Here is a 55,906-nt window from a genome sequence, read left to right on the forward strand (position 1 = left end):
GGGTCTTCTTGGCGCGCAGCTCCTGGACGATGCCGATCGCCGTGTTGGCGACGATGACCAGGCCGAACAGGCCGTCCTGGATCGGGCCGACCACCAGGATGATGCCGAACATCACCCCGATGATCGCGTTGAACCGGGTGAACACGTTGGCCCGGACGATCTCCCGCACCGAACGGCTCGACCGCACCGGGACGTCGTTCACCTGTCCGCGGGCGACCCGCTCGGCGACCTGGGCCGCACTCAGCCCGGGCTGGTACGCGCCGCCCGCGCCGGTGGGGTGCGCGCCGGGCCCCGGGAGGGGGCCGGGGACCGGGCCGGGCGCGGCGGTGCCTTCCGCTGAGTGCGTCATGGCACCGACTCTAGGTGGGCGTTTTGTCCGGTGCGCCCCGCCTCGGGAGGGTTTCCGGCCGGACGGGTGGCGGCCCGGCGACGGGGGCCGGGCGGCGGGGGTCGGGCGGCGGGGGCGGGCGGTGTGGGGTCAGGCCACCGGTTCCCCGGCCGCCTCGGCGGCGCGGGCGCGGCGGATCGCGGCCCGGCGGGCCGTGCAGTACTTGAGGCCGATCAGTCCGAGCAGGCCGCCGGACAGGCAGATCCACGGCCAGGTGCCGTGGCCGTGGTCGGACAGCCACCCCTGGAACGGCACCAGCGCCACGAAGCCGACGAACCACAGCACCGTGCCGGTGCCGACGATGGCGACGTCGTTCCCCTCGAGGGGCGGGGGAGCGGCGCGCAGCGCAGTCTTGGGCATGGGCCCTAGCCTACGGGGCCGCCCCGACGGGGGGCCGTGGCGGGTCGTGCGGCCATCCGTGACGGGCTGTGACCGTTCGTGGCCGTAATGGGCTTACTCTACGCGCGAAGATGGCGCGTGCACGACCGGAATCGACATACTGAAATGCCCCCCACCTTGCTTCGCCCGGTCTCCCCCGGCCTCTCCCGATCGAGGACTCCCGACATGTCTCCGCAGGCCCAGTCGACCACCGCGTCGCCCGAGCCCTCCCAGAACGCGCCGAAGCCCCCGTCCGGCGCCCTGGACCGCTTCTTCAGGATCTCCGAGCGGGGCTCCACCCTGCCCCGCGAGATCCGCGGTGGTGTCGCCACGTTCTTCACGATGGCGTACATCCTGGTGCTCAACCCGATCATCCTGGCCTCGGCCACGGACATGAACAACACGCACCTCAACGGTGGACAGCTGGTCACCGCGACCGCGCTCACCGCCGGTCTGACCACCCTGCTGATGGGCGTCATCGGCAACGTCCCGATCGGCCTCGCCGCGGGCCTGGGCGTCAACACCATCGTGGCGCTCCAGCTCGCCCCCCAGATGACCTGGCCCGACGCCATGGGCATGGTCGTCCTGGCCGGTTTCGCGATCATGCTGCTGGTCGCCACCGGCCTGCGCGAGCGCGTCATGAGCGCCGTCCCGCTCGGCCTGCGCAAGGCCATCGCGATCGGCATCGGCCTGTTCATCACCCTGGTCGGCCTGGTCGACTCCGGCTTCGTCACCCGCATGCCGGACGCCGCCCACACCACCGTCCCGCTCCAGCTCGGCGCCGGCGGGCACCTGCACGGCTGGCCGGTGCTGATCTTCATCCTCGGCCTGCTGCTGACCCTGGCCCTGGTCGTCCGCAAGGTGCCCGGCGCGATCCTGATCTCCATCGCCGTGATGACCGCCGTCGCGGTGGTCGTCCAGCAGTTCGCCGACCTCTCCGCCGACAGCTGGGGCCTCACCGTCCCCACCTGGCCCGGCAACCCCGTCGCCACCCCCGACTTCGGCCTGGTCGGCCACTTCAGCCTGTTCGGCGGCTTCCAGCACGTCAGCGTGCTGACCGGCATCCTGTTCGTCTTCACCGTGCTGATGAGCTGCTTCTTCGACGCGATGGGCACCATCCTCGGCGTCGCCGACGAGGCCCACCTGCTCGACGAGAAGGGCGACCTCCCGGGCATCAACAAGGTCCTGATGGTCGACGGCATCGCCACCGCCGCGGGCGGTGCGACCTCCGCCTCCGCGAACACCTGCTTCGTCGAGTCCACCGCGGGCGTCGGCGAGGGCGCCCGCACCGGCTTCGCCTCGATCGTCACCGGCGCGCTCTTCCTGCTCGCCCTCTTCCTCACCCCCCTCGCGACCATGGTCCCCGCCCAGGCGGCCACCCCCGCCCTGGTCACCGTCGGTTTCCTGATCCTGGCGAACTCCATCAAGGAGATCGACTGGTCCGACTACACCATCGCGATGCCCGCCTTCGTCACCATCGTGATGATGCCGTTCACCTACTCCATCACCAACGGCATCGGCTTCGGCTTCATCACCTTCTGCGTCCTGCGCCTCGTCGCGGGCCGCGGCCGCACCGTCCCGATCGCGATGTACGCCGTCGCCGCCGTCTTCGCCTTCTACTACCTGATGCCCGCGCTCGGCCTGCTCTGACGCCGCCCGGCACCGCGAACGGCCCTCCCCCGCAGCACGCGGGGGAGGGCCGTTCGCGGTGTTCGATATCAGATGAAGGGCGACCTCGATATCACGGGAGTCGCCAGCTGACGGAAGGACGACCATGACGCGCACGGTCATCGACCTCGACGACGACCTCCTCGCGGAGGCTCAGCAGCTTTTCGGGACGTCCACCAAGGTCGCCACGGTGAACGCCGCCCTGCTCGAAGCCGTCAAACTCGCCCGCCGGATAGAGTTCGCGGACGCCGTGGCCAGTGGGGAGTTCGACCTCCTCGGCGAGCCCGGCGACCGGGCGGTGGCGTGAGCCGGGAGCGCTTCCTGATCGACAAGTCGGCCCTGGCACGGTGGGGTAAACCGTCCGTACGGCCGGTGCTGGACGACCTCTCCCAGCGAGCCCTGCTCGCCGTCAGCCCGACGGTGGAGATGGAGGTGTTGTTCAGTGCCCGCACACTGGCCGAGGCGGAGCGCATGCGCCACCTGCTCCGGGGCTTCGACTACCTGCCGTGTCCCGACGAGGTGTGGGACCGGGCGAAGCAGGTGCAGCAGCAGGCGCTGTTCCGCGGGAACCACCGGGCACTGCCGATGGCGGACCTGCTCATCGCGGCCACGGCGGAGCGGCACGGGGCCACCGTCCTGCACTACGACGGCGACCACGACATGATCGCGGCGATCACCGGTCAGCCGGCCCGCTGGGTGGTGCCGGCCGGGACGGCCGACTGAGGGTGCCTGCCCGGGCGGGCGCGGGCGCGGGTGCGGGAAAAACCTGAGGTGGGGAGAGGTGCGGGCGGGATAGCGTGGGCGCGTCCCGGGGCGGCTGTCTACCGCTCCTCTCGTGGCGCGACCAACGCGCCCGCAACCCAGGGAGTTGCTTCTTCATGGTGCGTGTCCTCGTCGGTGAGCTGCCGTCCGCGATCGGGCGGACGGTGACGGTCAAGGGGTGGGTCAACACGCTGCGGCTGCAGAGCAAGGTGCAGTTCGTGGTGGTGCGGGACCACACGGGGGCGGTGCAGGTCACGCACCGGCGCGGGGGTGAGCAGGACGCGCTCGGGGAGCTGCTGCGGGGGCTGACCGTCGAGTCGGCGGTGGTGGTGACGGGGCGGGTGGTGGCCAACCCGGTGGTGAAGCTCGGTGGGTTGGAGATCGTCCCGGAGCGGGTCGAGGTGGTGTCGGCGGCCGAGCCGGGGCTGCCGATCGGACCGGAGACCGGGGCTGAGCAGCGGCTGAACTGGCGGTTCCTGGACGTCCGGCGCCCGGAGCGGCGGCTGGTGTTCGAGGTGCAGACCACGGTCGAGCGGGCGATGCGCGAGGTCGCCGCCGAGCAGGGCTGCACCGAGCTGCACACGCCGAAGCTGATGGGGACGGCCTCCGAGTCCGGGGCGGAGGTGTTCGAGGTCGGGTACTTCGACCGCAAGGCGTACCTGGCCCAGTCCCCGCAGTTCTACAAGCAGATGGCGATCGCGGGCGGCATCGACCGGGTCTTCGAGATCGGTCCGGTGTTCCGCGCCGAGCCCTCCTTCACCTCCCGGCACTCCACCGAATTCACCGGCATGGACGTCGAGTTGGCGTGGATCGACGGCGTGGAGGACGTGATGTCCTTCGAGGAGCGGATGCTGCGCCGGGTGCTGGAGCAGGTCGCCGAACGGCACGGCGAGGAGATCCGGCAGCACTGGGGCGTCGAGGTGGTGGTGCCCGAACTGCCCTTCCCCCGGCTGACGATGGCCGAGGCGGTGGAGAAGTTGCGGGGCGCCGGATGGGACGCGGAGGGCGTCCGGGAGGACCTCGACCCGGAGGGCGAGCGGCTGCTCGGCGCGCTGGTCGCGCAGGAGACCGGGCACGAGTTCGTGTTCGTGACCGGGTTCCCGGCCTCGGTGCGGCCGTTCTACCACCTGCGTTCGGCCGCCGACCCGACCGTCACCGACTCCTTCGACCTGCTGTGGAAGGGCGTGGAGATCACCACCGGCGCGCAGCGCGAGCACCGGCACGGCCAACTCGTCGCCCAGGCACGGGAGAAGGGCATGGACGCGCGCCCCGAGGGCCCGCTCGGCCGGTACCTGGACTGCTTCCGGTACGGCATGCCGCCGCACGGCGGGTTCGGCCTCGGGCTGGCCCGGGTGCTGATGCTGGCGCTCGGCCTGCCCTCGATCCGGGACGCGGTCTTCCTGTTCCGCGGCCCGAACCGGCTGGAGCCGTAAGGGGGTTCACCGGCCGGTGCGGGCCGCGCCGGGCGGCCACAGGACGTCCACCGGCAGCCCGGCGGCCCGGGCGGCGGCGACCATGTCGGCCGTCCCGCCCGGACCGTTGCCCGGACGGCCGTCCCAGACCGCGACCAGGCGGTCGGCGAGCTGCAGCAGCCGGTCGTTGGCGGCCACGTACGCGGCCGGGTCGAGCCGGGGCGCGGGCAGCACCTGCACCTGGTGCGCGGCGGCGAGCAGCCGCTGGAACGCGGCGCGTTCGGCGGCGGTGACCTGCGGACCCGGGTGGGACGGGCCGGGCAGGACGGCGACCAGGCGGCCGCCGCGGGCCAGCACGGCGTCCGCGAACAGCGTGTCGGCGCCCGGGGCGAGGCAGGAGACGCCCGTCAACTCCCCGGCCGGGTGGGCGGACAGCAGCGCGTCCAGGGCCGCGCGGACGGCGCGGGCGGTGGCCGGGGCGAGGTCCAGGTGCCCGGTCACGGCGATCACGGGCATGGTGGGCGCTCCCCGGGCGGTCGTCGGTGCTCGGTGAGATCCTGCCAGGACGGGGCCGGGGCGCGGGGCAGTCGGCCCGGACCGGTCCGAAGGCCCGCGGGCCGCAGGGCGGTCGCCCGCCCGGTCGGGGGCGGGTGACGTGCTGGACAGCGCGGACCGCCCGCCCGACAATCACGCTATGGCCGCTCAGGAGTTCAGCACCCAGCTCGCCCGCCCCTCGCAGGCCGAGCGGGACAGCGCGCTGGAGGTGCTGCGGGACGGGGTCGGCAGCGGCCGACTCTCGCACGACACCTTCATCCGCCGGATGGAACTGGTGCTGACCGCCCGCAGCCGCGCCGAACTCGCCGAGGTGGTCGGCGACCTGCGCACCTACGGCCCGCTCTCCCGGGCCCTGCTGCGCGGCGTCGCCAAGCTCTCCGCGCTCCAGGTCCGGCTGCGGCAGACCTGGCACGCCGAGCAGCTGACCCGGCTGCGACTGCCCGACCCGGCCGTCCGGCGGCTGCGGATCGGCCGGATGACCGGCTCCGACCTCCGGCTGGGCGACTCGACCGTCTCCCGGCACCACGCCGAGCTGCGCTACGAGACGGGCGACTGGGTGCTGTACGACCTCGGCTCCAGCAACGGCACCTTCGTCAACGACCGCCGGGTGGCCGGCGGCACCGTGGTCCGGGCCGGGGACCGGCTGCGCTTCGGCCGACTGGGCTTCCACCTCACCGCGGACTGAGGGCGTCCGCCCCGGTGGGCGGGGCGCGGCGTTAATCAATTTTCCTTAGACTCGGTAATGACGTAGGCTAAGTACATGCCCGAGATGTCCGAGGACGACCTGCTGGCGGTCAGCCAGCTGCGGTCGTCCGCGATGCGCCTGGCCCGACGGTTGCGACACCAGCGGGTCGAGGAGTCGCTGAGCCCCACCGAGATGGGGGTGCTCGGCACGCTCGCCCGCTGCGGCAGGGCGACACCAGGCGAGCTGGCCCGCAAGGAGCACGTCCAGCCGCCGTCCATGACCAGGATCATCGCGATGCTGGAGGAGAAGGGCCTGGTGCGGCGCGAGCCGCACCCGGAGGACCGCCGACAGGTGGTGGTCAGCAGCACGGAGCAGGCCGAGGAGATCCTCAACGAGTCCCGCCGCCGCCGGAACGCCTGGCTGGCCGCGCTCGCCGAGGGCCTCGACCAGGAGGAGTGGGAGCGGCTGAAGGCGGCCGCGCCCGTGCTCTACAAGCTGGCCAACCTGTAGCACCACCGACCGGCACGACCAGGGTCCGTCCCGTCCCGGGCACACGAAGGAGAACCGCATCACCGCAGCACCCACCAGCACCGCACACCGCGCCGCGACCGTCCGACCGGTCGCGGCGCGCAGAGGGGAGACCATCTTGACACCGCCGGCCGCCCGCGCCGCCGCGATCCGCACCGCGACCGTCCACACCGACCTCCGCACCGACCCCCGGCGCCTGACCACCCGCCCCGCGGGAGCGCGCCACGACGAACCGCTCACCGACGAAGCGGCCGCCACCGGGACCGCGCCCACCGGCGCCCCCGCCGCGCAGAGCCAGGCACCCGCCCCCACGGGCCTGCCGGCCAGCGGCGACGACGACCCCGAGCATCGCACCGCGGCGGAGGCCCCCGCCGCTCAGCCGGGCCGGTTCACCCGCCCGGGAGGGATGTTCTCGTCCCTGCGCATCCGCAACTACCGGTACTACTTCGCCGGTCAGGTCGTCTCCAACACCGGCACCTGGATGCAGCGCATCGCCCAGGACTGGCTGGTGCTCAGCCTCACCGGCAGCCCGTTCGCGGTCGGCATCACCACCGCCATGCAGTTCCTGCCCATGCTGCTGCTCGGCCTGTGGGGCGGCGTCCTCGCCGACCGGCTGCCCAAGCGCCGCCTGCTGATCGCCACCCAGGGCGCGATGGGCCTGCTCGCCGCGGGCCTGGCCCTGCTCACCGTCACCGGCGCCGTCACGCCCGTCGCCGTGTACCTGTTCGCGCTGCTGCTCGGCCTGGTCACCGTGGTCGACAACCCGACCCGGCAGGCCTTCGTCAGCGAGATGGTCCCGGCCAAGGACCTCGCCAACGCCGTCAGCCTGAACGCCGCGAACTTCCAGACCGCCCGCCTGGTCGGCCCCGCCGTCGCGGGCGCGCTGATCGCCGCGGTCGGCAGCGGCTGGGCGTTCGCCGTCAACGCGCTCTCCTTCGTCGCGGTCATCGGCGGCCTGCTCGCCATGCGCAGCAGCGAACTGCGCCCCGTCGAGCGGATCGCCCGCGAGCGCGGACAGCTCCGCGAGGGCCTGCGCTACGTCCGGGAACGCCCCGAGCTGCTCTGGCCGATGGTGCTCGCCGGATTCATCGGCACCTTCGGGTTCAACTTCCCGACCCTGCTCTCCGGCTTCGCGCACGACACCTTCCACGTCGGCGCGGGCGAGTACGGCCTGCTCAACACCGCCATGGCGGTCGGCTCGCTGACCGGCGCCCTGCTCGCCGCCCGCCGCGGCGCGCCCCGGCTGCGCCGCCTGGTCTTCGCCGCGCTCGCCTTCGGCGCCCTGGAGGTGCTGGCCGCGTTCGCCCCCGGGTACTGGACCTTCGCCCTGCTGCTCACCCTGATCGGCGTGTTCGGCCTGACCTTCAACACCTCGGTCAACTCGGCCCTGCAGCTCGGCACCGACCCCGAGATGCGCGGCCGCGTGATGGGCCTGCTCGTCCTGGTCTTCACCGGCGGCACCCCGATCGGCGCCCCGCTGGTCGGCTGGATCACCGCCGCGTACGGCCCGCGCCCGGGCCTGCTCGCCTGCGGCCTGGTCTCCGCCGCCGCGGCCGGGGTGGTCGCGCTCGTCCTCGGCCGGATCGGCGGCCTGCGCCTGCGCCTGGACCCGCACCCGGTGCGGACCCGCGGCCGGGTGTTCTCGGTGGTGCAGAAGGACGACCTGGCGACGGCCTGCTAGGCCCTGTCCGGTGCCCGCCGACCGGGCCGGTGCCCGGCTGCTGGACTGCCCGGTGCGCAGCTCCAGCAGCCGCCCCGGCGGCCGGTTCTCCCGATCCGACCGGGGCACGGGGGAGGGGTGCGGCAGGATGACGGGATGAGGCTCTTCGTCGCCGTGAACCCTCCGGCACCCGCCAAGCAGGAACTCGTCGACGCCGTGGAACCCCTGCACCGACTGCCCGGCGCGGACCGCCTGCGCTGGACCGAACCCGCCGGCTGGCACCTCACCCTGGCCTTCCTCGGCGAAGTCCCGGCCGACGAGGTGCCCGCCCTGGAGCACGCCCTGGCCCGGATCGCGGGCGCACACCCGAAGCACCGGCTGCGCCTGTCCGGCGGCGGCACCTTCGGCGAACGGGCCCTCTGGGCGGGCGTCGAGGGCGAGGTCCGGGTCCTGCGGGAACTGGCCGCGGCCGTGCGGGGGGCGCTCGGCGCCGAGGACGAGGAGCGCGGCTTCCACCCCCACCTGACCCTCGCCCGCTCCGGCACCACCCGCAGCCGCACACCGGCCGGGCCGGGGGAGCTGCGGGCGATGGCCGACGCGCTGCGGGGCTTCCGCGGCCGGGAGTGGCGGGCCGGACGGATCCAGCTGATGCGCAGCGAGACGGGCTTCGGAGCGGCCCGCTACACGGCGGTGGAGGGGTGGCCGCTGGGCACGTGAAGGGTGTGCCGCCCGTGTTCGCCCCCGGCCCGGCGTCCCGGTTCCGCGCCCCCGGAGGCTCAGCCCCCGATCCCGGGGGCCTCGCGGAGCGCGATGCGGGTGGGGGTGGTGGGGCCGAGCTCCAGGAGGGCGAGGGTGTTGGGGCCGGGGCGCAGGAGCGGCAGCGGGCAGTAGAGGGCGGACTGCGGGCCCCTGCTGTCGTAGCGGCCGAGCAGGAAGCCGTTGACCCAGAGGTAGCCGTGGTGGCCCTCGGGGACGGCGAGGAAGGTGTCGCCGGGGGCGTCGAGGTGGAGGGTGCCGCGGGCGAGCGTCTCGGGGGCGGGGGTGCCGGGGGTCCAGGCGGTGGCGGCGGGGAGCGGGTCGAGGGCGAGCGGTTCGGCGTGCCAGCCGTGCAGGTACTGGCGTTCGTGGCGGACGCCGGTGATGCCCTTGGTCTCGCCGACCCGCGGGCCGTAGTTGACCCGGCCGAGGGATTCGACGAGCAGCCGGACCCGGGCGCCGCCGCCCGCCGTGACGGGTTCGTCGGCGGCCACGCCGCGTTCGAGCGCGGTGGCGGGTTTGCCGTCCACCTGGAGGGCGGCCCGGTCGCGCAACCCCTCGACGGTGAGCGGGAGTTCGGGGGCGGCCGCGGGCACGGTGGTGGTGTAGCGGACGAGGCCGTGCTCCAGGCCGAGTTCTTCGAAGGACGGGGGGACGGGCGAGGCGACGGCCGGGCCGAACGGCAGCTCGGCGTACTCGTCGAGGGTGACCTCGCGGGCGTCCAGCAGCGGTGCGGGCTCCGGGAGTTGCGGGATTCGACCGTCCAGGTAGCGGGCCTCGTCGGGGTGTTCGGCGGCGAAGTCGGCGATGACCTGTCGGAAGGCGTCGAACTTGGCGGTGGGCAGGCCGCGTTCGTCGAGGGGGGCGTCGTAGTCGTAGGAGGTGGTGGTGGGTTGGTAGGGGGAGTGCGTCCAGTCGGTGGAGTTGAACGGGGGGTCGGCGTGGTTGGCTCCGGCGGTGGTGCCGAAGTTGGTGCCGCCGTGGGCCATGTAGAGGTTGACGGAGCCGCCGGCGGCGAGGATCCGGCGCAGGGTGTCGGCGGCGTCGGCGGCGTCGCGGGTGTGGTGGGGACCGCCCCAGTGGTCGAACCAGCCGTTCCAGTACTCCATGCAGAACGGCGGGTCCTCGGGGCGGTGGCGGCGCAGGGCGGCGAAGGCGCCCTGCGGGTCGGAGCCGAAGTTGACGGTGGCCAGCACGCCGGGGACGGTGCCCGCGGCGAGCATGTGGTCCTCGGGGCCGTCGGAGGTGAACAGCGGGACGGTGACGCCGCGCTCGCGCAGGCCGCGGGCCAGGTGGGCGAGGTAGGCGGCGTCGCTGCCGAAGGCCCCGTACTCGTTCTCGACCTGCACCATCAGCACGGTGCCGCCGGGCCGGCCCCACTGGCGGTCGACGACCTGGGGGAGCAGCGCGTCGAAGTACGCGTCGACGGCGGCCAGGTACGCCGGGTCGCTGGTGCGGGCGCGGCGGCCGACCCGGGCGGTGAGCCAGCCGGGCAGGCCGCCGTTGTCCCACTCGGCGCAGATGTACGGGCCGGGCCGGACGATCGTCCACAGGCCCTGGCGGTGCGCCTCGTCGAGGAAGGCGCCGAGCTCGTCGAGCCGTTCGCGGCGGCCCGGCGCGGGTTCGTGCAGGTTCCACGGCACGTACGTCTCGACGGTGTTCAGGCCCATCGCGCGCACCGCCGCCAGCCGGGCGGGCCACTGCTCGGGGCGGCTGCGGAAGTAGTGCACCGCCCCGGACAGGATGCGCAGCGGTCGGCTGTCGAGGCGGAAGCCGGTCGAGTCGTAGGTGAGCATGCCCCTAGCCTGCCCAACCGGGGGGCGTTCAGCCGCGGTGACATGCGCCGCGGCGGGCCCCGGGCACGGGGTGCCCGCCCGGGGTGCGGGGCCGGGCGGGCGACCGACTAGTCTCGAAGCGTGGACCCGAAGACCCGTATGCGGATCGTGACCGGCGCGTTCGTTCTGTTGCTCGCCGTGGTGATCGTCGGCGCGCTCATGCAGAAGTAGTTCGTGCGGAGGTGGCGGACGCGGCGTCCCCGTCCGCCGCGGTCGGCGGCGGGGTGGTGCGCAGCCGGCCGATCATGCCGGGGTTGGCGATGCCGGGCAGCAGCATCCGCCACAGGGCGGTGAGGCGCTCGGGCAGGTCGGCGCGGGCGGTGTAGACCTGGGACATCACCCGGACGCCGGTGAACGCGGCGATGATCACGTCGGCGGCCTCGTCGAGGTCGAGTCCGGGCAGGGTCTCGCCCTGGTCGGCGGCCTCGGCGAGCAGGGTGCGGACCACGGCGCGGGACTGCTCGTACGGGGTGTCGCCGGGGCGGGGCAGCGAGGTCTGCTCGACGGCGAGGCGGACGGCGGCGCGCAGGACGGCGTCGGTGTGCAGGCGGTCGGCGAAGGCGAAGCACAGGTCGATGACGGACTGCAGGCGGCTGGCCTGCGGGGAGCGCTCGGGGAGGGCGAGGCCGTCGCCGTGGGCCTCCAGGACGGCGAGCGCGATGGCCTCCTTGGACGGGAAGTGGTGGTAGAGGGCGCCCCTGGTCAGGCCGGTGCGGGAGAGGATCTCGTTGGTGCCGGCGGCGTCGTACCCGCGCAGGTCGAAGACCTCGGCCGCGGCCTCCAGGATGGCCCGCCGCGAACGGATGCCGCGTTCCTGCTTGGTCATGCTCGGTCTCCTCGGTCGCGTTGGGGCACCGCTGAGGATGCCGACCTGTCTGCATCCTATCGCCAGGACGGGCGGCCACAGGAGGCTGCCTTTCCGCTTCCTGGTCCGCCCTTGGCGCATTATCAGACAGATCTGTCGGTATGGTGGGCGGCGCCGCGGCCCGAGCGCCGGGCCCGCCGGGGGATGAGGGGGCGGTCGCCCATGGAGTGCACCCGGCTCGGCCGCGGCGGCCCCGCCCCGGAGGCGTACGCCTGGTGACGGACCCCGCCCCGGCCCGGTGGACGCCGCAAGGCCCCGGTCCGTGCGCGGACCGGGGCCTTGCGGGGTGACGGGGTGCGTCAGTCGTTCAGGTGCTCGACCACGTAGTCGATGGCGCCGGTGAGCTTCTCGACGTCCGCCGGGTCGACCGCGGGGAACATCGCGATGCGCAGCTGGTTGCGGCCCAGCTTGCGGTAGGGCTCGGTGTCCACGATGCCGTTGGCACGCAGTGCCTTGGCGACCGCGGCGGCGTCGACCGAGTCGTCGAAGTCGATGGTGCCGACGACCTGCGAGCGCTCCTCGGGCTTGGCCACGAAGGGCTGCGCGAAGGAGGACTTCTCGGCCCAGGAGTACAGGATCGAGGAGGACTCCGCGGTGCGGGCCACCGCCCACTCCAGGCCGCCCTGGCCGTTCAGCCACTCCAGCTGGTCGGCCAGCAGGAAGAGGGTGGAGATGGACGGGGTGTTGTACGTCTGGTCCTTCGAGGAGTTGTCGATCGCGGTCGGCAGGTCGAAGAACGGCGGGACGTACCGGCCGGAGCCGGCGATCTCCGCGGCGCGCTCCAGCGCGGCCGGCGAGAAGGTGGCCAGCCAGAGGCCGCCCTCGGAGGCGAAGGACTTCTGCGGGGCGAAGTAGTAGACGTCCGTCTCGCGGATGTCGACCGGCAGGCCGCCCGCGCCGGAGGTGGCGTCGACCAGGACCAGCGAACCGGCGTCCGCGCCCTCGGGGCGGCGGATCGGCATCGCGACACCGGTGGAGGTCTCGTTGTGGGTGAGGCCGTAGACGTCCACGCCCGCCTCGGCGACCGGCAGCGGGTGGGTGCCCGGGGCGGTCTTGATCACCGTGGGCTCGGCCAGCCACGGGGCGGCCTTCACCGAGGAGGCGAACTTGGACGAGAACTCGCCGAAGTCCAGGTGCTGCGACTTCTCGCGCACCAGGCCGAACGCGGCGATGTCCCAGAACGCGGTGGAGCCGCCGTTGCCGAGCACCACCTCGTAGCCCTCCGGCAGCGAGAACAGCTCGGCGACGCCCTGGCGGACGCGCTTGACGAGGTTCTTCACCGGGGCCTGGCGGTGGGAGGTGCCCAGCAGGGAGGTTCCGGTGGCGGCGAGGGCACTCAGGGCCTCGGGGCGCACCTTGGAGGGGCCGCAGCCGAAGCGGCCGTCGTTGGGCAGATTGTCGGCGGGGATCTGAATCTGAGCCACCCGCGCAGCCTATCGCCCGGGCGCGCGGCGGCGGTACGGCCGTCCGGCCGCTGAGACGTGATCTTGGCCGCCCGGACAGGCCGCACCGGAGCGCGTGACCCCTGGTCAGGGAAGGTCCACGCGCCCGGTGGCGGCGCCGTCCGGACCGGCGACCGGACGGCTTTTCACCCGGAAGTGGGTCAGCCGGCGATCTGCTCCCAGCCCTCGATCTCCTGCGGCTTGCGGGAGCCCGGGCCGATGTAGCGGGCGGCCGGGCGGACCAGTCGGCCGGTGCGCTTCTGCTCCAGGATGTGCGCTGACCAGCCGGCCGTGCGGGCGCAGGTGAACATCGAGGTGAACATGTGCGCCGGGACCTCGGCGAAGTCCAGCATGATGGCGGCCCAGAACTCGACGTTGGTGGCCAGCACGCGGTCGGGGCGGCGGTTGTGCAGCTCCTCCAGCGCGGCCTTCTCCAGCGCCTCGGCGATCTCGTAGCGCGGCGCGCCGAGCTCCTTGGCGGTGCGGCGCAGCACCCGGGCGCGCGGGTCCTCGGCGCGGTAGACGCGGTGGCCGAAGCCCATCAGGCGCTCGCCCTTGTCCAGGGCCTTCTTCACGTAGCCGGCCGCGTCGCCGGTGCGCTCGATCTCCTCGATCATGCCGAGCACCCGGGACGGCGCGCCGCCGTGCAGCGGGCCGGACATCGCGCCCACCGCGCCGGACAGCGCGGCCGCGACGTCCGCGCCGGTGGAGGCGATCACCCGGGCGGTGAAGGTGGAGGCGTTCATGCCGTGCTCGGCGGCCGAGGTCCAGTACGCGTCGACGGCCTTGACGTGCTTCGGGTCCGGCTCGCCGCGCCAGCGGATCATGAACCGCTCGACGATGGTCTCCGCCTTGTCGATCTCGCGCTGCGGCACCATCGGCAGGCCCTGGCCGCGGGCCGACTGGGCCACGTACGACAGCGCCATCACGGCGGCCCGGGCGAGGTCGTCGCGGGCCTGCTCGGCGGAGATGTCCAGCAGCGGCTTGAGGCCCCAGACCGGGGCGAGCATGGCGAGGGCGGACTGCACGTCGACCCGGATGTCGCCGGAGTGGACCGGGATCGGGAACGGCTCGGCGGCCGGCAGGCCGGGGGCGAACTTGCCGTCCACCAGCAGGCCCCACACGTGCCCGAAGGAGACCTGGCCGACCAGGTCCTCGATGTCCACCCCGCGGTAGCGCAGCGCCCCGCCCTCGCGGTCGGGCTCGGCGATCTCGCTCTCGAAGGCGACTACACCCTCAAGGCCGGCTACGAAATCCGACATCAGAACGGCTCCTTCAGTGATCCGACGCGGCGCGCGGCCGTGGTGGGGCGGCACGCCGGTGGCCGATGGTGGTTGGCACTCGGTGTCAGAGTGGCAGGCACGGAGTGCATTGCGCCATACACCACGACGGTGATGTTTCCCCCACGGGCCGCTCGCACCCCTGTCGTCTCCGGCGTCGTCGGCGGATTTTCGGGGCGTTCCCGGCGGTGGCCGGACGGTTCCCCGGCAGGCGGGTCGTGAAGCGGTGGCGAGCCACCCTACTCCCGACCGGCCCCGGAGGCGGCGGCGCCCGGCGCTTGTCGTACGGGATGATGGGGGCGTGCCTACCGCGGAACGCCACCCGAGCACCGAGCCGAGTGCCCTGCCCCTGCCCACGGAACCCGTCGAACCCCCGGAGCCCGTAGCGCCCGTCGGACCCGTCGGGGCCGCCGGGGAGCGGCCCGGGCCGGACCCGTCGGCGATGCGCGAGCACTACCTGCACGAGGGGCTCGCCGAGGGGGAGCTGGCCGACGACCCGTACCAGCAGTTCACCCGCTGGTTCCACGAGGCGGGCGAGGCGGGCGTGCCCGAGCCCAACGCGATGGTGCTCTCCACCGCCGACGCCGAGGGGCTGCCCTCCGCGCGCACCGTGCTGCTCAAGGGCTACGACCGGCGCGGCTTCGTGTTCTTCACCAACTACGGCTCCCGCAAGGGCGCCGACCTGGCCGCCAACCCGAACGCCGCGCTGCTCTTCCCGTGGATCGTGCTGGCCCGGCAGGTCATCGTGGCCGGCCGGGTGGAGAAGGTCGGCCGGGACGAGACCGCGGCCTACTTCCGCACCCGCCCGCACGGCTCCCAGCTCGGCGCCTGGGCCAGCGAGCAGTCCAGCCCGCTGGCGGACCGCGGGGTGCTGGAGCGGCGGTACGCCGACCTGGCCGCCCGTTACCCGGAGGGCGAGGGCGTGCCCGTCCCGCCGTTCTGGGGCGGCTACCGGGTCGTCCCGCGGACCGTCGAGTTCTGGCAGGGGCGCGAGAACCGGCTGCACGACCGGCTGCGGTACGTCGCCGCGGGGGCCGGGTGGCGGGTCGAGCGGCTGTTCCCCTGACGGATCATCAACTTCCGTGACTGTCAAGCTTTCCCGACTGCTCCGAACGAGGTAAATTTTCTCGAACGGCGCAGCGAAAGCACAGGTTTGGGCGGGCTGGAAGCAGGGAACGGCGCTACAGTTTCGCGGTGGTGAGTCTCGGCAATCGGATGCCGGGATCCTGCTTCGCGCGCCCGCTGCCGGGCGCAGAAACGAGTCATCATGGTCGCCGCCACCAAGCCCGCCGACAGCGCGCGCGCCGAGGAGTCCGCCCCCTCGCTGGCAGCTCTGGCCGCTCTCGGTACCGAGGAACTCGCCGCCGGACTGCACCGGGCCCTCCCGGGCGGCGAGTCGGGACAGGTCGCGGTGGCCGCGTTCAACTCCTCGATCTGAACCGGTACCGGAGCACCGAGACCGACACGACGCCCCACCCCTGATCCCCGTGCCGCCCGCGCCGCGCCCCCTGGTCCCGTTCTCGCAGTACGTCGTCAAGATGCACGGCCGGTGCGACCTGGCCTGCGACCACTGCTACGTCTACGAGCACGCGGACACCAGCTGGCGCGGCAAGGCGAAGGTGATCGACGAGGCGGTGCTGGCCCGCACCGCCGAGCGGATCGCCGAGCACGCCCGCGCCCACCGGCTGCCCGCCGTCCACGTGGTGCTGCACGGGGGCGAACCGCTGCTGGCGGGCCCCGCCCGGCTCGGCCGGGCGGCCGAACTGCTGCGCGCCGCGCTCCCCGCCGACTGCGCCCTCGACCTGCGCATCCACACCAACGGGGTGCGGCTGCGCACCCGCCACCTCGACCTGTTCGCCGAGCACGGCATCAAGGTCGGCATCTCGCTGGACGGCGACCGGGCGGCCAACGACCGGCACCGCCGCTTCGCCGACGGCCGCAGCAGCCACGCCGAGGTGCTCGCCGCCGTCGCCCTGCTGCGCCGCCCCGAGTACCGGCACCTGTACGCGGGTCTGCTGTGCACCGTCGACGTGGAGAACGACCCCGTCGCGGTGCTGGACGCGCTGGTCGCCCTGGAACCGCCCCGGGTGGACTTCCTGCTGCCGCACGCGACCTGGGACGAGCCCCCCAAGCGTCCCGCCGGGCTCGGCGGGACGCCGTACGCGGACTGGCTGCTGGCCGTGCACCGGCGCTGGGAGGAGCTCGGCCGCCCCGTCCCGGTGCGCACCTTCGACTCGATCCACCGCACCCTGCGCGGGCGCTCCAGCCTGACCGAGTCGCTCGGGCTGGACCCGGCCGATCTGGTCGTGGTGGAGACCGACGGGTCCTTCGAGCAGGCCGACAGCCTGAAGACCGCGTACGACGGCGCGCCCGCGACCGGGTTCACCGTGTTCGAGCACAGCCTCGACCAGGTCGCCGCGCACCCCGGCATGGTGGAGCGGCAGTCCGGGCTGGCCGGGCTGGCCGAGCGGTGCCGGGCCTGCCCGGTGGTGCGCTCCTGCGGCGGGGGCCTCTACGCGCACCGCTACCGGGGCGACGACGGCTCCGGCTTCCGCAACCCCTCCGTCTTCTGCGGGGACCTCTTGAAACTGATCACCACCATCCGGGACCGGACGGTGCCCGCCGCCACCGTCCCGGCGCAGGACGCGCCCGGCGGCGGGCTGACCGGGCGCCAGCTCGACGAACTGGCGGCGGGCTACGGCGGGGCCGACACCGTCCGGGCCCTGGCCGGGGCCCAACTCGGGCTGACCCGGCGGCTGGTGGCCGCGGTCGGGGCGGCCTCCCCGGCCTGGGAGCTGGTCACCTCGCTGGACGCGGGCGACGGCGCCGCGCTGTCCGCGGTGCTGACCCACCCGTACGTCCGGGCCTGGGCGGTGCGCTGCCTGGGCGGCGGGGGCGGGACGGGCCCCGGCGGGACGGGCTCCGGCGGGACGGGACCGGGGGCGGACCTCGGCGGGGTGGCCGAGCTGGCGGCGGCGGCGGCGCTGCGGGCCCGCCGGTCCTTCGAACTGCCGCTGCCGGTGCGGGCCGGGGCCGTGCACCTGCCCACGCTGGGGCGGGTGCTGGTCGGCGGCGCGGGCGAGACCGTGCTGACCGGCGACCCGGAGGGCTTCGCGGTCGGCGGCGTCCGGATCGGCTGGGACGCGCCCGGCGACGAGCGCTGGCAGCCGGTGCGGCGGGTCGCCCTCGCCGACGGCTGGACGCCCGCGCTGGAGGACACCGACCCGCAGCGCGACAGCCACCAGTGGCCGGTCTCCGGGCGCCTGGACGAGGCCGAACTGCGGGCCTGGACGGGCGCGTTGCGGGAGGCCTGGGAGCTGATCGGCCGCGACCTGCCCGGCTACGCGCCCGGCATCCGGACCGGCCTGTCCACCGTCACCCCGCTACGGCCGGGGCCCGCCGGGCGGGACGTCTCGGCCGCCGCCCGGCAGGCGTTCGGCGCGGTCGGCATCGCCCGCCCGGCCGCCGCGCCGACCCTCGCGCTGCTGCTGGCCCACGAGTTCCAGCACGTCAAGCTGGGGGCGGTGCTCGACCTGCACGACCTGTACGACCGGACCGACCGGCGGCTGTTCCACGCGCCCTGGCGGCCCGACCCGCGCCCGCTGGAGGGGCTGTTCCAGGGCACGTACGCGCACCTCGCAGTCACCGAGTACTGGGCCGCCCGGGTGCGGGTGCTCGCGGACGGGCCGGAGCGCGAGAACGCCCGCTTCCAGCTGGCGCGTTGGCGCTCGCACACGATCGGGGCGATCGAGGAGCTGGACGACTCCGGGGCGCTCACCCCGCTCGGCGAGCGGTTCGCCGCGGGCATGCGGGCGGCCGTCGAGCCCTGGCTGGCGGTGCCGGTCGGCGCGGCCGCCGAGGCGGCGGCCCGGGAGGCGGCCGCGGAGAACCTCGCGCAGTGGCGGGCCCGGGTGGGCGCCGCGTCCGGCTGACGGGACGTCCGGCCCGGCGGGTGTGGAAGGGCCGGAAGCGCGGGCAGGGGTGAAGGACGACCGGCCGCCGGCGGGGCGGTGCGGCCGCGGCGCGTCGACTGTGGGGCCGGTGTGCCGGCCCGCGGCTGTGGGAGGCCCTGTTGTACTCCGTGACGGAGCTCATCGCGGATCTGGACCGGCTCGGCGTCCGGCCGGGGGAGACCCTGCTGGTGCAGGCCGCCCTGCGGTCGGTCGGGCCGGTGGTGGACGGCGCGCAGGGGGTGGTGCGGGCGCTCAGGGGGGCGCTCGGGGCGGACGGCACCCTGGTGGTCTACACCGCTACGCCCGAGAACTCCCGCACCTCCTCGTACTACCGGGCCGCCGTCGCCGGGATGACCCCCGCCCAACTGCGCCGCTACCACGCCCGGATGCCCGCCTGGGACGCCGCCGAGACCCCGGCCTCGCCCACCATGGGCCGGCTCGCCGAGGAGGTCCGGCTGCTGCCCGGCGCCCGGCGCAGCGGCCACCCGCAGACCTCCTTCACCGCGATCGGCCCCCGCGCCGAGGAGATCACCGCCCGCCACCCCTGGTCCAGTCACCTCGGCGAGGACTCGCCCGCCCACCGGCTCTACGAGGCGGGCGCCCGCTGCCTGATGATCGGCGTCCCGGTGTGGTGCTGCACGCCGCTCCACCTGCTGGAGTACTGGCAGCCGGACCGCGAGGAGCAGCAGTACCGGTGCGTGGTGCGCACCCCCGACGGCCGCCGCAGCTGGCGCTCCTTCACCGGCACGCGGCTGCACGACGAGCACTTCCCGGAGATGGGCGAGGTGCTCGCCGAGGGCCTCGCGGACGAGATCCGCACCGGGCCGGTCGGCGACGCCCGCTGCCACCTGATGCCGATCCGCGAAGCGGTCGACCTCGCCGACAAGTGGTACCGGAACAGGTCGAGTTGACGACGGATCAGATCAAGGCCCTATTCCATTCGGACCGCCGACCTTCCTACACTTGAGTCCCTTTCGGGGGAACAGGGACAGGCGGGCTCGGGGGAGGCGCGTGTGAGCAGCGGTGCGGGCCAGAGGAAGGACGCGCCCAGGCCGTACTTCTTCCTCAGCTACGCGCACACGCCGCGGATCAACTCGCGGGGCGCGGCCGACCCCAACCTGTGGGTGGCGAAGCTGTACCAGGACCTGTGCGAGGCGATCCTGCAGATCACCGACGCGCCGTCCGGGCACCCCGTCGGGTTCATGGACCGCTCCATGCACCAGGGCCAGAAGTGGGCCGAGCGGCTCTCCCGCGAGCTGGCCACCTGCCGGGTGTTCGTGCCGCTGTACTCGCCGCGCTACTTCAAGTCCGAGGCGTGCGGCCGGGAGTGGTACCTGTTCACCCGCCGCTCGGTCTACCAGCGGCGCCCCACCGCGGAGCGGATGACCGGCATCGTCCCGGCGCTGTGGGTCTCGATGGAGCACTACCAGCTGCCCCGGGTGGCCGGTGAGCTCCAGTTCAACCACGACAGCTTCGGCGCCGAGTACGCCGCCGAGGGCCTGTACGCGCTGATGAAGATCGCCGCGTTCAGCTCCGAGTACCACACCGCGGTGTGGCGGCTGGCCCGGCGGATCGTCGACGTCGCCGAGCAGACCGTCATCCCGGTCGGCCAGGTGCTGGACTTCGAGTCCCAGCCCTCCGCCTTCGACCCGCCCGACAACGCCGACCAGGTCCGGATCTCGGTGTTCTCCTACCAGGAGCGCGAACTGCCGCCCCAGCGCAGCGCGGTCTGGTACGGCGAGCAGCGCACCGACTGGCAGCCGTACCGGCCGGACTCCTCCCGGCCGCTGGCCCAGGACGCCGCCGACATCGCCCGCGGCATGGGCTTCCAGGCCACCGTGAACGAGTTCGAGGAGGGGGCGGAGCAACTGCTGACCGAGGAGCGGCCGTCCCGGCCCTGCGTGCTGCTGGTCGACCGGTGGGCGTTCCTGGACGGGCGGCGGGCCGAGGCGGTGCGCAGGCTGGACCGGCGCAACCTCGGCTCGGTGGCCGTCATCGAGCCCTGGAACCGCGAGGACCAGGAGAGCCGCGAGCACGAACGGATGCTCGACGAACTCGGCGACGGCGTGCTGGCCGTCAGCCGCGGCTCCCGGCAGCGGCCCAGCCTGCGCGAGGAGGGCGGCGCGGGCTCCCCCGGCAGCATCGAGGAGTTCCGCGGCGAGATGGAGCGCGCCGTGATGCGGGCCTGCACCGCCCACGAGCAGCAGCACGGCGGCCCGGACGACGGGCCGGTCGACCGCAGACCCAGCATCGGGCCCTGAGCCGGGCCCGGAACGGCACCTGCAAGGCACCGGGCGGTCGGGACTCCGGCCGGTGAGCACGGCGTGCGCACCACGACGGGCACCAAGGGCCCGGGGGAGGGAACGTCATGACCGAGAGGCAGGCGAAGGGCCCGCAGATCCAGGCGCGCCGCCGCGACGCCACGATCGAGAACCGGCACGGCCGGATCGTCACCTTCTACTCCTACAAGGGCGGCACCGGCCGCACCATGGCGCTGGCCAACACCGCCTGGATCCTGGCCGCCAACGGCTACCGGGTGCTGGTCGTCGACTGGGACCTGGAGGCCCCCGGCCTGGCCCAGTTCTTCCGGCCCTTCCTCAACCCCGAGGTGGTCGCCGCCACCACCGGGATCATGGACCTGTTCGGCGACTACCTCGAAGAGGCCCGCCGCCCGATCGACCGCGACCCCGAGTGGATCGAGGACTTCGCCCGGATCCACCCGCACGCCCTCTCGCTGGCCTGGCCGCACTTCCCCGGCGGCGGCCGGATCGACCTCGTCCCCGCCGGGCAGCGCAACCGCGACTACTCGGTGGCCCGGCTGGACTGGGACCTGCTGTACGAGCGCTACGAGGGCCGCCGGTTCATCCAGTCGCTGCGCGCCGACATGAAGCGCCGCTACGACTACGTGCTGATCGACAGCCGCACCGGCCTCACCGACACCGCCGACATCTGCACCGTCGAGATGCCCGACGACCTGGTGGTCTGCTTCACCCTCAGCGACCAGTCCATCGACGGAGCCTCCCGGATCGCCCGGGTGATCGAGGACCGCTACGGCGACCGCGACATCCGGATCCTGCCCGTCCCGATGCGCATCGACGAGGGCGAGAAGGAGAAGGCCGACGCCGGCCGGGCGCTGGCCCGGATCAAGTTCGCCGGACTGCCCGCGGGCTTCGGCGAGGCCGACCTGGCCCGCTACTGGGCCGGGGTGGAGATCCCCTACCGGCCGTTCTACGCGTACGAGGAGATCCTCGCCCCGTTCGGCGACCAGCCCGGGCTGCCCGGCTCGATGCTCGCCGCCAACGAGCGGCTCACCCGGGAGATCACCCAGGGCCGGGTCAGCGGGCTGCCGCCGATGTCCGAGGACCTGCGGCTGCGCTTCCTCGACGGCTTCGCCCGCCGCCGCCCCACCGCCCCCGCCGACCTGTACCTCAGCTACGTCCCCGAGGACCGGGCCTGGGCGGACTGGATCTCCGCGCTGCTCGCCGACGCGGGCTACCGGGTCGTCCCGCGCGACGTCGGCGCCGGGGCCAACCCGCGCGAGGCCACCGGGCGCGGCATCGACTCCGCGTACCGCACCGTCGCCCTGCTGTCCGCCGCCTACCTGCAGTCCCCGCAGGCCCAGGCGCTGTGGGACCGCACCGTGCTCGCCGACCCGGCCGGGGCCCGCCGCCAGCTGATCCCGGTCCGGGTCTCCGACGTCCGCCTGAACGCGCCGTACAACAACCGCAACCCCGTCGACCTGATCGGCCGCGACGAGGTCGCCGCCGCCACCGCGCTGCTGCGGGCGCTCGGCCGCACCGAGGCCGAACTGCCCGAGCGCAGCCCCGGCGCGCCGCGCTTCCCCGGCACCAAGCCCACCTACTGGGAGGTGCCGCAGCGCAACCACTCCTTCACCGGCCGGGTCAAGGTCCTCGACGACCTGCGGGCCCAGCTCGCGGGCGGCACCACGGCCGTGCTGCCGCCGCCGCAGACCCTGTACGGCCTCGGCGGCGTCGGCAAGACCCAGGTCGCGCTGGAGTACGCGCACCGCTACATGTCGCACTACGACCTGGTGTGGTGGATCGACGCGGAGCAGAGCGAGAACGTCGTGGTCGACCTCGCCGACCTCGCCGGACGGCTCGGGCTGCGGGTCGGCGACAACGTCAGCGAGGCCGCGCAGGCCGCCCGGGACGCGCTGCGGCAGGGCATCCCGACCTCCAACTGGCTGCTGATCTTCGACAACGCCGACGAACCCGGCGAGATCCGCCGCTTCTTCCCCGACGGCCCCGGCCACATCCTGGTCACCTCCCGCAACCAGGGCTGGTCCGGGCAGGCCGGCGTGCTCAACGTCGACGTGTTCGACCGCACCGAGTCCGTCGACCACCTCACCCGCCGGGTCCGCGGCCTCGCCCGCGCCGACGCCGACCGGGTCGCCGACGCGGTCGGCGACCTGCCGCTCGCCGTCGAGGTCGCCGCCGCCTGGCTGGAGACCACCCGCACGCCCGTCGAGACCTACGTCAGCCAGCTGAAGGCCGAGGCCACCAAGGTCCTGGCGGCCGGCGAGACCCCCGTCGACTACCCCACCCCCGTCGGCCTCACCTGGAACGTCTCCATCACCCGGCTGCGCGAGCAGTCGCCCGCCGCCGTCCGGCTGCTGGAGCTGTGCGCGTTCTTCGCGCCCGAGCCGATCTCGCTGCGGCAGTTCTTCTTCTCCGAGCAGATGCGGCTGGCCCTCGTCCCCTACGACCCGGAACTCACCGACACCTTCCTGCTCGGCAAGGTGCTGCGCGCCGTCAGCCGCTACGCGCTGGCCAAGACCGACGCCGCCTCCGACTCCTTCCAGGTCCACCGGCTGGTGCAGGCCGTCGTCCGCAGCGGCATGAGCGAGACCGAGCGCGCCGCCGCCATGCACCAGGTGCACCGCATCCTGGTCAACGCCCGGCCGCCCCGCGGCGACACCGACGACCCCGCCAACTGGCCCACCCTGGAGAAGATCTGGCCGCACCTCAGCCCCTCCCGGGCCCAGGACTGCGACGAGCGCGAGGTGCGCGAACTGCTCATCGACCGGGTCCGCTACCTGTGGAAGCGGGTCGACCTCGACCAGGCCCTGCAACTCGGCCGCCAGCTCGACGCCGCCTGGACGGTCCGCGCCGAGAACGAGACCGACCCCGAGGAACAGCGCCTGTGGCGCCGCCAGATCTACAGCCTGCGCTTCCAGGTCGCCAACGTGCTGCGCTCCCAGGGCTCCTACAACGACTCGCTGGCCCTCAACCAGGCCACCCTCGCCGGGCAGCGCGCACTCCTCGGCGAGCACCACCCGTACGCCCTGATGACCGCCAACTCGATGGCCGCCGACCTGCGCTACCTCAACCGCTTCCAGGAGGCGCTCGCCCTCGACCAGGACACCTACGACCAGTTCGTCGAACTCTTCGGCGAGGACGACCCGCGCACCCTCGCCGTCGCCAACAACCTCGCCATCGACCACCGCCTGGTCGGCAACACCGTCGCCGCCCGCGACCTCGACCAGGACACCGTCGAACGCCGCTCCGCCGTCCTCGGACCGCTGCACCCCTACACCCTCAGCACCAAGTCCAACCTCGCCCGCGACCTGCGCGAGATCGGCGACTACAAGGGCTCCGTGGAACTGCTCCGCGAGGTCACCGAGGCCTTCGACAACGTCGACGCCTCCGGCCTGCCCGAGGAACTGCGCAACGCCAAGTCCCTCGCCGTCTCGCTCCGCCGGGCCGGGCAGTACGCCGAGGCCCGCGAACTCACCGAACGCACCTACGAGCGCTACATCGCGCTCTACGGGCCCGACTTCGTCGACGCGCTGGCCTGCCGGCTCAACCTCGCCGCGGACTTCAGCGCCGCCGGGGACAAGGAGACCGCCCGCGACATCGCCGCCGACGCCTACGAGGGCCACCGCCGCCTCTTCGGCGACGACCACCCCTTCACCTTCGCCTGCGAGAACAACCTCTCCATCTACCTGCGCGGCTCCGGCGACCTGGCCGGCGCCGTCCGGCACGGCCGGGACGCGCTGGCGGGCCTGGCCCGCGTCCTCGGCGAGGCCCACCCCTTCGTCCTCAACGCCGGGACCAACCTCGCCAACGCGCTCGCCGAGTCCGGCGAACTCGCCGAGGCGGAGGAGCTCGCCCGCTCGACCTACGACAGCCTCGCCGCCCGCTACGGCGCCAACCACCCCGACGCGCTGGTCAGCCGGGCCAACCTGGCCGTCACCATCCGGGCCGCGGGCCGACGCGGCGAGGCGGAGGCGCTGCGGATGCAGGCCGTCGCCGCGCTCGTCGAACTCTTCGGCGAGGACCACCCGTCGGTCGTCGCCGCCCGCAGCTGGCAGCGCACCAACCGCGACCTGGAGCCGCAGCCGCTGTAGCGCAAGGAGCCGCGGGCGCACTGCGGGGTCGCGAGGTGGGCGGTGGGGTGCCGTTGCCTCGCGATCCTGCGGTGGGTGCCGGGTTGCTCGCGCAGTTCCTCGCGCCCCTGTCGGTGCGCGTCCTGCCGGTGCGCGTCCCGTGGGTGTGCCTGTTCGCGGGGCGCTACGCCTGGGCGGCCCAGCGGATGGCGTCCGTCATCTCCTTGAGGGAGCCGAAGTGCGCGGCGCCCGGTTCGAGGTAGAGCTGGGCGCCGGGGATGTGGTCGGCGAGCCAGGCGGAGTGGCCGACGGGGGAGAACCTGTCGTCGGCGCCGTGCCAGAGGCGGACCGGGACGCGGATGTCCTCGACGGCGAAGCCCCAGTCCGTGATGAAGGCCAGGACGTCGTCGATCCAGCCGTCCGCGCCGTAGCGGAAGGCCTGGCGGTAGGCGGACTGGAACATCCGGCGGATGCCGATGTCGGCGACGACGGTGCGGTCCGGCGGGCTGAGCTCGGGGACGAGGTTGCGGATCAGCTGGGCCGGGTCGCGGCGGATCACCCGGGAGCGGGCCTGGAACTGGGCGGCGATCCGGGGCAGGCCCAGCTCGGCCTGGCGGTAGGCGCGCTCGTTGGAGGCGGTCATGCCCGCGAACCAGTCGAGGCCCTCCGCGTGGCGGGGGGCGAGCGAGACCTGGGTGGCGGCCCGGCGGACCCGGTCGGGGAGCAGCGCGGCGCAGGCGAGCGCGTGCGGCCCGCCGCCGGAGCGGCCGACCACGGCGAAGCGGTCGAGGCCGAGGGCGTCGGCGATCACGGTGACGTCGTGCGCGGCGGCGGCGACGTCGCGGCCGGGCAGCCGGGTGGACTCGCCGTAGCCGGGGCGGTCGAAGGAGATCAGACGGACCCGGATCCGGGCCAGGACGGCGCTGCGCGGGGCCGGGCCGACCCGGCTGCCGGGGGTGCCGTGGAGCAGGAAGACCGGTCTGCCGGACGGGTCGCCCGAGGTGTCGACGGCGAGGACGCCGCCGTCCGGGGTCTCGATCCTCCGTGTCGCCACGCGGCGGCCCTCCTGCTCAGCTGGGGATGTCGAGGCTGCGCACCTCGCGGCGCGCCTGCCAGGTGGTGTGCTCCCGGGAGATGGCGTCCTCGGCGTCCCGGGCGAACCGGGCCCAGATCTCCTCGGCCTCCGCGGAGTCGAGGTCGAGGGAGGCCAACTGGGCCTCCACCTTGGCGAGTTCGGCTGCGGCGAGGGTGTAGGCGGCGGCCTGCGGCCGGTACTGGCGCAGTTGGGCCCAGGCGGCGACGGAGGCGGCGACGGCGGAGACCGCGCCGAGCGCGTCGAAGCCGAACTGGCCGAGGGCGCGCAGCACGGCCAGCAGCAGGCCCGCGGCGGGCAGCACGACGGCGAGCCGGCCGACCCGGCGGGTGGCGTTGCGGCACTGGACGGCCTTGGCCTGGTACCACTGGCGCTGGCTCTGCACCCGCTCGCGCAGGTAGACCTCGCGGCGGACGGAGAGCGGCTGCTCGCGCAGCTTCTCCATGGTGTCGGTGATCTGCGGGTGGCGGGCCGGGGCGCGCCAGCTGTCGAGCTCCTCGATGACGCCGGGGGCGACCAGGCCGGTGTCGAACTCGCCGAGGATGCCGGAGAGCTGGATGTCGTAGAGGCGTTCGGCGTCCGGCAGCTTGCGCGGCGGCGGCTGGTAGGAGTCGGCGCGCACCGCGTACTTCCACACCAGGGTCTTCACCGATTCGGCGACCGCCCGGCCGTCGTACCAGAGCCGCTGCGGGTTCTGCCGGGCGACGGTGAGGGCGATGAACAGCGCGCCGAGGTACGCCAGGGCGGCGGCCCAGGCCCAGACCGGGCCGTCCGCGGAGCCCGCGAAGGCGGCGCCCACCAGCAGGAGCAGCTCCCAGCGGGAGAGCGCCACCGCCCTGGCCTGGCCCTGCAGGGACGCGCCGTCGGCGGCCCAGAAGACGCGCGGGAGGAGGTCCTGCTCCCGCACGAAGCCGATCGAACGCCCCGCCCCAGCCGCCATGCCCGCCCCCGCAGCGCCGTCTCACCGGTCTCGGGAGTCCTTCCCAGTGCCGGGCGAACTTACGCGGGCGGCAACGGAGTTGGCCGAATGGGGCGGGTCGCCGCGGCGGCGTCACCAGGCGTAGAAGATCCGGTCCGCGTTGTCGGCGATCACCTTGTTGTTCCACTCGGTGCCGCCGTCCACGTTGCCGGAGCGGAACAGCGGCGGGGTGATGCCGCGGTCGGCCAGCTTGCCGATCGCCGAGGCCACCACCGACTGCATCAGGGCGCTGGTGGTGATGGTCGACACCGAGCCGAACGGGGCGCCCGCGCCGGGGTGGTCGAGCTCGCCGTCGCCGACCCCGATCTTGCTGTCCAGGACGACGTCGCAGTGGTCCTTGAGGTAGGTGCCGGACGGGTGGTTGGAGCCGACCTCGCCGGGATAGGCCAGCGAGGTCACGCCGACCACCCTCAGGCCGCGGGCGCGGGCGTGCTGCGCCAGCTCGACCGGCATCACCTGGCGGCCGGAGAGCGAGATCACGAACAGCAGGTCGCCGCTGCGGGCCGGGGTGAGGTCGAGGGTGGTGGTGGCCAGCCCGGAGACCCGCTCCAGGGCGCTGCCCAGGTGCGCGGGCATCACGTTCACGCCGGTCATCCCGGGCACGTTGAGCAGGTTGACCACCACCAGGCCGCCGGCCCGGTAGACCACGTCCTGGGCGGCCAGCGAGGAGTGCCCGGCGCCGTAGGTGAAGATCCGCCGACCGTGCTCGACGGCCTCCGCCAGCAGCTCCGCGGCGGCCTCGACGTTCTCCCCCTCCTCGGCGCGGATCCGCTCCAGGTGGGCCACGGCGGCGTCCAGGTACCGGCCGACCAGCTCGCTCATCTCTGCTCCGTACGGGCTCGGTGCGCGGCCGGGTGGTCCAGACCGCTATGGAGAAAGCTACGGCGTGCACGGTGGCCCGCGCCGGACCCGGCTGTCAACCACGACGAAAGGCGCCGGGCATAGCGGGCTCGCGGATCCGGTTGTCACTGCGGTACGTCAGAATTGGCGGTGAGGACACCGAAGAACGGAGCCAGGGGCGATGTCAGGGCTGATCGACACCACTGAGATGTACCTCCGCACCATCCTGGAGCTGGAGGAGGAGGGCATCACCCCGATGCGCGCCCGGATCGCCGAGCGGCTGGAGCAGTCCGGCCCGACGGTGAGCCAGACGGTGGGCCGGATGGAGCGCGACGGCCTGCTCCAGGTCGCCGAGGACCGCCACCTCGAACTGACCGGCGAGGGCCGTAAGTTGGCCGTCCGGGTGATGCGCAAGCACCGGATCGCCGAGTGCCTGCTGGTGGACGTGATCGGCCTGGAGTGGGAGCAGGTCCACGAGGAGGCCTGTCGCTGGGAGCACGTGATGAGCGAGACGGTCGAGCGCAAGGTGCTCGCCATGCTCGGCCACCCCACCCAGTCCCCGTACGGCAACCCGATCCCGGGCCTGGACGAGCTGGGCGACACCAAGGCGGAGGGCGAGGGCTACGACGCCGGGCTGGTGACGCTGGAGGCCGTCGCGGCCCCGGACGGGGCGGACGTGGTGGTCCGCCGGATCGGCGAGCCGATCCAGACCGACGGCGAGCTGATGCGCACCCTGCGCCGGGCGGGCGTCCGCCCCGGGGCGACGGTGCGGGTCTCCCCGGCGGCCGGCGGCGTGCTGGTCGGCACCGGCGAGAGCGCGGCCGAGCTGGGCAAGGACATCGCCGCGCACGTGTTCGTCGCCCACCTGTAGGCGGCGCGGCGGGCGGCCGGGCCGGGGACGGACGTACGGCGCAGGGCCCGGTGTCCCCACACCGGGCCCTGCGCCGTCCCCCCGTGCCCCCCCCCCCCCCCCCCCCCCCCCCGGGGGGGGGGGGGGGCGGGCCCCCCCCCCCCCCCCGCCCCCCCCCCCCCCCCCCCCCCCCCGGCCCCCCCCCCCCCCCCGGGGCGCCCGGGGCCGGGCCGGTGCCGCCCGGCCCCCCCCCCCCCCGCCCGGGGGCCCCCCCCCCCCCCCCCCCCCCGTCCCCCGTTCCCCCGCTCCCTCCCGTCCCCGCCCGGTCGCGGTCGTGCGCGGCTCCCCGGCCGCGCCCGGCCGCTCCCTCCCCGTTCCCTCCCCGTTCCCCCTCGCCCCTCCTGCTCCCTCCCGCCGCCGCATTCGGCTTCCCCGTCCGAACGCCCTCCCGGCAGCCCCCCACGCTCTCGGCCCGCTCGCTCCCTCCGCTCGGTCGGCCCCGTGCTGACGCTGAGGATGATCCCCTCGGCAACCGCGGCCAATCCTTGAGCGATGTCACCCGATCGGTGGGCTTCCCCCGTTGACCTGCGGGTATGACGACCGGTTCCGGAAGATCGCGCTCCGGACGGGCCGGAACGGGCCCCGGGTACGCGAACGGCGGGCCCCGCCCCGGGATCGGGGGGCCGGACCCGCCACGGCCGCGCGGGGTGCCGCGCGGGAACGCCCCCACCGGATCGGCCGGGGGCACGCTCGGGAGGTCAGCGCACGGCGGCCGCCGGGCGCTGCACGGGGCGCGGGGCCGAGGCCTCGCGCCCGCAGGCGTACGCGAGCGGGCTGACCAGTTCCATCGCGTCCGGCAGCCAGCGGTTCAGCGCGGACGGCGGCCGGGCCCACTGCGCGGAGGCGTACCCGCCGACCCGGGACGGCGGGGCCACCACCCAGTCGCCCTCGCCGCGCGCCACCAGGTCGAGCCGCTCCGGCGACCAGCCGATCTGCCGGAGCAGGTCCGGCAGCTTGTCGACCACGCCGGGCAGCACCAGGAAGTGCAGCCGCCGCCCGGTGCGCCCCGGCGCGGCGGGCGCCGCGACCACCGGGCCCAGCTGCAGCCCCATCCGCTCCATCCGGGCCAGCGCCAGGCAGCCCGCGACCTCCGGCACGTCCAGCACGTCGAAGGCCCGGCCGGTGGGCAGCAGGATCGAGGCCTCCGGGTTCTCGGTCCACCACGTGCGGACCACCCCGGGCCCGGCGCTCGCCCGGCGCAGCCAGTCCGCGCCGAGGGGGTGCGCGCCGGGGAGCGCGCACCCCTCCTCGCCGCAGGAGCAGCGGGCCGGGCCGTCGCCGTCGAGCAGCCAGGCGCCCGGCGCGACCTCCCAGTGCCGGTCCTCGGCGTAGCGGACGGCTTCGATCAGCAGCGGCGGCAGGTTCTGTTCGGGGGCTCCGGGGGTGTTGTCCACGTGCTGCACAACTACCGTCCGTGAGTGCGGGTTACGGCCCCGGGCCGAACGGTTCGAACGGGGCGCGCGTTGTCACCCGGGACGGTGATCCTGGTCGGAACCGGTCGTCCGAGCAGGGGCGGTAACGGGCGCAGTGGGGGCGCACGGAGGCATTCACCCGGGCGCGTGGGGAGTGGGTACGTCACCGTGGGTATTCCGCATGGTGTTGCACAGTCGTCGCCCTCCGGTCGGGTCCGGACGGCGTTGGGGAGGCGGAAAAATCCCATGGCCGCGAGACCACTCGTCGCACGAGAGCCGAACGAACGTCTGCAGCAGCTGATCCAGGAGGCGGGCTGCTCCAATGCGGGCCTGGCCCGCCGGGTCAACCTCTGCGGAGCAGAACACGGACTGGACCTTCGCTACGACAAGACCTCCGTCGCCCGCTGGCTGCGCGGGCAACAACCCCGCGGGCAGGCGCCCGCGGTGATCGCCGAGGCGCTCGGCCGCAAGCTCGGCCGCGGCGTGACCGTGGACGAGATCGGCATGGCCGACGGCAAGAGCCTCAGCTCCGCCGTCGGCCTCCAGTTCGCGCCCAGCCTGGGCGCCGCGCTGGAGCAGATCTGCGAGCTGTGGCGCAGCGACGTCGGCAAGCGGGACTTCCTGGCCGGCACCACCGTCGCCGCCTCCGCGCTGGTCGAGCCCAGCCGGGACTGGCTGATCACCCCGCCGGACCCGGTGGTCGCCCGCACCGGCGGCACCCGGGTCGGCCTGGCCGACGTCGCGGCGATCCGGGCGACCACCCAGATGCTGGTCGACCTCGACCACCGCTTCGGCAGCGGCCACGTCCGCCCCGTCGTGGTGCACTACCTCAACAGCGTGGTCTCCGGCTTCCTCGGCGGCTCCTACCGCGACGAGACGGGACGTCAACTCTTCGGCGCCGTCGCCCGGCTGACCGAACTGGCCGGGTACATGGCGGTCGACACCGGCCAACCCGGCCTCGCCCAGCGGTACTACATCCAGGCGCTGCGCCTGGCCCAGGCCGCCGACGACCGCGGCTACGGCGGCTACGTGCTCGCCGCCTCGATGAGCCACCTCGCCGCGACCCTCGGCAACCCCCGGGAGATCGCCCAACTCGCCCGCGCCGCCCAGGAGGGCGCCCGCAGCGTCGCCACGCCCACCGCGATGGCGATGTTCTACGCCGCCGAGGCCCGCGGCCACGCCCTGCTCGGCGACGCGTACGCCTGCGAGAGCGTCGCCGCCAAGGCGCTGGCCGCGATGGAGCAGCGCAACCCGGCCGACGACCCCGACTGGATCGTCCACTTCGACGAGGCCTACCTCGCCGACGAGTTGGCGCACTGCCACCGGGACCTGCAGCAGGGCGAACGGGCCGAGCACTACGCCCGCACCGCGCTGGAACTCCACCCCGCGCACCGGGTCCGCCGCCGCGCCGTCGACCTGGTCCTGCTCGCCACCGCCCAGCTCCAGCAGCGCGACCTGGAACGCGCCTGCGAGACCGGCACCGAGGCCGTCCGGCTGCTCAGCGGGCTGCGCTCCAACCGCGGCGTCGAGTACCTCGACGACTTCCGCAACCGGCTGGAGCCGTACCGCGGGCACCGCGCCGTGCGCGAGTTCCACGCCCGGATGGAGGGGGAGGCCGCGTAGCGCCCGGCCGGCGGCGGAACGTGAATCAATAGCACGGATCAGCGGCCCGCGTAGTCACCTGTGCCGGTGAACGGGTACCGTGGCCTCGCAGTTGTGGTCCGCCGTCAGCACTCCGGCGGGGCAACCGAGAGGCCCGGGATCCCGGAGCCGTGCACAGGTGAGGAATCGCGTTGAGCCAGCGCCGCTCGTACCCCAACTCCGGCGACTTCAATCTGGACGACCTGTTCCGCCCGGAGCCCGCCGCGGACGGCCAGGGCACCCCGGCGCAGGCCGCCGCGGAGCCCCCGTACGCCCCGCCGCAGGCCCCCGTCCCGCAGCAGCAGTCCGCGCCGCCGCTGGGCCAGAGCGGCAGCCCCGAGTACTGGGGCACGCCCCCGCAGCAGGCCGCGGCGGCCCCGCAGGCCGACGAGGGCGCCACCCAGTACCTGCCGCCCTACCCGACCGGCGGCCCGTCCGTCGGCGGCGCCCCCCAGCCCGGCTTCCCGCAGCACCCCCCGCAGCAGCCGCAGGCGCCCGCGTTCCAGCCGCAGCCGCCGCAGCCCGGGTACGGGGCTCCCCAGCCCCCCCAGCCGACGTACGGGGGCGGCGTGGGCTACGGGGCCCCGCAGGCGCCGCAGCAGGGGTACGCGGCCGACGGCGGCGGACGCAGGAAGCCCAACACCAAGGTGCTGATCGGCGCGGGCGTGGCCGGCGTCGTGGCGGTTGCCGTCCTGGTCGGGGTGCTGGCCGGCGGCGGCGACGACAAGAAGGACAAGAACACCGCGAAGGGCGGCACCACGGCCGGGCAGAGCGCCGCCCCCAGCCAGAACAGCGGTAACGCCGCCGTCACCCCCGAGATGAAGGCCCAGGCGCAGGCCATGTCCGACCTGCTCGGCACCGCCAGCGCCAGCCGCACCTCGGTGGTCAACGCGGTCGCCTCGGTCGGCAAGTGCCAGAACCTCCCCGACGCGCAGGGCGCCCTCACCGCGGCCGCGGCCCAGCGGCAGGACCTGCTCAAGAAGCTCGGCGACCTCAAGGTCGACCAGCTCACCGACGGCGCGAAGCTCGTCGCCCAGCTCCAGCAGGCGTGGCAGGCCTCCGCCACCGCCGACTCCGAGTACGCCCAGTGGGCCGGTGACCTGGTCGCGGGCTGCGACCCGGCCAAGTCGAAGGAGAACGAGCACCTGCGCAACGGCGACGCGGCGAGCGGCCAGGCGACGACGGCGAAGAAGCAGGCCTCGGAGCTGTGGGGCGCGATCGCGACGAAGACGGGGCTGCAGGGCAAGAGCGCGGGCGAGCTGTAGGGCGAACTCCAGGGCGCACCGACGGGGAGCGCACCGACAGGGGCGCGGGGAACTGCGCGCAGCGGAGTCGCACGTCAGCAAGATCGCGGGATAGTGCAAGTGATCATCCTGCGTCGCGATCCGGCTGTGCGTCCTCGGCTGGCCGCGCAGTTCCCCGCGCCCCCGGCTCGGCTCTGCCCTACGCGGGTGGCTGGCCGTTGGTGAGGACCCAGCGGACGTCGGTGAAGCCCTGGCGCTGCTCGGTGAGGCGGCCGTTCTGGACCTTCTGGAAGGTGACGGAGGTGTTCACCAGGCGGGGCGACTCCGCGCTGGGGAGCATGTTGGTGACGCCCCAGCTGAGCGGCGGGGTGGTGCCCGCGGTGTCGATGGGGTCGCCGCTGTCGAGGATGACCTGGAGGGCCTTGGCGGTGATCGGCTTGCTCCTGTCGATGCGGCCGACGGCCTGGCGGAGGACCGCGTAGGCGACCCAGGTGGTCTGCACGCCGGGGTCGGCGACGTCGATGGTGGCGCCGTTGCCGTAGGTGCGGACGGTGGCGCGGAGGTCGTCCCAGACGGCGGAGGACTCGGCGGGGAACCAGCCGGTGGCGTACGCGCCGCGCAGCGGGCCGTTGTCGCCGCCGGTGGAGTCGACCACGGACTGCTGGAAGGAGCCGATGACGGACGCGAGTTGGGTGTTCTTCGGGTTGGCGCGGCGGTACGGGTCGAGCAGGTTGGCGGTGGGTTCGGCGCCGAGCGCGGAGAGCATGCAGTTGCCGGGCCGGTCGTCGCCGATGGCCCGGCGGGTGTACGGGGAGTAGTCGTTGGACTTCTCGGGGGCCTTGACGTCGCTGACCTTGATGCCGGTCTTCGCGACGGCGCTGGTGAGGTAGTTGACCAGGGTGTCGCCGGCCCGGGTGTCGGGGCGGATCAGGGCGATCTGCTTGCAGCCGGCCTCGACGAGCTGGCGCCCGCTGCCCGCGACGAGGGCGGGGAGGCCGCCGTTGACGGGGTAGGAGAGCGGGCTGCTGAACTCGGGGCTGGAGAGGCCGTAGCCGCCGAGGAAGGGGATGCCGGCCTGTTCGAGGATCGGCACGAAGGTGCTGCCGTACTGGCTGGCCGAGCCGACCACGGCGACGGCGTGGGCGTTGACGGCCTGCTCGGCGCAGGCGGTGGCGCCGTCGGTGGTGTCGTGCTCGTTGCAGGTGAGGACGCGGACCCTGTGGCCGTTCAGGCCGCCGTGGTCGTTGAGTTCGCGACCGACGGCCTCGGCGAGGGCGGTCATGCCGGGGCGGTCGGCGGCCCCGGTGCCGGACGGGGCCCAGGTCATGACGGTGACGTCCTGGCCGGTGGCGTCGGCGGCGGCGGGTCCGCCGCAGGCGGAGGCGGAGAGCAGGGCGGGCAGGACCGCGGCGGAGGCCGCCAGGGCGGCGGCTGCGCGGCGTCGTCCGCTGACGGCGGGTAGCGGGTGGGGGGTTCCGTTCCGCGTCATGGCGCTTTTCCTCCCTGGAGGTGCTGCTTCGGGTCGTCCCGTGCTCCGTTGCGCAGGTGCGGCGGATCAAGGGTGGTCGCCACCGGGCACGCCGAGAGGGACGCGATGTGAACGGACCGCCAACGGGGGAGGAACACGGAGCGTTGTCGGTCGGTGACGCGTGTAGAGCCGGGCCGGGCGGGAACGTACGATCGACTCCCGTGTCCGACAGCATGGATTCTCCGCACCGGTCTGCCCGAAACGCTTCTCGAACGGGCGTCCGCTCCAGCACGATGGGCGGCATGCCCTTGAGTGATCTGCCCTGGTGGCGCTGGCGGGCCCGGATCCGCTCGGCGCTGCACATGTTCTCCGACCCCGCCTTCCAGCGTTCGGCCTGGCTGGCGGGCCCCGGCGGTTACGGGGACGTCACCGACGCGGTGTACCGGCTGGTGGAGGACAGTTGGCTGGACCGCTGGTCGGCGGAGAAGTACGTCGGCTCGGTCTTCCGGGACTCCGCGGAGGCGGTCGCGGTGGACGGCGCGGTGCTGCGGGTGCTGCGGATCCTGCACCAGGTCGGCGCGGACGCCCCGGCCGCGGCGTACCTGGGCCACCCGGACTGGCCGGAGGCGGTGCGGGCGGCCCGCGAGGCGCACCACCGGCTGGCCGTCAACGACGGCGACGACCCCGACCTGCCGCCGCTCCCGCTGGCCGAACTGCGGCGGCTGACCGCGCGCGACTGACCGCCGCCCCCGCCCGGGGGAGTCTCGGGTGGCGGGCGGCGTCCACGGCCTGCGGCGATCTGTGCCAGGCTGTGCCGTTGCCCGTCCTCACCCGAACCGAGGAAAACCGGAACCAGAAACGGGGCCCCGCGCCATGGAAGAGACCGCCCGCTCCCAGTACGTCCTGACGCTGTCCTGCCCCGACAAGCAGGGCATCGTGCACGCGGTCTCCAGCTACCTGTTCATGACGGGTTGCAACATCATCGACAGCCAGCAGTTCGGTGACGCCGGGACGGGCCTGTTCTTCATGCGGGTGCACTTCTCCGCGGAGGAGCCGGTCACCGCGGAGAAGCTCCGGGCGAGCTTCTCCGCGATCGGCGACTCGTTCCGGATGGAGTGGCAGATCCACGACTCCGCGGAGCGGATGCGGGTGCTGCTGATGGTCTCCAAGTTCGGGCACTGCCTGAACGACCTGCTGTTCCGCACCCGGATCGGGGCGCTGCCGGTGGAGATCGTCGGCGTGGTCTCCAACCACACCGACTTCCGCGAGCTGACCGAGTCGTACGGCATCGCCTTCCACCACGTCCCGGTGACCCGGGACACCAAGGCCGAGGCCGAGCGGCGGCTGCTCGACCTGGTCGCCGAGGAGCGGGTCGACCTGGTGGTGCTGGCCCGCTACATGCAGGTGCTCTCGGACGAGCTGTGCAAGGCGCTGTCCGGGCGGGTCATCAACATCCACCACTCCTTCCTGCCGAGCTTCAAGGGCGCCAAGCCGTACCACCAGGCGCACGCCCGGGGCGTGAAGTTGATCGGCGCCACCGCGCACTACGTCACCGCCGACCTGGACGAGGGGCCGATCATCGAGCAGGAGGTCGCCCGGGTCACCCACGACGTCACCCCGGAGCAGCTGGTGGCGCTCGGCCGGGACGTCGAGTGCCAGGCGCTGGCCCGCGCCGTGAAGTGGCACAGCGAGCGCCGGGTGCTGCTGAACGGTTCGCGCACCGTGGTCTTCGCCTGACGATCGCGCCGGTGCCCCTGCCGACGCCCGGTCAACGCCCTTGCGGCCGCCGGTGTTCGAGCGCGGCTGGACATTTGTAGGAAGGGTGGTTCGCACGTGGCGCCCCGGTGTCGGGCGCGCCCTCGGCGGTACGGTCTTGGGTACCCGCGAGGGCGGTGCCGCCGTCCGGTCGTGCGAACCCCGGCAGGGTGAGCGGGACAGTATGCACCGAGCCGTCCCCCGAACGCTGGAATATGCCCGAAGCTCTTGCTGCGACCCGGTCACGGAATCATTCTGGGGCGTATTCGTGTCGATGCCATGGGCAGTCCCGGTCGGTGACCTCCGCTGCGGGGGGCCGACCGGACCGGCGGGATCAAGCGGGCCGAATACCTAGTGCGGGTGGTGGAGCGGTGCAGGTACTCCAGGTACAGCTGGCGGTCCAGGCGGACCCGGCGGAGGTGTCACGGGCGCGGCGGTGGGTCCGGGACCGGCTGCGGGCGGGCGGGATCGACCAGGACTCCCCGGTGGCCGAGACCCTGGTGCTGGTGGTCTCCGAGCTGGTCACCAACGCGGTGGTGCACACCGGCCGCCCGGCGGTGCTCAGGCTGCTGCTGCCGGTCGACCCCGCCGCCGCGCCGCCCGCCGTCCGGGTGGAGGTCTTCGACACCAGCTGCGCCGCCCCCGCGCCCCGGCACGCCGGGGCCGACGAGGACGCCACCAACGGGCGCGGCCTGGAGCTGGTCGAGCTGCTCTGCGAGCGCTGGGGCTGGTACCCGGACGGCTCCGGCAAGCGGGTGTGGTGCGAGATCGGCGACCCGGACGCGCCCTGCGCGCTGGCGGCGCAGCCGGTGGCCCGGGAGCCCCGGGTGGCCTCGGTCGGCTGACCCCTCGAGGGCGGCGCGCGGTGCGGCGGGCGCCCGTCGGCGGGCCGGTCGCGCGCCCGCCGCGCGCGGCCCGCGCCCCGGACGATCCCGTCTGAATTTCGGACAACCCATTGACGTGACGTATCCGACTGATCACTCTTGGGTGCGGCGCCCGTTGCGAGGGGACGCCGAGGGAGACCGGGCGGTGCCGACACTCAGGGGGTCGTTGGCCGTCCCCGTCCGGAACCTCGGCGAAATCGGGCCGCCCGGGCGTCACGGCTTCAGGGCCCGGACGCCGACCGGACGGCGTCCCGCCGTGCCGTGCTCGGGGTGCGCACGGCGGGCCGCCGTTCCGCCACCGGCGGCGCGGAGGCCGCATCGTGACCCAAAACCACTGGAAACCAGTAGTGGTCTACACCAAAACTGAGGGGCGTGACCGCACCCGAACTGCAATCCGCCCCCACCCCGCTGGTCAGCACGGCGAAGACGCCCGCCATCTGGTCGGGCAACTTCCGGCTCTACTTCACCGCCCGGACGGCCGGGCTGCTCAGCGACGCGATGCTCCCGGTGGCCGTCTCGGCCGGCCTGGTGACCTCCGGCTACCGCACCTCCGAGGTCGGCTTCGCGATGGCCTGCCTGCTCGGCCCGTTCGCCGGACTGGTGCTGTTCGGCGGGGTGCTCGCCGACCGGTTCACCGCCCGGCGGCTGATGATCTTCGCCGACCTGCTCAACCTCGTCACCCGGGTGCTGCTCGCGGTGCTGTTCTTCCACGGATTCGACCGGCTCTGGCAGCTCTACCTGCTGCTCGCGCTGGCCGGCACCGCCGCCGCGATGTTCCAGCCCGGCGCCGCCTCCACCGTCCCGCTGGTCGCCACCGACGTGCAGGGCGCCAACGGCGTGCTGCGGATCTCCGAGGCGCTGACCGGCCTGGCCGGGCCCTCGCTGGCGGCCGCGCTGATCACCGTCTCCACCGGCTGGGTGATGGTGATCTCCGGCGTGACGTACGCGGTCAGCGCCTGCTGCCTGCTGGCCCTGCGGCTGGGCCCCGTCCCCGCCCCGCCGCCCGGCGACAGCCTGTGGCGCAACCTGGTCGGCGGCTGGCACGAGTTCTGGTCCCGCAGCTGGATGTGGGGCGTCATCCTGATCTGGATGGTCTTCACCGTGCTCTCCTGGGGCCCGCTCGCCCCGGTGGTGGTCGGCGACATCGCCAAGCGCGACGGCGTGGTCGTCTACGGCGTCATCAACAGCATGCTGGGCGCGGGCACCATCATCGGCGGCGTCCTCGCCATCCGGGTCAAGCCGGTCCGCCCGCTGGCCGCCGGTGCCGCCGCGCTGTTCCTGTTCGCCGTCCAGCAGTTCGCCTTCGCGGCGGGCCTGCCCTGGCCGCTGCTCGGCACCGCCCAGCTGGTCTCCGGCATCGGCATCAGCTTCTGGGGCGTCATGTGGGCCACCAGCGTGCAGACCCAGGTGCCCGGCGAGGTGCTCAACCGGATCCACGCGTACGAAGTGGCGGGCTCCGTCTGCATGTTCCCGCTCGGCTCGGCACTGGCCGGTCCCGCCGTCGACGCCCTCGGCGCCACCCGGGTCTACCTGATCGGCGGCCTGGTCACCCTGGGCACCGCGACCGCGCTGCTGCTCAGCCCGCCGATCCGCAACCTGCGCCGGGTCCCCGACGCCGGGGTGGTCGCGTCCGGGCACTGAGCGGCCCGAGCGGCCCGAGCGCTCCCGGCCGGTCCGGTGACCGGAATTCGGGCAGACGTGGCAGCCGGAGCCGTCGTCGGGCGGGCCCGCGGCCGGGAGACTCGGACGGGTGAAGGAACTGGACCTCGCCGCCCCCGCCCCCGCCCGCGACCCCGCCCCGCCCCGCCGCACCCCCCGCGTCCACTACGGCTGGATCGTGGTCGCCGTCTCGCTGGTCGTCCTGGTCGGCTCGGCCGGGTTCCGCTCCACGCCCAGCCTGATGATGGACGCCCTGCACGACGAGTTCGGCTGGTCCCGCGCCACCGTCTCCAGCGCGGTCTCCGTCAACCTGGCGCTGTACGGGCTCACCGCCCCGTTCGCCGCCGCCCTGATGGACCGCTTCGGCGTCCGCCTGGTGGTGGTCTGCGCCCTGCTCACCATCTCCACCGGCGCGGGCCTCACCATGCTGATGTCCCACCCCTGGCAGCTGGTCCTGTGCTGGGGCGTGCTGGTCGGGCTCGGCAGCGGCTCGATGGCCGGGGCCTTCGCCACCACCATTTCCGGACGCTGGTTCCAGGCCAGGCAGGGCCTGGTCACCGGCGTCCTGACCGCCGCCGGGGCCGCCGGCAACCTGGTCTTCATGCCGCTGCTGGCCGCGCTCGTCGAGCACCACGGCTGGCGCACCGCGGTCGTGGTGGTCTCGCTCTGCGCCACCGCGGTGGCCGTTCCCGTCCTGCTGCTGATGCGCGAACGGCCCGCCGACGTCGGCCTGTTGCCGTACGGCGCGAGCACCGCCCCGCCGCCGCCGGTCACCGACGGGTCGGCGGTGGCCCGTTCGCTGCGGGTGCTGCGGCAGGCGGCCGGGCGGCGGGCGTTCTGGCTGCTGGCCGGCTCCTTCGCGATCTGCGGCGCCACCACCGTGGGCCTGGTCGGCACCCACTTCATCCCCGCCGCCCACGACCACGGCATGCCCGTCACCACCGGTGCCTCGCTGCTGGCCCTGATCGGCGTCTTCGACGTGGCCGGGACGATCGCCTCCGGCTGGTTCACCGACCGCTTCGACCCCGTCCGGCTGCTGGTCGCCTACTACGCGCTGCGCGGGCTCTCGCTGGCCTTCCTGCCCGCGCTGTTCGCCGGGAGCCTGCGGCCGCCGATCCTCGCCTTCGTGGTCTTCTACGGCCTCGACTGGGTCGCCACCGTCCCGCCCACCGTCGCGCTCTGCCGCCGCCACTTCGGCGAGGACGCCCCGATCGTCTTCGGCTGGGTCCTCGCCGCGCACCAGGTCGGCGCCGCCGCGGTGGCCGGGCTGGCGGGCCTGGCCCGCGACCGCTTCGGCGACTACGACGCGACCTGGTACGCGGCGGGGGGCCTGTGCGCGGTGGCGGTGGGCTGCTGCCTGGCGCTGCGCGGGCGGTCCGCTGAGCGGTAATGGTCACGTACCCTTATTGACCATGACACTGCGATTCGTCCTGGACCCCGAGCCGACCCCCGCCCTGCGGGAGGAGGTCACCGCGCTGTGGACGGAGGTCTCCAACGCCGGCGGCGCGGTCGGGTTCGTGCCGCCGGTGACGGTGGAGGACGTCCGGCCGGTGGCGGAGCGGCAGTTCGCGGCGCTGGAGCCGGACCGGCTGCTGGTCGGGTACGAGTCGGACGGCCGGGTCGTGGCGGTGGTGTTCTTCGAGGACATGCGGTTCGGGCTGATGGACCACTGGCGGATGCTGAAGCGGGTGATGGTGCACCCGAAGTCGCAGGGCCGCGGCTACGGGGCGCAACTGCTCGCGGAGGCGGAGCGGGTGGCCCGGGAGTGGGGCCTGGCGGGGCTGAAGCTGACCCTGCGCGGCGGGCACGGGCTGGAGGAGTTCTACCGGCGCAGCGGCTACGTGGAGGTCGGCCGGGTGCCGGGCGCGATCCGGGTCGCCCCGGGCGACGACCGGGACGACGTGACGATGTGGCTCGACCTGCGCGACCCGGCGGTGTGAGGTCGTGCTTCACTGGGAGGGCCTGCTGCCTGACGCGGCACTAGTACCCCAGCGCGCCCGCGGCGCGACCCGGCAACGAAGGACGATCCCGGTGAGCAGCAAGAACCACGCCACGCTCCGCTACACCTCGCTGCGGGCCAGCATCTTCCTGGCCTGCCTGCTGGTCGCCCTGGTGCTGGGGCACTTCAAGGTGATCCCGGTGGTGGGCTCGCTCGGCGTGCTGCTGCTGTTCGCGCTCGCCGCGGTCGCCTCCTCGGCGATCAGCTACGTGCTGCTGAGCAAGCAGCGCGACGAGATGTCCGCGCAGATCGCCGAGCGGATCGAGGCCCGCAAGACCCGCGCGGTGGCGCGCGACTCCGCGGAGGACGCGGCGGACGACGCGGCCCGGGCGGCCGCGGCCCGGCAGGCCCAGGCCGGCTGACCGGCGTTGGCGGACAGCCCGCCCGGCGGGGGCGCGCGGCGCCGCCCGACCGGCCGTGACGTGGCCCGGCTGGCGGGGGTGTCGCAGGCGACGGTGTCGCTGGTGTTCTCCGGCAGCGCCGGGCACCGGGTCTCGGAGGCCACCCGGGAGCGGATCCACGCCGCGGCCCGCGAGTTGGGCTACCGCCCGCAGGCCGCCGGTCGGCAGCTGCGGCTGGGCCGCAGCGGGATGGTGCTGCTGGCGGTGCCGAACCTGCTGGGTCCGTTCTTCGGCCGGGTGCTGACCGGCGTGCACGAGGAGGCGGCCCGGCACGGCCTGGCCGTGGTGGTCTCCAGCGGCTGGGAGGCGGCGACGCTGGCCGAGGCGGCCGCCGCCGGGCGTTTCGACGGGCTGCTGGTGTGCTCGCCGGACGACCGGCAGCTGGGCGAACTGCCCGCCGACACCGCGGCGGTGTTCCTGGACGCCGACCCCGCCGACCGGCCCGGCCGCCCCACCGTCGAACTGGACCTCGCGGCGGGCATGCGCGCCGCCGTCGACCACCTCGCGCGCCTGGGCCACCGGCGGATCGGCTACCTGCGCTCGGCGCACAGCGCGTACACCTTCCGGGTCCGGCGGGCGGCGTTCGCGGCGGCGTCCGCGGGCCTGGAGGTGCGGGAGCTGGCGGTCAGCCTGAACGAGGGCAGCCGGGAGGCGGAGCGGGCCGCCCGGGAGCTGCTGGCCGGGCCGGGGCGGCCCGGCGCGGTGGTCTGCGACGACGACGTGGTGGCGTCCGGCCTGTACCGGGCCGCGGCGGGGCTGGGGCTGCGGATCCCGCGGGACCTCTCGGTGGTCGGCATGGACAACATCCCGGTCGCCGAGCTGCTCAGCCCGCCGCTGACCACCGTCGACCTGCCCGGCGAGCGGCTCGGCCGGGCCGGACTGGCCACCCTGGTCGCCCTGCTGGACGGCGAAGTGCCGCCGCCGGTCGACCCGTTGGCGACCACGCTGGTGGTGCGCGACTCCACCGCGGCGGCCTGAGCGCCCGCCCGTCGCCCGAGCGCCCGCCCGTCGCCCGAGCGGCCTACTGCTGCCCGAGGACCATCCACTTCTCCGTCTCGGTCATCGGCTCGAACCCGACCTTGGCGTACACCCCGTGCGCGTCCTTGGTGGCCAGCAGCAGGCGGCGCAGGCCCAGTTCGGCGAGCTCGTCCCGGACGGCGGCGGCCAGCGCGGTGCCCAGGCCCAGGCCGCGGGCCTCGGGGGCGATGAACACGTCGCACAGCCAGGCGAAGGTGGCCCGGTCGGTCACCACCCGGGCGTACCCGACCTGGCGGCCCGAACCCTCCTCGTACAGGCCGAAGTTGAGCGAGTTGTCGATGGCCCGCTCCTGCTTCTCGCGGGGCCGCCCGAGCGCCCAGTACGCCTCCTCGGAGAGCCAGCGGTGCACGGCCGCCCGGTCCAGGCGGTCGGGGTCGGTGGAGACGTGGTACCCGGGGGGCAGTTCGAAACTGGTCATGCGGCGCATCCAAGCAGGCGGGCCGGGGTGCGGGCGAAGGGTTTCCGGTCGGGGAGACTGGGCCGATGTGGCGTGAACTGATCGCAGGGATCCCGGCGGACGCGGTGCTCGGCGCCCCCGCCGGGCCGGAGGAGCTCGCGGAGGTCGAGCGGGCGCTCGGGCAGCGGCTGCCGCGCGGGCTGGCGGAACTGCTGCGGGAGTGCGGCGGGGTCGGCGAGGACGCCGCCCTGGAGGTGGTGTGGAGCGCGGGGCGGATCGCCCGGGAGAACGCGCAGCTGCGCGCCGACCCGTCCCTCGCGCGGCTGTACATGCCGTTCGAGCCGTTGCTGTTCTTCGGCAGCGGCCCCGGCGGCGACCTGTTCGGCTGCCCGCGCACGCCCGAGCGCGAGGAGGTGTTCGTCTGGGACCACGAGACGGACAGCCGCACCCTGGTCTGCTACCGGCTGGAGGACTACCTGCGGCGGGCGCTGACCGAGGGCGGCGGCGACTGGTGGCGCGCGGACTGAGTCAGGCGGGCACCAGGGCGGCGGGGGCGGCGGCCGGGCGCAGCCGGGCGCGGGCGGTGAGCAGCAGCAGGCCGCCGAGGGCGATGCCGCCGGCGGAGCAGAGCGCGACGGCGTGCAGCGAGGCGTCGACCAGGGCGCCGGAGACGGCGTAGCCCGCGGCGTTGCCGGTGGCGAAGAGGGTGACCAGCCAGGCGAAGGCCTCGGTGACGGTGCCGACCGGGGCGAGTTCGGCGACCAGCACGAACGCGGCGGCCAGCAGCGGGGCCAGGCCCAGGCCGGAGACGAAGGCGAGCGCGGCCATCGGCCAGGGGCCGGGCAGGAGCAGCAGCGGCAGGTAGCAGACGGCCATGCCGAGGGCGAGCACCCAGGTCCGGGTCGCGGTGTCGGCCCGCCAGCGGGCCGCGCCGTAGGCCAGCGCGCCGAGCAGCCCGGCCAGCGCGGCCAGGGCGAGCAGGGTGCCCGCGCCGCCGGGCAGGCCGCCGGGGTGCTGCTCGGCGTACGCGATGAACAGCACGTTCTGCGCGCCGACCGCCCAGCCCGCCCCGGCCAGGCCCAGCAGCAGCAGGACCAGCCCGGGCGAGCGCAGCGGGCCGAGCAGCCCGGCGGAGGCCGCCCGCGGCGGGGCCTGCCAGGCCCGGGCGGGCGCGGACCCGGCCACCACCAGGGCGCCGAGCAGGCCCAGCACGGCGGCGGTCCACAGCGCGGCGGTGGGGGAGGCGGCCCCGGCGATCCCGGCGACGGCGAGCGGCCCGGCCACGTACAGCACCTGCTGGGAGGCGGAGTCGAAGGCGTACGCGGTGTCGAGCTGCTCCTCGGCGACCACGTCGGGCCAGAGCGAGCGCAGGCAGGGTTCCAGCGGGGGCATGCACAGCCCGGCGACGGCGGCGCCGAGCGGGGCGGCGAGCGCGGAGCCGGGGGCGAGGGCGAGCAGGGCGTAGCCGGTGCCGGCCAGGACGGCGGAGGCGAGCAGGACGCGGGGCTGCCCGGTCAGGTCGACGATCCGGCCGAGGACGGGCCCGCCGACGGCGGCGGCGATCGCGTACGCGGCGGTGGCCAGGCCGATCCGGCTGTACGGCGCCCCGGCCTCGCGCAGGGCGAGGGCGATGACCAGCGCGGTCATCCCGGCGGGGAGGCGGCCGAGCAGGGTGCCGAGCAGCAGCCGGGTGACGTGCGGGGCGCGGAGCAGTGCGGCGTAGCCCATGGGCGTCCTTCCGGCGGTGGGGTGTCGCTTCAAGTTATACGTATAACCGATGGGCGTCAAAGCTGGCCGGGACTGGCTGACGGCCCGTCAGGGAAGGGTGGTTCGGGAACGACCTCAAACAAGTACTTTGAACATCTCAAAGGTTTGTTGCTAATGTGCTGGCCATGACCACCGCAGACGCCGCGCGCCAGGCCGGGACGAGCACCCCGCTCGTGCCGTGCTGCCCGCGTCTGCCCGGTGCCGTGGACGGCCCGCGCCGCTGTCGCTCCGGCGGCTGTATGCGGGCGGCACGCCCCTCCTGACGCACCGACGCCACCGCTGTCGGCCCCGGGACTCCCCGCCCGGCCCCGCGTCCGTCGTGCCGCCGCCCCCGCCCCCTCCCCCCGCCTGCTCCACCACCCCCCGGAGACGCACACCCATGTCCACCGCGCCCGCGCCCACCCTGCTGGGACGCCTCCGCCGCACCCCCTTCTGGGTCCAGATCGTCGGCGGCCTCGTCCTCGGCCTGCTGCTGGGCTGGATCGCCCGCTCCGGCGACGTGTCCTGGCTGAAGACCACCCTCGACACCATCGGCAAGACCTTCGTCCAGCTGCTCAAGCTGGCCGTCCCGCCGCTGGTCTTCACCGCGATCGTCGTCTCGGTCGCCAACCTGCGGAACGTCACCAACGCGGCCCGCCTCGCCGTCCGCACCCTGTTCTGGTTTCTGGCCACCTCGCTGATCGCGGTCGCCGTCGGCCTCGGCCTCGGCCTGCTCACCGACCCCGGCAAGGGCGCCAACCTCTCCACCGCGGGCGTCAAGGGCGTGGAGAAGGGCGGCACCTGGGTCGACTTCCTCACCGGCATCATCCCGACCAACATCGCCGACGCCTTCCTCAAGGTGAACGTCCTCCAGATCGTCTTCCTCGGCGTGGTCGTCGGCGCGGCCGTCCTCAAGCTCGGCGAGAAGGCCGAGCCGGTCCGCAAGCTCTCCGAGGCGATCCTCGAACTCGTCCAGACCGCCCTGTGGTGGGTCATCCGGCTCGCCCCGCTCGGCACCCTCGGCCTGATCGGCAAGTCCGTCGCCGCCTACGGCTGGGACCTGCTCAAGCCCTTCTCCACCCTCACCGTCGACGTCTACGTCGGCTGCGCGATCGTCCTGTTCGGCGTCTACTCGCTGCTGCTGCGCTTCGTCGGCGGCCTCAACCCGCTGAACTTCTTCAAGGGCGCCTGGCCCGCGATCCAGCTCGCCTTCGTCTCCCGCTCCTCGGTCGGCACCCTGCCCGTCACCCGCCGCGTCACCGAGCGCCTGGGCGTCCCGTCCGAGTACGCGAGCTTCGCGGTGCCGTTCGGCGCCACCACCAAGATGGACGGCTGCGCCGCGATCTACCCGTCGCTGGCCGCGATCTTCGTCGCCCAGGTGTACGGCATCGACCTCGGCGTCAAGGACTACCTGCTCATCGCCTTCGTCTCGGTGATCGGCTCCGCGGCCACCGCCGGCCTCACCGGCGCGATCGTGATGCTCACCCTGACCCTCTCCACCCTGGGCCTCCCGCTGGAGGGCGTCGGCCTGCTGCTGGCGATCGACCCGATCCTCGACATGATGCGCACCGCCACCAACGTGGCCGGTCAGGTCGTCGTCCCGATCCTGGTCTCCGCCCGTGAGAAGACCCTCGACCTCACCGCCTACAACACCCCCACCGGCGACCTCCTCGCCGAGGACCGCCCGGCCACCGTCCCGGCCCAGGCCACCAACGAGCCCGTCGCCGCCTGACACCCGGCCCGCTCCGGCGCACCCGAAGGCCCGCACCCCGCGAGGGTGCGGGCCTTCGCACGTTGGAGTGAGACCGCTCGGGGCGAGGTGGGGCGGGGCGGTGCGGTCGGTAGCGTGGGAGCGACGAAGGAGGGGCCGATGAGCGCGCTGCCCGGCGAGCGGTCGTACGACGCCGTCGATCCGGAACAGGCCCTGAAGTACGCGATCCGGCACTACGCCGGCGATCGCGTCCAGATCGTGGAGGGGGTCATCGAGCCGCTGTCGCGGGGGTGGGACCACGAGGCGCTGGCGGACGGCATCCGGCACCAGCTGTCGTGCCGGGTCCGCGAGTTGGGTTGCGTGACGGGCTCGGGCGACCTCGACCTGCCGGGCTCCAGCAACTGGTACGTCCCGGACGTGGCGGTGGTGCCCGCGTCGCTCGCCAGGGGCAGTGGCGCGCTGCTGCCGGACCGGACGCTGCTGGTGGTCGAGGTGACCTCGGAGTCCAGCGGCGACACCGACCGGGTGGTGAAGCGGCGCCGGTACGCCGAGTACGGCGCGCCGCTGTACCTGCTGATCGACCGTCAGGACCGAGCCTGCACGCTGTTCTCCGAGCCGGGTGCGCTCGGGTACACCAAGGCGATCGGGCCGCTGCCGTTCGGCGAGCCGATCGAGCTGCCGGAGCCGTTCGGGCTGCGGGTGGACACCTCCCGGCTCTGATGCGGGGGGTCAGCTGGGAATTCGTCCTTGCCGGGAGAGCGGTGGTTGGGCGGATGCGGCGAAACCCGTGCCGGGTCAGGGCAGTTCCTCCGTTCAGCCCAGGAACTCCCAGGGGTTCAGGACGGCGACGCCGGTGCGGCCAGGTGCTTCACGTTCCGGCTGGCCACCGTCCAGCCGTTGGCGATCGCGGTGGCGGCGATCAGGGCATCCGGTGGGTCGACGCCCAGCCCAGCAGCCTTGAGGCGGCGGTGGATCGCCAGGTAGGCCAAGGCCTCGGGCTCGCCGATCGGTGCGATCCGCCCCTGGAACTCGTGCCGGAGGCCGTCGAGGGCCCGCTCGAAGACCGCCCGTCGGCGCGGATCCGGCGCGGCCGCGATGCCCGCCTCGATCTCGGCGACCGTGATGACGCTCAGCTGGAGGTCGGGAGCCGGAACGGAGCGCGCCCACGCCACGACGGCGGGGTCGGGGCGCGGGCGGGTGGTGAGTTCGGCCACGACGTTGGTGTCGAGGAGGTGGATCACTCGCCCCCCGCTTCGCCGTCGTACGACCGGCCGCCGAGTTCCAGCCCTTCGAAGGGCGCCGAGAGCAGGAAGCCGAGGAAACCGTCGGAGCCCTGGGTGGCCCAGCGGTGCAGCACGGCGGGCAGGGCGTCGATGTCGGTGTCGGCCAGCTCCGCGTCGAAGTGTCCGACCTGGTCGGCCGGGAGGGAAGCCCGGATCTCCCGGATGGTGCGCAGCGGGTGCACTCCCCGGGACGGTTCGGGGTGCGGGGCGTCGGAGGCTGTCGTCATGGTCGGCTCCTCCCGGGCGGGCCTCTTCGGCACCTGGGTGCCCGAACTTCGGTACCGAGGTTAGCCGGACGGCGGCGGCCGCGTCAGCGGCGGGCGTGGCGGATCTTGAGGCGGCCGAAGCCCGGGGTGCCGGTGATGCGGATGGTGGGGCCGGGGGTGGCGGCGGGGGTGCGCGGGGGGCGGTAGCGGATGGTCTTCCAGGACTGCTGGAGCCCGTCGAGGTCGACGGCGGCGTCGTGCGGGACGGTGATGGTGGCGCGGCCGAAGCCGAGGCCGAGGTGGATGTCGACGACGGGGTGCTCGATGACCGCGGCGCCGAGGTCGAGGTGGACCTTGGCGAAGGCGGAGGTGACGGTCAGCGAGCGCGGGACGCGCCAGGGGCCGCGGCGGACCAGGCGGCCGTTCACGGCGCTCAGGGTGACGGCGCTGCCGGGGGCCTCGGCGGGGAGGTCGTGCAGGACGGCGTCGAGGTCGGCGCGGACGGTGGCGGTGAGGGCCGCGTGGACGCGCTGGTCGAGTTCGTCCTGGGTGATCCGCTCCTCGGCGTAGGCGAGGTTGAGGCGGTCCACGGCGGCGTCGCGGTCGGCGGCGCCGATCCGGGTCTGCGGGCTGTCCGGGCGTGAGGTCACCCGGGCAGCGTAGCGGGGGGACGACCGGCGGACGGGAGGGGATGCTTCCTGGACGGTTGTCCGGATATCCTGGACACCTGTCCAGGAAGAGGAGATGGCCGTGACGGTCGTGGCGACGGTGCTGGTCGGGGCGGTGGCCCTGTTGCACGGGTACATCCTGGTGCTGGAGATGTTCCTGTGGGAGAAGGCCCCGGGCCGGGCGCTGTCCGGGTTCGACGCCGAGCTGGCCCGCCGGACGGCCCCGCTGGCGGCCAACCAGGGCCTGTACAACGGCTTCCTGGCGGCCGGTCTGGTGTGGGGCCTGCTGGCGGACGACCCGACCGGCTTCCGGGTGCGGGTGTTCTTCCTGGCCTGCGTGCTGGTGGCGGGCCTGTACGGCGGGCTGACCGCGAACCGCCGGATCCTGCTGGCCCAGGCCCTGCCGGGCGCGGTGGCGCTGGCCGCGGTGCTGGCGGCCGGATGAGCCGGCCGGGCGCGGCGGGCGCGGCGGGCGACCCGCGGGCCGAGCGGACCAGGGCGAAGCTGCGGTCCGCCCTGCTGGCGGAGTGCGCGGACCGCCCGCTGGCAGAGCTGGGCGTGGCGGCGGTGGCGCGCCGGGCGGGCGTCGGCCGGGCGACGTTCTACCTGCACTACCCCGACCTGCCGGCGCTGGCGGTGGACGCCTGCGCGGGCGTGGTCCGGGAGGCGGTGGACGCGCTGCACGCCTGGCGCGGCGTCGCGGACCCGGCGGCGCCCCCGTCCGCCCTGGTGGAGTTCTTCGGCCGGGCGGACGCCCACGCCGGGCTGTACCGCGAGCTGCTGGCGCCGGGCGGCGGCGGCCCGCTGGGGCCGGTGCTGCACCGGGAGCTGCGCGAGCGCAGCCGGACGGAGCGGGAGCTGGCCGGGGCGCCGGACGCGCCGCTGATCGCCTCGGCGGTGGCGGGCGCGTTCACCGGCGTCCTGGCCGACTGGCTGCACGGGCTGGTCGAGGAGCCCCCGGCGGCCGTCGCGGGACGGGTGTGGCGCCTGCTGATCGGCCTGCACCGCACGCCGCTGGCCTGACCGCGCACCGCGAGGGGAGGAGTCGTGCGCGGGCCGCGGTGCGCGACCGGCGTCGGGTGGGGACGGTGCGGGCCACGGCGGGAGCGCGGGGTGGGGAACGGCGCGCCGGTGAACGGCACGGGGTCGCAGCCGCCGGTGCCTGGTCCCGAAAGGGACGGCGCGGGGAAATGCGGGCGCAAACGGCGGAATGCGGCGGGAATGCGCGGAAAAGGCAGGAGGCCCGCCGGGGCGGGCCTCCTTGGGAACTGCTACTCGTACGGACCCGAGGGGCCGTGAGCGATCAAACGGGAGATCCCGTCTCAGACGGGGGTGACGTTCTCCGCCTGCGGGCCCTTCGGGCCCTGGGTGACGTCGAAGCTGACCGCCTGGTTCTCCTCCAGCGAGCGGAAACCGCTCGCGTTGATGGCGGAGTAGTGGACGAAGACGTCGGGGCCGCCGCCCTCCTGGGCGATGAAGCCGAAGCCCTTCTCGGCGTTGAACCACTTGACGGTTCCGGTCGCCATACCGTTCTCCTTGCGAGGGACGTTGTGGACACCACACCTTGTGGCGCCCGGGTCCGCTGCGCTGATCGCCCCGCCTCCGGACGAGTCCGGAGTTTTTCGCACAGTGCTCAATCAAACATCAATTGATGCCCTGATACTGCTGAAAAATTACAAAAAGCCTGCGGTTACATGCTCCGCAGGCTCCAAGTACTGCAAGGGGAATCAAACTGCAACTGAGTGGAACGGTAGCACGCGGTGGCTGCCCCGACCAGGGGTGAACAAGGGTGTCGGGCGGTGTGTCGGGCACCGGGTGCGAACCGTCCCAATCAGCGGGCATACCCTGCCGGGAGAGCACCAACGGCAAGGGAGCACACGGTGAGCAGTAGCGATGCCGGACGGCCGGAGAGCGCGGTCAGGCCGCGGGTCGGCCATATTCAGTTCCTCAACTGTCTTCCCCTCTACTGGGGCCTCGCGCGCACCGGGAACCTGCTCGACCTCGACCTCAGCAAGGACACCCCGGAGAAGCTCAGCGACCGGCTGGTGGCCGGAGAGCTCGACCTCGGGCCGATCACCTGCGTGGAGTACCTGCGCAACGCGGGCGAGCTGGTCGTCCTCCCCGACATCGCGGTCGGCAGCGACGGGCCGGTGATGTCCTGCGTGATCGTCAGCAAGGTCCCGTTGGCCGAACTGGACGGCCGCAGGGTCGCCCTCGGCTCGACCAGCCGCACCTCGGTCCGGCTGGCCCGGCTGCTGCTGGAGGAGCGCGAGGGCGTGCACCCCGAGTACTTCTCCTGCCCGCCCGACCTGGACGCGATGCTCGCCGAGGCCGACGCCGCCGTCCTGATCGGCGACCCCGCGTTGCGCGCCTCGCTGGAGCAGGCCCCCCGGCGGGGGCTGGCCGTGCACGACCTCGGCGCGATGTGGAAGGAGTGGACCGGGCTGCCGTTCGTCTTCGCCGTCTGGGCCGCCCGCCGCGAGTACGCCGAACGGCACCCCGAACTGACCGCCGCCGTCCACCGGGCCTTCCTGGAGTCCCGCGACCTCTCGCTGACCGAGGCCGCCAAGGTCGCCGAACAGGCCGCCCGCTGGGAGGAGTTCGACGCCCCGCTGCTGGAGACGTACTTCTCCGAGGCGCTCGACTTCTCGCTCGGCGAGCGCCAGTTGGCCGGGATCGCCGAGTTCGCCCGCCGGGTCGCCCACGACAGCGGCTTCGCCCCGGACGTGCCGATCCGGCTGCTGGCGAGCGCGCCCGCGGCGGTCTGAGCGGTTCGGCGTCCCGACCGGCCGCCGCCCTGGGATGATCGGACCCGGCCGGGAGGCCCGGAACGGGGAACGAGGGGGGCGGGCATGGAACCGTTGACGGTCGACGACCCGGCGGTGATCGGCGACTACCGGCTGCTGCGCCGCCTCGGCGCGGGCGGCATGGGACGGGTCTACCTGGGCCGGACCGCGGGCGGCCGGACCGTCGCGGTCAAGGTCGTCCGCCCCGAACTCGCCGACGACCCCGAGTTCCGGGCCAGGTTCCGCCAGGAGGTGGCCGCCGCCCGGCGGGTCGGCGGCCGGTGGACCGCCCCCGTGCTGGACGCCGACACCGACGGCCCCCGCCCCTGGGTCGCCACCGGCTACGTCGCCGGGCCCTCGCTCGGCGAGGCCGTCCGCACCGCCGGGCCGCTCCCCGTCCCCTCCGTGCACGCCCTCGGCAGCAGGCTCGCCGAGGCGCTGGAACAGGTGCACGCCCTCGACCTGGTGCACCGGGACGTCAAACCGTCCAACGTGCTGCTCGCCCTGGACGGGCCCCGGCTGATCGACTTCGGCGTCACCCGCGCGCTCGACGCCGCCACCACCCTCACCCACAGCGGCTACGTGGTCGGCTCGCCCGGCTTCATGTCGCCCGAGCAGGCCGCCGGGTCACCCACCGGACCGGCCGGCGACGTCTTCTCGCTCGGCGCGCTGCTCGCCTTCGCCGCGACCGGCACCGCCCCGTTCGGCGAGGGCGTCAGCGCCGCCGTCCTGCTCTACCGGGTGCTGCACGAGGAGCCCGCACTCGACGGCCTGGACGGCGAACTTCGCGCGGTGGTGACCGCCTGCCTCGCCAAGGACCCGGCGCTGCGCCCCACCCCCGCCGAACTGCGCGCCCGCCTCGCACCCGCCGCCACGGACGGCCCCGAGGGCTGGCTGCCCGGCCCGCTGGCCGCCGCGGTCGGCCGCGCCGCCGTCGAACTCCTCGACCTGGAGGGCGCCACCGGCCCCGTCGGCGCCGCCCCCGCGGACCGGGTGCCGACCGTGCTGGACGGCGGGCGGCGACCGGCGCCGGAACGGGAGCCGGAACGGGAGCGGGAGCGGCGCACCGGACGGCGGTGGGTGGCGGTCGCCGCCGCGGTGGTGCTGGCGGGCGCGCTGTACGGCGGGCTGGCGGCGAGCGGCAACCTGCCCTGGTCGCCGGACGGCCCCGGCCCGAGCGCCACGCCCGGGCAGGACACGGTCACCGGGACGGCCGGTGCCCGGGCGACCGCGAGTGGGAGTGCGAGTGCGAGCGGGACGGCGACGCCGGGGAAGGGCAGCGGGAAGGCGCTGCCCGACGCCTTCGTGGGCACCTTCAAGGGCACCATCACCACCAAGATCGTCCCGCTGGGGTCCACCTTCACCGTCACCTTCGCCCCGGGGAGGGTCGGCGACCAGGTCGGACGCACCAGCAACGCCTCCGCGTTCGACAGCACCGTCTGCCGGGGCGTGCTCACCCTGCTCTCGGTCGAGGACGGCAAGGTGCTGCTGCAGGAGCGTCCGGACGGCAGCGACAGCGCCTGCACCGGCGTCCCGGAGAAGCAGACGTACACCCTGCTCGGCGGCGGCGGACTGCACGTGACGGTCTCCGAGGCGGCGTTCGGCTCCGACCCGGAGGGCGACCTGGTCAAGCAGTGAGCGGCGTGGAACGGGCCTGCGGTGGGGCGGAAATGTGCTGGCGTAGGCTGGGCGGGTCCGGCCCTTCGACGAAGAAAGCAGGCCCGCCAGGTGTCCGAGCAGAACCTTTCCGCCACCCAGTTGCAGGCCGTGCTGGACCGCGCGGCCGAGGGCGGCCGGATCACCGCCGAGGAGGCCCTGGAGCTGTACCGGTCGGCGCCGCTGCACGCGCTCGGCTCGGCGGCGGACGCGTCCCGGCGGCGGCGGTACGCGGGGGTGGAGCACATCGCCACGTACATCATCGAGCGGAACATCAACTACACCAACGTCTGCGTGACGGCGTGCAAGTTCTGCGCGTTCTACGTGCCGCCGAAGAGCGACAAGGGCTGGTCGCGGGAGCTGGACGAGATCCTGCGCCGGTGCGCGGAGACGGTCGAGCTCGGCGGCACCCAGATCATGTTCCAGGGCGGGCACCACCCGGACTACGGGGTCGAGTACTACGAGGAGAACTTCGCCGCGATCAAGGCGGCGTTCCCGCAGCTGGTGATCCACTCGCTGGGCGCCTCCGAGGTCGAGCACATGGCGAGGATCTCGGGCGTCTCCGTGGAGGAGGCGATCACCCGGATCCACGCCGCGGGCCTGGACTCCTTCGCGGGCGCCGGGGCCGAACTGCTGCCGGAGCGGCCGCGGAAGGCGATCGCGCCGCTGAAGGAGTCCGGCGAGCGCTGGCTGGAGATCATGGAGACCGCGCACCGCCTCGGCGTCGAGTCGACCTCCACCATGCTGATGGGCACCGGCGAGACCAACGCCGAGCGGATCGAGCACCTGCGGATGATCCGCGACGTGCAGGACCGCACCGGCGGGTTCCGGGCGTTCATCCCCTACACCTACCAGCCGCAGAACAACCACCTGAAGGGCTCGACCCAGGCCACGGTCTTCGAGTACCTGCGGATGATCGCGATCGCCCGGCTCTTCCTCGACAACGTCGCGCACATCCAGGGCTCCTGGCTCACCACCGGCAAGGAGGCGGGCCAACTGTCGCTGCACTACGGCGCGGACGACCTCGGCTCGGTCATGCTGGAGGAGAACGTGGTCTCCGCGGCCGGGGCCAAGCACCGCTCCAACCTGCACGAGCTGATCCACCTGATCCGCACCGCGGGCCGGGTGCCCGCGCAGCGCTCCACCACCTACGAGCACCTGCGCGTCCTGGACGACCCGGCGAACGACCCGGTCGACCCGCGGGTCGCCTCGCACATCGCCTCCACCGCGATCGAGGGCGGCACCGCGCACCCCGAGCTGACCATCCTCGCGACGAACTGACCCGCGCGACGTGCTGACGCTGCACCGGGCCCGCCTGCTGTTCACCGGCACCGGGACGGCCGGGGACGGGACGGCCGGGGACGGGGCGCTCGAGGGCGGGACGCTCGCGGACGGCGCGGTGCTGGTCGACGGCGCGCGCGTCGCCGCGATCGGGCCCTTCGGGGAACTGGCGGGCGGCCCGGCGGGCGGCTCGGCGCGGGTCCGCGAGTGGCCCGGGGTGCTGGTGCCCGGGCTGCTCAACCGGCACGGCACCTGGCTGCTGGAGACCGCCTACCACCCGGACCCGCGGGAGGGGATCGGCGACCGGCCGCTGCTGCCGGAGCGGGAACTGACGGACGAGCAGCGGGGCGGCAGCGCCCGCCGCGGGTTGCAGCGGCTGCTCGCCCACGGCGCGACGGCCCTGGCCGGGCCGCTGCACCGCCCCGCCGTCCGCACCGCGCTGGCCCGCTCCGGCCTGCGCCACCTCCCCGGCCCGGACGCCGGACCGGGCCCGCTCGACCCGCTGGACGGGCGGGAGTTGGCGGAGGCCGTGCACCGGCCGCTGGCGGTCGGGGCGGCGGCGGACTTCGCCGTGTTCGCGGCCGGGACGGTCGAGGAGCTGGCGGGCGGCGGGGCGGACTGTCTCGCGACCGTGCTGGACGGGCGGCTGCTGTACCGGCGGCGGTAGCGGCGCGCGTCCCCCGGCCCGGCGGCGCTCAGTGGGTCAGGGCGGCGGCCGCGGTGGCCGCGTCGGTGGCGGGGGTGCGGGGGGCCAGGTCGGCGAGCAGGTCGTGGAGGCGGGTGCGCAGGGGGCCGGGGGAGGTGGCGACGGAGCCGCTCAGGACGAGGGGGCGGCCGGGGCGGGCGGTGGCGCGGACCAGGGCGGCGAGGTGGTCGGCGGCGCTGTCGGTGAGCGCGCGGGCGTCGGGGTCGCCGGTGGCGGCCAGGGCGCAGACGGGGGCGGCCAGTTCGGCGAGTCGGCGGGGCGCTCCGGCGTAGGCCCAGCGGAGCAGCGCCTCGGGGGTGTCGGCGGCGCAGTGCGCGCGGACCAGGGCGCCCAGCGGGCTGCCGGGGCGGGCGTGGGCCCGGCGCAGGGCCTGGCGGCCCAGCCAGAAGCCGCTGCCCTCGTCGCCGAGCAGCCAGCCGAGTCCGCCGTGCCGGTCGGCGACCCGGCCGGCGTCGAGCCGGACGCAGACCGCGCCGGTGCCCGCGATCAGCACCGTGCCGGTGCCGTCGGTGACGCCGCCGGAGGCCAGCGCGGGGACGCTGTCGGGGACGAGCAGGACGGGGACGTCGAGGCGCAGGGCCGCACGGCAGCGCTCGGCGAAGGCGGCGGGGTCGGGCAGGGCCCGGTGACCGGCCAGGCCGATCGCGCAGCCGGCCACCCGGCCGGGCGGCCGCCCGCCGAGTGCGGCGGTGGCGGCGGCGGCCAGGTGGGCGAGCGCGGTGCCGGGGTCGCCGCCGGCGGGGTTGGCGCCGGGGGCGCCGCCGCGGCCCAAGACGGTGCCGGCGCGGTCGGCGAGGACGGCGCGGGTGCGGCTGCCGCCGGCGTCCAGGCCGAGGTGGAGGGTCACCGGGTGGTCCCGGGGGTGCGGGTGAGGGCGCGGACGGCGGCGAAGGGGCGGCCCCGGTGGGCGGCGAGGGCGGTGCGGGCGTCGGCGGGCGGGCGGCCGGTGGTGAGGACGACCAGGGCGGTGGCGGTCTCGCCCGCGCAGGCGTCGAGGCAGGCGACGGCCTCCTCCGCGGTGACCTGACAGGACGTCACCAGGGTGCGGACGGCGCGGTCGCGGAGCTTCCCGTTGCGGGCGGAGGCGGTCACCATCAGGTTCGACCAGGTGCGCCCGGTGCGGACCATGAGGGCGGTGGAGAAGGCGTTCAGGGCGAGCTTCTGCGCGGTGCCGGCCTTCATCCGGGTGGAGCCGGTGACCACCTCGGGCCCGGTGTCGAGGACGACCAGCAGGTCGGCGTGGGCGGCGGCCGGGGTGTCGGGGTCGCCGGTGAGCAGGGCGGTGGCGGCGCCGGTGGCGCGGGCGGTGGCGAGGGCGGCGAGGACGTAACGGGTGCGGCCGCTCGCGGAGACGCCGATGACCAGGTCGGCGGGGCCGGGCCGGTCGGGGTCGGCCGGGTCGGGGGCGTCGTCCTCGGCGCGCTCGGCGGCCCGGTCGGCGGCCCGCGGGCCGCCGGCCAGGTGGGCGACCAGGGTCTCGGGGCCGACGCCGTAGGTGGGTCCGAGCTCCAGCGCGTCGCCGAGGGCGATCCGGCCGCCGGCGCCCGCGCCGTAGTAGTGCACCCGGCCGCCGCGCTCCAGGGCGCCGACCGCGGCGTCGACCAGGGCGGTGAGCTCGGGCAGGGCG

The 55,906-nt window shown here is 74.4% G+C and carries 54 protein-coding genes (2 of these 54 only partly in view); 34 read left to right on the top strand and 20 right to left on the bottom strand.

Annotated features, from left to right (window positions below; genetic code table 11):
• Positions 1–349, bottom strand: the start of a protein-coding gene (locus tag ACFY00_RS10435) for an HAD-IC family P-type ATPase (protein WP_388029464.1). It extends 2,096 nt beyond the left edge of the window; the window shows 349 of its 2,445 coding nt (coding positions 1–349); it begins with the start codon at positions 347–349; its stop codon lies beyond the left edge, outside the window.
• A gap of 129 nt (positions 350–478) precedes the next feature.
• The gene (locus tag ACFY00_RS10440; protein WP_388029467.1) at positions 479–748 is read right to left on the bottom strand and encodes a DUF2530 domain-containing protein; all 270 of its coding nucleotides are present in this window, start codon (positions 746–748) and stop codon (positions 479–481) included.
• A gap of 204 nt (positions 749–952) precedes the next feature.
• On the opposite strand from ACFY00_RS10440, the gene ACFY00_RS10445 reads away from it, so the two are divergent.
• The 4 genes from ACFY00_RS10445 to aspS all read left to right on the top strand — a co-directional run bounded on the left by ACFY00_RS10445 (position 953) and on the right by aspS (position 4,629).
• Positions 953–2,416, top strand: a complete 1,464-nt coding sequence (locus ACFY00_RS10445) for an NCS2 family permease (protein WP_388029469.1) — start codon at positions 953–955, stop codon at positions 2,414–2,416.
• Positions 2,417–2,540: 124 nt separating this feature from the next.
• Positions 2,541–2,741 carry a type II toxin-antitoxin system VapB family antitoxin gene (locus ACFY00_RS10450; protein WP_388029472.1) on the top strand — a complete coding sequence of 67 codons (201 nt, stop codon included), beginning with the start codon at positions 2,541–2,543 and terminating at the stop codon, positions 2,739–2,741.
• On the top strand, positions 2,738–3,157 hold the full coding sequence (locus tag ACFY00_RS10455) for a PIN domain nuclease (protein ID WP_388029475.1): 420 nt from the start codon (positions 2,738–2,740) through the stop codon (positions 3,155–3,157). Before ACFY00_RS10450 ends, ACFY00_RS10455 begins: the two co-directional genes overlap by 4 nt.
• 155 nt (positions 3,158–3,312) lie before the next feature.
• Positions 3,313–4,629 (top strand): aspartate--tRNA(Asn) ligase, encoded by a 1,317-nt coding sequence (aspS, locus tag ACFY00_RS10460; RefSeq protein ID WP_388029477.1) that lies wholly within the window; start codon positions 3,313–3,315, stop codon positions 4,627–4,629.
• Positions 4,630–4,635: 6 nt separating this feature from the next.
• Here the strand turns inward: aspS and ACFY00_RS10465 are convergent, their stop codons facing one another.
• Positions 4,636–5,124, bottom strand: a complete 489-nt coding sequence (locus ACFY00_RS10465; RefSeq protein WP_388029479.1) for a hypothetical protein — start codon at positions 5,122–5,124, stop codon at positions 4,636–4,638.
• A gap of 178 nt (positions 5,125–5,302) precedes the next feature.
• On the opposite strand from ACFY00_RS10465, the gene ACFY00_RS10470 reads away from it, so the two are divergent.
• From ACFY00_RS10470 to thpR, 4 genes are all read left to right on the top strand, one after another.
• Complete coding sequence (locus ACFY00_RS10470; protein WP_388029482.1) at positions 5,303–5,848, top strand: FHA domain-containing protein; 546 nt, start codon at positions 5,303–5,305, stop codon at positions 5,846–5,848.
• Between the two features lie 75 nt (positions 5,849–5,923).
• Positions 5,924–6,358 carry a MarR family winged helix-turn-helix transcriptional regulator gene (locus ACFY00_RS10475; protein ID WP_388029484.1) on the top strand — a complete coding sequence of 145 codons (435 nt, stop codon included), beginning with the start codon at positions 5,924–5,926 and terminating at the stop codon, positions 6,356–6,358.
• Between the two features lie 424 nt (positions 6,359–6,782).
• Positions 6,783–8,057: an MFS transporter gene (locus ACFY00_RS10480; RefSeq protein WP_388029807.1), complete on the top strand. Its 1,275-nt coding sequence runs from the start codon at positions 6,783–6,785 to the stop codon at positions 8,055–8,057.
• A gap of 135 nt (positions 8,058–8,192) precedes the next feature.
• The gene (gene thpR / locus ACFY00_RS10485) at positions 8,193–8,753 is read left to right on the top strand and encodes an RNA 2',3'-cyclic phosphodiesterase (RefSeq protein ID WP_388029487.1); all 561 of its coding nucleotides are present in this window, start codon (positions 8,193–8,195) and stop codon (positions 8,751–8,753) included.
• A 59-nt stretch (positions 8,754–8,812) separates the two neighbouring features.
• Here thpR and ACFY00_RS10490 read toward each other — a convergent pair whose 3' ends face one another.
• From ACFY00_RS10490 to ACFY00_RS10505, 4 genes are all read right to left on the bottom strand, one after another.
• On the bottom strand, positions 8,813–10,588 hold the full coding sequence (locus tag ACFY00_RS10490) for a beta-galactosidase family protein (RefSeq protein ID WP_388029490.1): 1,776 nt from the start codon (positions 10,586–10,588) through the stop codon (positions 8,813–8,815).
• Positions 10,589–10,784: 196 nt separating this feature from the next.
• Positions 10,785–11,453 (bottom strand): ScbR family autoregulator-binding transcription factor, encoded by a 669-nt coding sequence (locus ACFY00_RS10495; protein ID WP_388029493.1) that lies wholly within the window; start codon positions 11,451–11,453, stop codon positions 10,785–10,787.
• 338 nt (positions 11,454–11,791) lie between these two features.
• A complete protein-coding gene (serC, locus tag ACFY00_RS10500; protein ID WP_033250565.1) occupies positions 11,792–12,916 on the bottom strand; it encodes a phosphoserine transaminase in 1,125 nt (374 codons plus the stop codon).
• 179 nt (positions 12,917–13,095) lie between these two features.
• Positions 13,096–14,196: a citrate synthase 2 gene (locus ACFY00_RS10505; RefSeq protein WP_388029496.1), complete on the bottom strand. Its 1,101-nt coding sequence runs from the start codon at positions 14,194–14,196 to the stop codon at positions 13,096–13,098.
• Positions 14,197–14,656: 460 nt separating this feature from the next.
• Between ACFY00_RS10505 and pdxH the strand changes: the two genes are divergently transcribed.
• The 6 genes from pdxH (at position 14,657) to fxsT (ending at position 24,537) form a co-directional block, all read left to right on the top strand.
• A complete protein-coding gene (gene pdxH, locus ACFY00_RS10510) occupies positions 14,657–15,280 on the top strand; it encodes a pyridoxamine 5'-phosphate oxidase (protein ID WP_388029809.1) in 624 nt (207 codons plus the stop codon).
• Positions 15,281–15,481: 201 nt separating this feature from the next.
• Positions 15,482–15,652 carry an FxSxx-COOH cyclophane-containing RiPP peptide gene (gene fxsA, locus ACFY00_RS10515; RefSeq protein WP_344553762.1) on the top strand — a complete coding sequence of 57 codons (171 nt, stop codon included), beginning with the start codon at positions 15,482–15,484 and terminating at the stop codon, positions 15,650–15,652.
• A 49-nt stretch (positions 15,653–15,701) separates the two neighbouring features.
• Positions 15,702–18,146, top strand: coding sequence for an FxsB family cyclophane-forming radical SAM/SPASM peptide maturase (locus tag ACFY00_RS10520; protein WP_388029499.1), 2,445 nt, complete (start codon positions 15,702–15,704; stop codon positions 18,144–18,146).
• Positions 18,147–18,295: 149 nt separating this feature from the next.
• The gene (locus tag ACFY00_RS10525) at positions 18,296–19,078 is read left to right on the top strand and encodes an aminoglycoside N(3)-acetyltransferase (RefSeq protein WP_388029502.1); all 783 of its coding nucleotides are present in this window, start codon (positions 18,296–18,298) and stop codon (positions 19,076–19,078) included.
• 102 nt (positions 19,079–19,180) lie between these two features.
• Complete coding sequence (locus ACFY00_RS10530; protein ID WP_388029504.1) at positions 19,181–20,428, top strand: TIR-like protein FxsC; 1,248 nt, start codon at positions 19,181–19,183, stop codon at positions 20,426–20,428.
• Between the two features lie 107 nt (positions 20,429–20,535).
• Positions 20,536–24,537, top strand: coding sequence for an FxSxx-COOH system tetratricopeptide repeat protein (fxsT, locus tag ACFY00_RS10535; RefSeq protein ID WP_388029507.1), 4,002 nt, complete (start codon positions 20,536–20,538; stop codon positions 24,535–24,537).
• 163 nt (positions 24,538–24,700) lie between these two features.
• Here the strand turns inward: fxsT and ACFY00_RS10540 are convergent, their stop codons facing one another.
• The 3 genes from ACFY00_RS10540 to ACFY00_RS10550 form a co-directional block, all read right to left on the bottom strand.
• A complete protein-coding gene (locus ACFY00_RS10540; protein ID WP_388029509.1) occupies positions 24,701–25,570 on the bottom strand; it encodes an alpha/beta fold hydrolase in 870 nt (289 codons plus the stop codon).
• Between the two features lie 16 nt (positions 25,571–25,586).
• Positions 25,587–26,516, bottom strand: coding sequence for a DUF4231 domain-containing protein (locus ACFY00_RS10545; RefSeq protein WP_388029511.1), 930 nt, complete (start codon positions 26,514–26,516; stop codon positions 25,587–25,589).
• 144 nt (positions 26,517–26,660) lie between these two features.
• Positions 26,661–27,410 (bottom strand): sugar isomerase domain-containing protein, encoded by a 750-nt coding sequence (locus tag ACFY00_RS10550; RefSeq protein ID WP_388029512.1) that lies wholly within the window; start codon positions 27,408–27,410, stop codon positions 26,661–26,663.
• 199 nt (positions 27,411–27,609) lie between these two features.
• On the opposite strand from ACFY00_RS10550, the gene ACFY00_RS10555 reads away from it, so the two are divergent.
• Entirely contained in the window at positions 27,610–28,299 is a 690-nt protein-coding gene (locus ACFY00_RS10555) for a metal-dependent transcriptional regulator (protein ID WP_388029513.1), read from the top strand.
• A gap of 737 nt (positions 28,300–29,036) precedes the next feature.
• Here ACFY00_RS10555 and ACFY00_RS10560 read toward each other — a convergent pair.
• Positions 29,037–29,741: a bifunctional DNA primase/polymerase gene (locus tag ACFY00_RS10560; RefSeq protein WP_388029515.1), complete on the bottom strand. Its 705-nt coding sequence runs from the start codon at positions 29,739–29,741 to the stop codon at positions 29,037–29,039.
• Between the two features lie 255 nt (positions 29,742–29,996).
• On the opposite strand from ACFY00_RS10560, the gene ACFY00_RS10565 reads away from it, so the two are divergent.
• Both ACFY00_RS10565 and ACFY00_RS10570 read left to right on the top strand, forming a co-directional pair.
• Positions 29,997–31,373, top strand: coding sequence for a transcriptional regulator (locus ACFY00_RS10565; protein WP_388029518.1), 1,377 nt, complete (start codon positions 29,997–29,999; stop codon positions 31,371–31,373).
• Positions 31,374–31,543: 170 nt separating this feature from the next.
• Positions 31,544–32,656 (top strand): hypothetical protein, encoded by a 1,113-nt coding sequence (locus ACFY00_RS10570; protein ID WP_388029521.1) that lies wholly within the window; start codon positions 31,544–31,546, stop codon positions 32,654–32,656.
• Positions 32,657–32,834: 178 nt separating this feature from the next.
• Here the strand turns inward: ACFY00_RS10570 and ACFY00_RS10575 are convergent, their stop codons facing one another.
• The gene (locus ACFY00_RS10575; RefSeq protein ID WP_388029523.1) at positions 32,835–34,124 is read right to left on the bottom strand and encodes an ABC transporter substrate-binding protein; all 1,290 of its coding nucleotides are present in this window, start codon (positions 34,122–34,124) and stop codon (positions 32,835–32,837) included.
• A 281-nt stretch (positions 34,125–34,405) separates the two neighbouring features.
• Between ACFY00_RS10575 and ACFY00_RS10580 the strand changes: the two genes are divergently transcribed.
• From ACFY00_RS10580 to ACFY00_RS10615, 8 genes are all read left to right on the top strand, one after another.
• Complete coding sequence (locus ACFY00_RS10580) at positions 34,406–34,843, top strand: hypothetical protein (protein ID WP_388029525.1); 438 nt, start codon at positions 34,406–34,408, stop codon at positions 34,841–34,843.
• A 133-nt stretch (positions 34,844–34,976) separates the two neighbouring features.
• On the top strand, positions 34,977–35,840 hold the full coding sequence (gene purU / locus ACFY00_RS10585) for a formyltetrahydrofolate deformylase (protein WP_388029528.1): 864 nt from the start codon (positions 34,977–34,979) through the stop codon (positions 35,838–35,840).
• Positions 35,841–36,229: 389 nt separating this feature from the next.
• Complete coding sequence (locus tag ACFY00_RS10590) at positions 36,230–36,703, top strand: ATP-binding protein (RefSeq protein ID WP_388029530.1); 474 nt, start codon at positions 36,230–36,232, stop codon at positions 36,701–36,703.
• 411 nt (positions 36,704–37,114) lie between these two features.
• Positions 37,115–38,383: an MFS transporter gene (locus ACFY00_RS10595; protein WP_388029533.1), complete on the top strand. Its 1,269-nt coding sequence runs from the start codon at positions 37,115–37,117 to the stop codon at positions 38,381–38,383.
• Positions 38,384–38,492: 109 nt separating this feature from the next.
• Positions 38,493–39,791 carry an MFS transporter gene (locus ACFY00_RS10600; protein ID WP_388029535.1) on the top strand — a complete coding sequence of 433 codons (1,299 nt, stop codon included), beginning with the start codon at positions 38,493–38,495 and terminating at the stop codon, positions 39,789–39,791.
• Positions 39,792–39,813: 22 nt separating this feature from the next.
• Positions 39,814–40,341: a GNAT family N-acetyltransferase gene (locus tag ACFY00_RS10605; RefSeq protein ID WP_388029536.1), complete on the top strand. Its 528-nt coding sequence runs from the start codon at positions 39,814–39,816 to the stop codon at positions 40,339–40,341.
• A 91-nt stretch (positions 40,342–40,432) separates the two neighbouring features.
• Positions 40,433–40,762 carry a DUF4229 domain-containing protein gene (locus ACFY00_RS10610; RefSeq protein WP_388029538.1) on the top strand — a complete coding sequence of 110 codons (330 nt, stop codon included), beginning with the start codon at positions 40,433–40,435 and terminating at the stop codon, positions 40,760–40,762.
• A gap of 60 nt (positions 40,763–40,822) precedes the next feature.
• Positions 40,823–41,779 carry a LacI family DNA-binding transcriptional regulator gene (locus ACFY00_RS10615; RefSeq protein WP_388029811.1) on the top strand — a complete coding sequence of 319 codons (957 nt, stop codon included), beginning with the start codon at positions 40,823–40,825 and terminating at the stop codon, positions 41,777–41,779.
• Positions 41,780–41,822: 43 nt separating this feature from the next.
• On the opposite strand, the gene ACFY00_RS10620 is transcribed toward ACFY00_RS10615, so the two are convergent.
• The gene (locus ACFY00_RS10620; protein WP_388029541.1) at positions 41,823–42,257 is read right to left on the bottom strand and encodes a GNAT family N-acetyltransferase; all 435 of its coding nucleotides are present in this window, start codon (positions 42,255–42,257) and stop codon (positions 41,823–41,825) included.
• Between the two features lie 65 nt (positions 42,258–42,322).
• Between ACFY00_RS10620 and ACFY00_RS10625 the strand changes: the two genes are divergently transcribed.
• The gene (locus tag ACFY00_RS10625) at positions 42,323–42,763 is read left to right on the top strand and encodes an SMI1/KNR4 family protein (protein WP_388029542.1); all 441 of its coding nucleotides are present in this window, start codon (positions 42,323–42,325) and stop codon (positions 42,761–42,763) included.
• A gap of 1 nt (position 42,764) precedes the next feature.
• Here the strand turns inward: ACFY00_RS10625 and ACFY00_RS10630 are convergent, their stop codons facing one another.
• On the bottom strand, positions 42,765–43,964 hold the full coding sequence (locus ACFY00_RS10630; protein WP_388029544.1) for an MFS transporter: 1,200 nt from the start codon (positions 43,962–43,964) through the stop codon (positions 42,765–42,767).
• Positions 43,965–44,382: 418 nt separating this feature from the next.
• Between ACFY00_RS10630 and ACFY00_RS10635 the strand changes: the two genes are divergently transcribed.
• Positions 44,383–45,714, top strand: coding sequence for a dicarboxylate/amino acid:cation symporter (locus ACFY00_RS10635; RefSeq protein WP_388029545.1), 1,332 nt, complete (start codon positions 44,383–44,385; stop codon positions 45,712–45,714).
• Positions 45,715–45,852: 138 nt separating this feature from the next.
• Positions 45,853–46,413, top strand: coding sequence for a Uma2 family endonuclease (locus tag ACFY00_RS10640; RefSeq protein WP_388029547.1), 561 nt, complete (start codon positions 45,853–45,855; stop codon positions 46,411–46,413).
• A gap of 116 nt (positions 46,414–46,529) precedes the next feature.
• Here ACFY00_RS10640 and ACFY00_RS10645 read toward each other — a convergent pair whose 3' ends face one another.
• The 3 genes from ACFY00_RS10645 to ACFY00_RS10655 form a co-directional block, all read right to left on the bottom strand.
• Positions 46,530–46,934 carry a PIN domain-containing protein gene (locus ACFY00_RS10645; protein ID WP_388029548.1) on the bottom strand — a complete coding sequence of 135 codons (405 nt, stop codon included), beginning with the start codon at positions 46,932–46,934 and terminating at the stop codon, positions 46,530–46,532.
• Entirely contained in the window at positions 46,931–47,203 is a 273-nt protein-coding gene (locus tag ACFY00_RS10650; RefSeq protein WP_388029550.1) for a hypothetical protein, read from the bottom strand. Before ACFY00_RS10650 ends, ACFY00_RS10645 begins: the two co-directional genes overlap by 4 nt.
• An 83-nt stretch (positions 47,204–47,286) precedes the next feature.
• Positions 47,287–47,832, bottom strand: a complete 546-nt coding sequence (locus ACFY00_RS10655; protein ID WP_388029552.1) for a DUF1707 domain-containing protein — start codon at positions 47,830–47,832, stop codon at positions 47,287–47,289.
• Positions 47,833–47,926: 94 nt separating this feature from the next.
• On the opposite strand from ACFY00_RS10655, the gene ACFY00_RS10660 reads away from it, so the two are divergent.
• The gene (locus ACFY00_RS10660) at positions 47,927–48,295 is read left to right on the top strand and encodes a DUF1304 domain-containing protein (RefSeq protein WP_388029554.1); all 369 of its coding nucleotides are present in this window, start codon (positions 47,927–47,929) and stop codon (positions 48,293–48,295) included.
• Positions 48,292–48,873, top strand: coding sequence for a TetR/AcrR family transcriptional regulator (locus ACFY00_RS10665; RefSeq protein ID WP_388029557.1), 582 nt, complete (start codon positions 48,292–48,294; stop codon positions 48,871–48,873). The genes ACFY00_RS10660 and ACFY00_RS10665 overlap by 4 nt, the downstream gene beginning before the upstream one ends.
• 299 nt (positions 48,874–49,172) lie before the next feature.
• On the opposite strand, the gene ACFY00_RS10670 is transcribed toward ACFY00_RS10665, so the two are convergent.
• Complete coding sequence (locus ACFY00_RS10670) at positions 49,173–49,376, bottom strand: cold-shock protein (RefSeq protein ID WP_003998944.1); 204 nt, start codon at positions 49,374–49,376, stop codon at positions 49,173–49,175.
• 354 nt (positions 49,377–49,730) lie between these two features.
• On the opposite strand from ACFY00_RS10670, the gene ACFY00_RS10675 reads away from it, so the two are divergent.
• From ACFY00_RS10675 to ACFY00_RS10690, 4 genes are all read left to right on the top strand, one after another.
• Positions 49,731–50,618, top strand: coding sequence for a menaquinone biosynthetic enzyme MqnA/MqnD family protein (locus ACFY00_RS10675; RefSeq protein ID WP_388029559.1), 888 nt, complete (start codon positions 49,731–49,733; stop codon positions 50,616–50,618).
• 84 nt (positions 50,619–50,702) lie between these two features.
• Positions 50,703–52,274: a serine/threonine-protein kinase gene (locus tag ACFY00_RS10680; RefSeq protein ID WP_388029560.1), complete on the top strand. Its 1,572-nt coding sequence runs from the start codon at positions 50,703–50,705 to the stop codon at positions 52,272–52,274.
• A gap of 90 nt (positions 52,275–52,364) precedes the next feature.
• The gene (mqnC, locus tag ACFY00_RS10685; RefSeq protein ID WP_388029562.1) at positions 52,365–53,573 is read left to right on the top strand and encodes a cyclic dehypoxanthinyl futalosine synthase; all 1,209 of its coding nucleotides are present in this window, start codon (positions 52,365–52,367) and stop codon (positions 53,571–53,573) included.
• Between the two features lie 10 nt (positions 53,574–53,583).
• Positions 53,584–54,240: a hypothetical protein gene (locus ACFY00_RS10690; RefSeq protein WP_388029564.1), complete on the top strand. Its 657-nt coding sequence runs from the start codon at positions 53,584–53,586 to the stop codon at positions 54,238–54,240.
• A 28-nt stretch (positions 54,241–54,268) separates the two neighbouring features.
• On the opposite strand, the gene ACFY00_RS10695 is transcribed toward ACFY00_RS10690, so the two are convergent.
• Together ACFY00_RS10695 and ACFY00_RS10700 are read right to left on the bottom strand one after the other, a co-directional pair.
• Complete coding sequence (locus ACFY00_RS10695; protein WP_388029565.1) at positions 54,269–55,126, bottom strand: N-acetylglucosamine kinase; 858 nt, start codon at positions 55,124–55,126, stop codon at positions 54,269–54,271.
• Positions 55,123–55,906 carry the 3' portion of an N-acetylmuramic acid 6-phosphate etherase gene (locus ACFY00_RS10700; protein WP_388029567.1) on the bottom strand. 146 nt of this gene lie beyond the right edge of the window, so only the last 784 of its 930 coding nucleotides appear in the window; its start codon lies off the right edge, out of view; its stop codon occupies positions 55,123–55,125. The genes ACFY00_RS10695 and ACFY00_RS10700 overlap by 4 nt, the downstream gene beginning before the upstream one ends.

It is taken from the genome of Kitasatospora sp. NPDC001540 (assembly GCF_042894345.1).
GTDB classification, from domain to species: Bacteria; Actinomycetota; Actinomycetes; order Streptomycetales; family Streptomycetaceae; genus Kitasatospora; species Kitasatospora phosalacinea_C.

Coding starts and splice junctions, on each gene's coding strand:
- ACFY00_RS10440 (WP_388029467.1), bottom strand. CDS start 748: ATGCCCAAGACTGCGCTGCGCGCCGCTCCCCCGCCCCTCGAGGGGAAC.
- ACFY00_RS10445 (WP_388029469.1), top strand. CDS start 953: ATGTCTCCGCAGGCCCAGTCGACCACCGCGTCGCCCGAGCCCTCCCAG.
- ACFY00_RS10450 (WP_388029472.1), top strand. CDS start 2,541: ATGACGCGCACGGTCATCGACCTCGACGACGACCTCCTCGCGGAGGCT.
- aspS (WP_388029477.1), top strand. CDS start 3,313: ATGGTGCGTGTCCTCGTCGGTGAGCTGCCGTCCGCGATCGGGCGGACG.
- ACFY00_RS10465 (WP_388029479.1), bottom strand. CDS start 5,124: ATGCCCGTGATCGCCGTGACCGGGCACCTGGACCTCGCCCCGGCCACC.
- ACFY00_RS10470 (WP_388029482.1), top strand. CDS start 5,303: ATGGCCGCTCAGGAGTTCAGCACCCAGCTCGCCCGCCCCTCGCAGGCC.
- ACFY00_RS10475 (WP_388029484.1), top strand. CDS start 5,924: ATGCCCGAGATGTCCGAGGACGACCTGCTGGCGGTCAGCCAGCTGCGG.
- ACFY00_RS10480 (WP_388029807.1), top strand. CDS start 6,783: ATGTTCTCGTCCCTGCGCATCCGCAACTACCGGTACTACTTCGCCGGT.
- thpR (WP_388029487.1), top strand. CDS start 8,193: ATGAGGCTCTTCGTCGCCGTGAACCCTCCGGCACCCGCCAAGCAGGAA.
- ACFY00_RS10490 (WP_388029490.1), bottom strand. CDS start 10,588: ATGCTCACCTACGACTCGACCGGCTTCCGCCTCGACAGCCGACCGCTG.
- ACFY00_RS10495 (WP_388029493.1), bottom strand. CDS start 11,453: ATGACCAAGCAGGAACGCGGCATCCGTTCGCGGCGGGCCATCCTGGAG.
- ACFY00_RS10505 (WP_388029496.1), bottom strand. CDS start 14,196: ATGTCGGATTTCGTAGCCGGCCTTGAGGGTGTAGTCGCCTTCGAGAGC.
- pdxH (WP_388029809.1), top strand. CDS start 14,657: ATGCGCGAGCACTACCTGCACGAGGGGCTCGCCGAGGGGGAGCTGGCC.
- fxsA (WP_344553762.1), top strand. CDS start 15,482: ATGGTCGCCGCCACCAAGCCCGCCGACAGCGCGCGCGCCGAGGAGTCC.
- fxsT (WP_388029507.1), top strand. CDS start 20,536: ATGACCGAGAGGCAGGCGAAGGGCCCGCAGATCCAGGCGCGCCGCCGC.
- ACFY00_RS10550 (WP_388029512.1), bottom strand. CDS start 27,410: ATGAGCGAGCTGGTCGGCCGGTACCTGGACGCCGCCGTGGCCCACCTG.
- ACFY00_RS10555 (WP_388029513.1), top strand. CDS start 27,610: ATGTCAGGGCTGATCGACACCACTGAGATGTACCTCCGCACCATCCTG.
- ACFY00_RS10565 (WP_388029518.1), top strand. CDS start 29,997: ATGGCCGCGAGACCACTCGTCGCACGAGAGCCGAACGAACGTCTGCAG.
- ACFY00_RS10575 (WP_388029523.1), bottom strand. CDS start 34,124: ATGACGCGGAACGGAACCCCCCACCCGCTACCCGCCGTCAGCGGACGA.
- ACFY00_RS10580 (WP_388029525.1), top strand. CDS start 34,406: ATGCCCTTGAGTGATCTGCCCTGGTGGCGCTGGCGGGCCCGGATCCGC.
- purU (WP_388029528.1), top strand. CDS start 34,977: ATGGAAGAGACCGCCCGCTCCCAGTACGTCCTGACGCTGTCCTGCCCC.
- ACFY00_RS10605 (WP_388029536.1), top strand. CDS start 39,814: ATGACACTGCGATTCGTCCTGGACCCCGAGCCGACCCCCGCCCTGCGG.
- ACFY00_RS10620 (WP_388029541.1), bottom strand. CDS start 42,257: ATGACCAGTTTCGAACTGCCCCCCGGGTACCACGTCTCCACCGACCCC.
- ACFY00_RS10625 (WP_388029542.1), top strand. CDS start 42,323: ATGTGGCGTGAACTGATCGCAGGGATCCCGGCGGACGCGGTGCTCGGC.
- ACFY00_RS10630 (WP_388029544.1), bottom strand. CDS start 43,964: ATGGGCTACGCCGCACTGCTCCGCGCCCCGCACGTCACCCGGCTGCTG.
- ACFY00_RS10635 (WP_388029545.1), top strand. CDS start 44,383: ATGTCCACCGCGCCCGCGCCCACCCTGCTGGGACGCCTCCGCCGCACC.
- ACFY00_RS10640 (WP_388029547.1), top strand. CDS start 45,853: ATGAGCGCGCTGCCCGGCGAGCGGTCGTACGACGCCGTCGATCCGGAA.
- ACFY00_RS10650 (WP_388029550.1), bottom strand. CDS start 47,203: ATGACGACAGCCTCCGACGCCCCGCACCCCGAACCGTCCCGGGGAGTG.
- ACFY00_RS10660 (WP_388029554.1), top strand. CDS start 47,927: ATGGCCGTGACGGTCGTGGCGACGGTGCTGGTCGGGGCGGTGGCCCTG.
- ACFY00_RS10665 (WP_388029557.1), top strand. CDS start 48,292: ATGAGCCGGCCGGGCGCGGCGGGCGCGGCGGGCGACCCGCGGGCCGAG.
- ACFY00_RS10670 (WP_003998944.1), bottom strand. CDS start 49,376: ATGGCGACCGGAACCGTCAAGTGGTTCAACGCCGAGAAGGGCTTCGGC.
- ACFY00_RS10680 (WP_388029560.1), top strand. CDS start 50,703: ATGGAACCGTTGACGGTCGACGACCCGGCGGTGATCGGCGACTACCGG.